The sequence below is a fragment of the Amycolatopsis sp. WAC 04182 genome (genome assembly GCF_003947465.1).
In the GTDB taxonomy this organism is placed as follows: Bacteria; Actinomycetota; Actinomycetes; order Mycobacteriales; family Pseudonocardiaceae; genus Amycolatopsis.
Window position 1 is genome coordinate 620,068 of record NZ_QHJJ01000005.1, and the last position, 57,006, is coordinate 677,073.

Sequence of the window (57,006 nt, forward strand, 5' to 3'; positions counted from 1 at the left end):
CCGGACGTCGAGAAGGCACGCTTCGGCGGTCCGCTCAAGGACTGCGGCCCGACCATGCACCCGGGCCAGACCGTCTACCTGCCGTAGAACCCCCTGCGTTTAGTCCTCTGAATGCGGTAGTTGCCCCGCGCAACGACCGCATCCAGAGGACTAAACGCGTTCCAGGGCCGCCTCCTTCTCCCGGATCACCGGAAGCACGTGCTTTCCGAAGTACTCGACGTCCTCCAGGTAGTGCAGGAAACCGAGCAGCAGCAGGCTCGCCCCGCGCTTCTTGTACTCGATGGCCCGGTCCGCGATCTGCTCCGGCGTGCCGATCAGCCCGGTGCGGAAGCCGTCGTTGTACTGCACCAGATCCTTGAACTCCGAGTCGGCCCACATCCCCTTCTTGTCCGAAGTGGAGCTTCCCGCCTGCTTGACGGCGTTGCGGAAGCCCTCGACGGCCTCGGTGTTCGCCTTCTCGACGATCTCGCGCAGCACGGCCTTCGCCTCGCTCTCGGTCTCCCGCGCGATCACGAAACCGTTGAGCCCGAAGCGGACGGCGTGGTCGTTCTCGGCCGCGTAGCCGCAGACCTCCGCGACCTGCTCGCTGAACCCGTCGAAGTCCTTGCCGTTGCTGAAGTACCAATCGGAGACCCGGCCGGCGAGCTTCCGCGCCGCGGTGGAGTTGCCGCCCTGGAAGATCTCCGGATGCGGCCGTCCGACCGGTTTGGGTTTGATGTCGAAATCGTGGATCCGGTAGAAATCGCCGGCGAATTCGGCGTGGTCGCTCGTCCAGAGCTCCTTCAGTACTCGAATGAACTCTTCCGATCGACGGTATCGTTCGTCGTGTTCCAGCCACGGTTCACCGAGGTTCGTGAATTCGTCCTTGAACCAGCCGCTGACCACGTTGACCGCCGCGCGGCCACCGGAGATCACGTCCGCGCTGGCGATGAACTTCGCGAGCACCCCGGGATGCCACAGTCCGGGATGGATCGCCGCGATCACCTTCAGCCGCTGGGTCGCGAGCAGCAGCGCGAGGCTGAACCCGGTCGATTCGTGCTGGTAGGCGGCGCCGTAGCTGGCCGTGTAGCGGACCTGGCTCAGCGCGTACTCGAACCCGCTGTTCTCCGCGAGGACGGCGAGATCCCGGTTGTACTCGTATCCCCAGTCGGTGCGCTGCTCGATGTCGCTGGTGACCAGACCGCCGCTCACATTGGGGACCCAATAGGCGAATTTGAGTGGTTCGGATTCGATTCCCGGCATGCCGCGGAGTGAACCCGCCGCCCCCGGAAACCGTCAATCGGCGTCCACGCGCTGGGACCGGCCGAGCGCGGAACTCAATTCGGTGCGGCCGGCGATCCCCAGTTTCCGGTAGGCCCCGGACAAATGGAGTTCGACGGTGCGGCGCGTCAGGTGCAGCGCTTCGGCGATCTCCCGGTTGGTGAGACCTTGTGACGCCATCAGCGCGACACGGTATTCCTGTTTGGTGAGGCCGTGTTCGTTGTCCTTCGCCGTCGTGAGGCTCGTGCGCGCGTCCCGCAGCGCCTCGGCGGCCCGTCTCGCGAGCGGCCGCGCCCCGCAGTGCTTGCTCGACTGCGTGGCCATCCGCAGTGTGCCGATCGCCTTCTCTGCCTGCCCGTGCCGGGCCTGGAACACGCCGAGTTCGGTCAGCGCCTCGGCCAGCGCCAGTTTCGCGGTCGATCCGCCGAGGACGTCGACGGCCTTGGTGAGCAGGCGTTCGGCCTCCTCGCCGAGGCCGTCGTCGCGGACGAGACCGGCCGTGGTCAGCGCGCTGCCCAGGATCCTCGGCGCTCCCCAGCGTCCGGCGGCGTCGAGATCCTCCTCGGCGAGCCGGGCCGCCGCGTCGGTGCGCCCGAGCGCCAGCGCGGTGCGGGCGGCGTGCGCGCGCCAGGGGGCGAAGCCGGGGAAGCGCATGCCGTGATGTTCGAGACGGCGGCCGCAGCCGCGCAGGTCTTCGTAGCCGAGCTCGGGTTCCCCGGTGGCCGCACGGAGCCTGCCACGGGCGTAGAGCAGGTAATTGTGCGTGAAAAGTGCTTGTGTGGCCGCGAAATCGATTTTGCCCAGCAGCGCGGTCGCGAGGTCGTGGCGGCCGAGGTCGACCGAGACCTCGATCAGCCTCGCCGCGCACAGCACCGCGATCGGGCACCGGCTGGTGGCGCCCCGTTCGTCGAACTGCCGCACCAGCGATTCGTAGTGGACGCTCGCCCGCACCAGATCGCCGCCCGCCTGCAGGGCGATCCCGCGGGCGAGGGTGGCCAGAGCGCCCTTCGGTACATGGAAGTCCCAAGGCAGGCGTTTCGTGTCGAGTACCTGGCAGAGCTTGTCGGTGAGCGCGGGCTCGTCGGCGAGCGCGGCCGTCGCGAGCGTGAAGAAATAGGGCTGTTCGAACAGTTCGGGCTGCTCGCCGGACAACGCCTCTCCGAAATGCCGGACGGCGTTCGCCGAGGACTTCCCGCTTCGCACCGTGTCGAGCGCCAGCAACCCCGACCGGCTCTGCTGCGCGGCGGGATCGTTCAGCGGCGCCCACTGCCGTTCGAAGTCGCGGAAGTCCGGCGGCGGCCCGAGTCTGCTGCCCGCCTCGGCGAGATAGGTCATGCACAGCAGCGGCCAGACGGCGTCGGGCCCGCCCGCGTCGAGCCGCGCGGCGAACTGGCCGGCGGAGTTGATCGCCAGCCGCGCGTCCGGGCCGCAGCACAGTGAAAGGATCATGGCCGTCGCGACGAAGGCCGCGGTTTCGCGGTCGTCGATGTGGTCGACGGCCTCGCGCACCCTGGCCGGTGCCGAATCCGGGTCGCAGTGGAATTCCGCGTGCGCGAGCTGCAGCAGGATCGCCATCCGCTTGCGTTCGCTGAGCCGTTCTTCCAGCGCCCGAGACAGGAACCGGACGGAGAGCTCCGGGTCGCCCTCGACCACGGAATGCCGCGCGGCCAGCCGCAGGACGTCGACCGCCCAAGGGATCCTGATCGCGGTCGCCTCCAGGAGATGCGCGCCGACCCGCTCCGGCGCGGCGCCCGCGTCGTGCAGGAGCCGTGCCGCCCTGGCCTGGGTGACCGCCCTGGTGGTGAGCGGCATGTCGGCGAGCACCGAGTTGCGGACGAACCGGTAGGTCAGCGCCGGCCGATGGCTGTTGGTCAGCAGATGCACGCGCACCATCGTGTCGATGGCTTCCAGCGCGGTGCTCTCGTCGACCCCGGCGAGCTGGGCCAGCAGGTCGAAGCTCGCGTCCTCGCCGAGGATCGCGACGGCTTCGAGCATCTTCGGCGCGGCGGTGTACTCGTGCATGCGGACCCGCAGCACCTCGCCGATCATCGCCGACCCCGCGGTGTCCAGGTCCATCCCCGGGACCAGCCGGCGTGCCAGCGCGCCGAGCAGGAACGGGTTGCCGCCGGTGACCTCGCGGCATTCCTCGGCGAACCGCCCGGGAGGGACACGAAGGAATTCGGCGACGTGCCGGGTGCCGAGCCCGCGCAACAGGATCGTCGCCGGAGTGCAGCCGGACATCTCCAGCAGCGCGACCTCGCCGGTCTGCAAATGGCCGACCAGCGAGGTCAGCACGACCATCACCGGCAGCTGCTCGACACGATGGCGGATGTAGGCGAGGCAGCGCATCGACCACGGGTCCGCGAGGTGGATGTTGTCGATGCCGAGGAAGACCGGCCCCTGTTCGGCGGCGTGCCGGACGGCGTGGAAGAAGGCGTCGAGCGCCTCGGTCTGTTGGTGTTCGGTCCGGGGACGGCGGTCCGGCAGGGATTCTGTGGCGTGCGGGGCCCGTGGCCGCGGCGAGCCGGGGACGGCGTGCGCGTGGGTGAGCCCCTCGATCAGCTGGCGGCCGACACTGCCGCTCAGATGCGTTTCCAGCCGGGACGCGGTGGCGATCGCGACGGTGAACCCGGCCGCTTCCGCGAGCTCTCCGGCCGCGGTGAGCACCGCCGACTTGCCCATGCCGAACTCTCCGACCACCACCGCGCTGGCGGCCCGGCCGGCCAGGGCGGCCCGGAACAGCCCGGTGACCGTGTCGAGTTCGCTGTCGCGGCCCAGCAGCACGGTGGCGAGGCGCTTCGGTACCGAAGGCCCGCCGAAGGGGCTCTCGGGATTTACTTCGGTATGCACCGTAGAGACCTTCGTGTCGGGTTGCGGCAGACTACTCGAACGTGAGCGGTATCGGGAGTAATCGCTGGTCATCGAGGGGAGCAGAGGTCGAGATGCCCGCATCCGACGAGATCCGCCGAAGCCGGCGGGACGACCGTTGTGACGACATCAGGGCCGCGACGACGCACGCCAGGAAGACCACCACGAGGTTGGCCGCGACCAGCGACAGCCGCCCGCACCGCGGTGAAGCGACGGGGGACAGGTAGCGCAGATCGGCCTTCGCCAGCGCGTCTTCCACCGAAGCGAATTCCGCGACCTGCCGGCCGCAGCGCACGCAGCCCTTCAAATGTGTTTCGAAGGCGTGAGCCTCGGCCTGGTCGAGCACACCGAGTACGTACGCCGCCACATCGGTGTGTTTCACCTTTCGCTTCCTCATGGCGAACCCAGTTCTCCTAACGACCGTCGCAATGTCCTCATAGCCGCGTACAGCCGTGATTTGACCGTTCCCTCCGGGATTCCCAATATCACCGCCGCCTCCCGGACCGTATGCCCGGTCAGATACGTCTCGTAGATGACGGCCTGATATTTGCTGTCCAGATAGCGTAGCGCTTCGGAAATGACGAGTGCGGACAGTGACTGCTCGGTCCGGTCCGCTATTTCGGCGTTTTCGGAACTGTCCAGCTCCACCTCCTGCGGGCGTGCGCGCCGGTTTCGCCAGCCGTCGATCACGATCCGCTTGGCGACCGTGAGCAGCCAGCCGCGCAGCATTCCCGGCTCCCGGTTCAACGTGTCGGAATGCTGCCAGGCGCGAATCAGTGTTTCCTGGACGACGTCCTCCGTCCATTGTTGATCATGGCCGGTCAGGTACATCACCTGACCGAACAGGGTTTCCCGGAAATCCTTGTACAGCACCGAAATCAGCTCGTCGGAAAGCTCGCTCGACCGAGGGTCGCCGCCGAGCCCGCATTCTCTGCCCACTGCTTCCATGAAGTTCGCAACCTCCCCAGCGGTGGAGGATTTCTCGGGTTGGTACACCGTAGCGCAGACGATCGCCGTGGGCCATGTGCAGTAGTGCTCTATTTACCATTAGTCATCCGGTACGTATGCCGATGGAAAACGGTTCTAAATGTGGCGTGTGATGCACATCACACTGGACGCAATGGTAGAGATCGAACCGGCCGCTCCGGTTCGCCGTACTCCCAGTGAGGCACTTCGAGGACGGGGACGGGTGAAATGATCTATCGGCTTCTTGGAGTGGTGATCGGCTGCATGGTGATATGGGTGGGAACGCCGGCCGACGCCTTCGCGGAAATCGACTCCCATGATCGGGATCTCCTCGTGCGAGTACGCCAAGCCGGTTTGTGGGAAGGCCCGGTGAGCCGTCAGGCCGAACACCGCGGGAGTGCGCGGCGGGTCCGCGAGGTCGGCCGCGAACTCGCCGACGACCACGACCGCCTCGACGCGCAGACGCGCGCACTCGCTTCCAAGGTCCGTGTCGAACTGCCCGGCGAACCCACCGAAGAACAGCGCTCCTGGGCCGACGAGATCACCGGCGCCACCGGTGCCGACTTCGACCGGCTCTACGTCAATCGCGCCCGCGCCGCCCACGGGAGCATCTTCGGTCTCGCCTCCCACGTCCGGGCCGCCACCCGCGACGACGCGATGCGCTCGTTCGCCCAGGCCGCCGTCGACACCGTCATGCGGCATATGACCCTGCTCGAAAGCACCGGTATCGCCGAGACCACGTCACTGATGGTTCCGGTGGGCGGCGGCGAACTCGACGGCGGCGACCTCGCGCTCGGCATGCTCATGATGGGGATCGCCGGTGGAGCGACCTTCGGTCTCGTCCGGGTCCTCGGCGCGCCGGGCAGGCGAGCATGACGGCGTCACTCCTGGCGGTGATCCCGGCCCCGTCGCCGCATGACAGCGGGGTGCGGGACATCGCCGCGCTTTCCGCCCGGTTCGCCTACGTGACGATGTGCCTGACGCTGGTGTGGGGCGTGCTGAGCGCCACCGGCTGGATCAGGCGCGCCACCGGTCACGACGCGTTGCGCGGGGGTCACGTCGTGTTCGCGACGTTCAGCCTCGCCACCGGCGCCGTCCACGGACTGTCCTATCTGTTCCTCGACGACGGCTCGTTCGGCGTGCTCGCGCTGCTGATCCCGTTCGCGGGCGGCGGGTTCGCCCGGCACGCGGCGGGTGTCGTCGGGCTGGAACTGTTCCTCGCCGTCTCGGTCACCGCGGCGGTGCGCCGTGGCGTGACCGATCGCCGCGGGCAGCGGTTCCATCAGGCCGGCTACTTCGCGGTCGGCCTTCTGTCGATCCACTCCTGGCTGGGCGCGGCCGCGAACGGGAACCTCGCGACGGTCTGGCTCGGCGGGATCACCGTGCTCACCCCCGCCGTCGTGCTCACCGTGCTCCGGGTGCTCCCGCCGGGGGCGCTGGTCCGGCTGGGGCTGCTCGAAGGCGGAGCCGGCCGGGCCGAACCGGTCCGGATCTCCGTCGACGACAAGAAATGCCACCGCTACGCCATCTGCCAGGCCGAAGCGCCGCAGGTCTTCCAGCTGCAGGGAGACGGCCAGCTGCGCTACCTCCGGAAACCCGGCGCCAAACAGGTGCCGCTGGCCCAGGCCGCGGCCAGAGCCTGTCCGATGCGCGCGATCCACTTACAGGGGGCTGGACGATGAGCGAACGGATCGTCGTGGTCGGCGGCGGGCTGGCCGGGCTGCGGTGCGCGGAACGGTTGCGGGAACTGCGGTTCGACGGCGAACTGGTGATCGTCGGCAACGAGCCGGAGCTGCCGTACCACCGGCCCGCGCTGTCCAAGCAACTGCTGACCGGCGGCACCTACCCGGCGGAAATGCTGCTCGCCCGGCCGGACGAGATCGACGCCGAATGGCGGTTCAACACCCCGGCGACCTATCTCCAGCCGGGTCGCCAGGTCGTCCATCTGCCCGGGGCGGAGGAACTGCCCTACGACGGGCTCGTGATCGCCAGCGGCGTCGAACCGCGGCGCCTTTCCGGTGTGCCGCACGGACATCCGCGGGTGGTCGTCGTCAGGACACTGGCCGACGCCGCGGAACTGCGCGACAACCTCGCCGCCGACAACGGGCCCGTCGCGGTGCTGGGCAGCGGGTTCATCGGCTGCGAGGTCGCCGCGAGCCTGCGCGAGATCGGCCGGGAGGTCACCATCATCGGCCGGTCGGCGCATCTGCTCGGCGAGGTCGTCGGCAAGCACATCGGGCAGAAGCTGTCGGCGCTGCACCGGTCTCGGGGCGTGCGGCTGGCGCTGGGCGCGTCCATCGACAGCTGGCAGACCACGGCGAACGGCCTGCGGCTGCGCTCGTCCGACGGCTGGATCCTGGACGTCTCGTGTGTCGTCGTGGCCGTCGGGACCGTGCCGTCGATCTCGTGGCTGCGCGGGGCGAAGCTGCCGCTCGACGACGGTGTCGTCTGCTCGCCGACCTGCCACGTGCTGGGAATGAACAACATCGTCGCCGCCGGTGACGTCGCGCAGTGGCCGAACCTGCGTTTCGACGAGACGCCGCGACGGGTCGAGCACTGGCTCAACGCCGTCGAAATGGGCCGGGCGGCCGCGGAGAACCTGCTCGCCGGCCCGCAGGCCGCGCGCCCGTTCGCGCCGGTGCCGCGCTTCTGGTCCGAACAGCACGGCATGCGGATCCAGGCGGGCGGCATCCCGAAGCTCGGCACCGACACCGTCGCGCTCGCTTCACCCGTCGGTGGCGAACGGCCCGTCACCGGTTTCGTCCGCAAGGGGCGGCTCGTCGGTGTCGTCGGCTTCGACAGCCCGTCCGCCGTCCTCCACTGGACCAACGAGATCGCGGAGCAGAACCCCGTCAGCCACCCGGGAGAAACGGAGACGCCCGATGCGCCGATCGCGGTTGACCATGCTCGTCGTCATCGCGGCTCTCGTCGTGGGCGCCGCGATGTGGTGGCAGGCGGCTGAACCCGCGTCGCAAACGGCTCGGGCTCCGGTCACCGAAGCGCTCCCCGGCCCGCCGTCGCCCGGCACCCCGGCGGGCGTGCCACCCGGCACGCGGCTCACCGCCGTCTACCTGACCCGGATGGGGCAGGCCGTCCTCGACGAGACCGGCGCCGTCCTCTTCCGCTACGAACGCGACGACCCGCACAAGGCCCGCTCGGCGTGCCTCGGGGACTGCGCCGTCGTGTGGACGCCCGTCACGACCAGCGGCACGCCGTCGGTGACCGGCATCGACCCGGCTCTCGTCGACACCATCAAGCGTCCCGAAGGCGCCGAACAGGTGACCTTGGCGGGCCGGCCGCTGTACAAATTCGCCAACGCGCGGCCCGGCGAATGGACCGGACAGGGCACCGGGCACGTGTGGTTCGTCGTCCAGCCCGACGGGCGGCGCAACCTGAACTGCCTGCCCGGACCCGTGCAGTAGGATTCCCCGACGGACGAGTCGGCGGGGCGGCCGCGAGCCGGGAAACCGGTTCGAGGAAAGTCCGGACTCCACAGGGCAGGGTGGTTGTTAACGGCAACCCGGGGCGACCCGCGGGACAGTGCCACAGAAAACAGACCGCCTCCGCTCGCTTCGCGGGCGGAGGTAAGGGTGAAACGGTGGTGTAAGAGACCACCAGCGTCCTGGGTGACCAGGACGGCTAGGTAAACCCCACCCGGAGCAAGGTCAAGAGGGAGCCGCGAGGCTCCTGCGCAGGCGATCGAGGGCTGCCCGCCCGAGCCTGCGGGTAGGCCGCTCGAGCCCGTCGGCGACGGCGGGCCTAGATGGATGGCCGCCACTCGCCCGGCCGCAAGGCGGGGCGAGGACAGGATCCGGCTTACACGCCGGCTCGTCCGTACTACTTCTTTAGGGCGCGACGCTGGATCTCGGTGTTCCCAATGTCGCATTAGGGACGCTCAGCGTCTCAGATGCGACATTGGGGGCACTCGGCGAGAGCTCCGGTGTTCGGACGAGGGGCGTGGGTGTGTCCTGAGGGGTCTCTCGTGGAAAGCGCCCTTCAGCCCCCAAAAACCGGAGCGAGCTACTTCGACCCGTCGCCGTCTGGCCGTCCGGTCCAGTGGATGGTGTCCGGGAACTCGAAACGGTCGCGCAGATGCCGCTCCTCGGTGCGGCCGTGCAGGGTGAACGCGAAACTCGACCCGTCCGGCCAGGTGATGACGCGTTTGCGGAAGTCGATCGCGGGCGCCTGCGGTTTCCGGGCCTGCCAGAGGATCTCCGGCGGTGGCGCGTCGGCCGGGTCCCGGTAGGTCGAACCGGTGTCCACCACCGCGATCGCCGACGGCGAGCACGCCAGCCAGGGCCCGCTCGCCTTGCGAAGCCGGTCGGTCAGGTCGAGCGCCAGCGCGTTCGCCGGGCCCTTCACGCGGATCTCCCGCTGGAACGGGTGGCCCCCCTTGCCGCCGCCGCTGCCCGCCCCGTTCAGCAGCGCGAAGACGTAGACCACCGCGCCGCCGATGCCACGGAACACGTTCCAGAAGAAGCGCCGGACGAGCCGCTTTCCCTTGACCGTGCCGTCCAGGCGCCTGCCGGGCACGTCGAATCCCAGATCGGTGTCGCCCAGCCGCAGCACGAGGACCGGCTCGCGCCACTGGCCTGCCATCAGTTCCTCGACCCGTTCACGGTAGCCGGGACGGACCTGGGCCTTCTCCGCCTTGTCCTCCATACGCTCCTGGTGCGCGAAGATCTTCTGTGCCGCCCCTTGCCGGGACTCGCTCAGATGTCGAGGTTCCCCCTGGTCTCCTCCGGACTCTTGTCCCCGCCGATCTCGCTCTTGTTGAACCACGGCTCGTTCTCCCCCTCCGGCGTGACGGCTTCCTTGCCCTCGGTGTACGCGCCCTTCGCGGCTCCGATGCCGCCCTTGACGGCCGCGCCGGAGACCAGCGGGCGCGCGCCGACCGCGGTGCCGAACATCGTGGTGAGCGCCCGGTTGCTCGGGGTCAGCGCGACCCCGGCGGTGTTCTCCAGGACGTTCAGCGAGAACTTCGATTCACCGGCGAAGGTCCCGATCCGGAACTTCCTCGTCGCTTCCACGACCTTGGTCGAGTATTTCGCGAGGTACTCGATGAAGGTGTCGAGCAGCTTGCCGAACTTGCCGAGATACTTGGTCACCTTCTGCAGCACGCTGGCGGCCTTGGCGATGGACGCGGTCATCGCGGCGGCGACGGAACTGCCGAAGCTGATCACCGACGCGGCCAGCGCGGGCAGCCAGATGGTGATCAGCCAGGAGATCAGCTCGGTGATGATGCCCTTGATCAGCTCCTCGATGACCACCATGACCATCGACCACATCTGCAGCACTTCGGCCACCGATCCGGCGGCCGAGCCGATGCCGCGGATACCGGAGGAGAAGTCGCCCAGCGCTTCCTTCGCCGCCTTGCCCGCGTCGTCCACCCACTCGGCGAGCGCCGCGTCGCCGGTCTTCTCGAAGTCCTCGGCGAGGGCGACGAAGCCGTTCGCGAGGGTCACGAAGTTCTCCGACGCGTGCCCGATCGCCGGGCCGTCGCCGGTGACCTGGTGCAACGCGTCCTGCAGCGGCTGGACCAGCTCGAGCAGCATGTTCAGCCCGTGGCTGACCAGCCAGCCGATCGGGTCCATCGCGAAGGTGACCATGTCGGTCGCGGCGGCACCGACGAACGCCGCCCCGTCTCCGACCAGCGCGGCACCCGCGGACGCCAGTTCGGCCGGGTTGTCCGCCTGGGCGGCCTGCTGGGCGTGCGAGGCGATCGACTTGCCCGACTTGTAGATCGTGCCGGCCACCGGCACGTGTCCCATCGCGCGATCGAGGTTCGCGCTCATGCTCTCGTCGTACGCCTGGACGTTGAGCCCGTCGGCGATGCTCGACTTCTCCTCGGTCATGACCCCTACTTTCCGAGCGTCTGGTCGATGGTCGCCTCGTGCTTGCCGAACTCGACCTTTCCGGCTTCCTCGATGCCCCGGTACATCTCGGAGGCCTTGTTCAGCTTGGAGATGAACCCGTCGACGCCGTCCTTCATGTCGTTCATCAGCGAGCGGAGTTCGCCGAGGCGGTCGGTGTAGCCCTGTTTGGCCCAGATCCCGACGACTCCCCACGCCTCGTCGGTCACGTCGGCGGCGTCGATCTTGGCGCCGAACTTCTCCGCTTCCTGCTCGTAATAGGGGAGCTGCTGGGCGTACGCGGCGATCGCCGCGATGTTCGTCTCGATTCCCTTTGACATCGTGGGAGTCCCTCGGTCGGTTCGGTCAGCTGCGGCGGAGGAAGGAGCCGTCGTCGAAGTAGTCGTCGTCGTCCCGCGGGGCGGGGCGGCGCGCCGGCCGGGATGGCTGCTGCGGTTGCTGCTGCTGCTGTGACGCCGGTTCTTCCTCGACGGTTCCGAACGCCTCGGCCTGTGCCTCGCGGACCTGTTCCGACGTCTTGAGGCCGAACGCCTCGCCGAACGTGTCGTCCACGATCCCGGCCTGCTGCTGGGCGGCGCCGGCGACGGCCTTCTGCAGGGTGCTCATGATCACCGAGGACAGGTGGCCCGCTTCGAGGCGCATGGCGCCCGCGCTGAGCCGGAGATCGGTGACGGTTCCGCCCGCCCCGGCGACCACGGTGACCTCGCCGGACGGGGAGGTCACGGAGGTCTCGACCCGCGCGATGCGCTCCTGCATGTCGCCGACCTCGGCGAAGCGCGCCTCGGCCTGGCGCACCTTGGCCTGGAAATTCTCGAACTGGGCGATCAGTTGTTCCATCTGGGCGGACATCGTCGCTCCCCGTACGCTGTGGTGATCCGTCTTCAGGAGTATGACGTAGCCGAGCGGGTTCGGTTCCGCCTCGCCTCCGGGCGGTAGCAAAGGTCCCTTGCTCCATTCGGCGGCGTGACCTGCACCCGGTACCTACCTGTCGGTAGGGTGCCCTCATGGGTGAAGCGAGTCGGGTCACGGGACGGTTCCGCGGAACGTTCGATGTACTGCATTCCCTTACCTACTTCGCCCCCGAGACGGAAGCCGCGCTCACCGGCGTGGGTCTCCGGCCGGGGCGCATGACGTACTTCGCGGGCCGCGCGGCGCCGATGGGCGCGGTGGGGCCCGGCGTGGTCGCGGCGACGTTCTACAACTTCAATCCCGAACTCGTCGCCCGCCACATCCCGCGCGCGTGGACGCTGGCCTCGCCCGAAAAGATCATCGAGGCCCGTTTCGAAGCCGTCGACGCGACGCTGACCCGGCTGCTCGGCAAGCAGACGCTCGGTTCCGAAGAGGTCGCCGAAGCGGCGGAGCTCGCCCGCGAGGCGACCGGCGGCTGCCAGGTCGACGGCCGTCCCCTGTACGCCGGGCACGCGGGTCTCGACTGGCCGAGCGAGCCGCATCTCGTCCTCTGGCACGCCATCACCCTCCTGCGCGAGCATCGCGGCGACGGCCACATCGCCGCGCTCGTCGCCAACGGGCTCGACGGGCTCGCCGCTCTCGTCACGCACACCGCCACCGGCAAGGGGTTCCTGCCCGACGCGGCCAAGGCGTCCCGCGGCTGGAGCGACGAGCAGTGGGACGACGCGGCGGCCAAGCTTCGCGAGCAGGGCATCCTCGACGGCGAGGGTGGTCTGACCGAGGCCGGGAACGATCTTCGCGAACGGCTCGAAGTCGCCACGAACGCGGCGTCGACAGGACCGTGGGAGCACCTCGGCGAGGAAAAGACGAAACGGCTTCACGATCTGTGCGGGCCTTTGAGCCGCCAGGCCGTCGAAGCGGGCGCTTTTCCCGCGAATGTGTTCTCCACGGGCCGATAATCACGCTATGTAGCGAAAATGCCCGCTCGGTTTTCGCTTTGGGTAACGGAAGCGTGACTTTCGCTTGATCGGCACTCATGATTTTTGTCGAATGCGTGTTCACCCAGCGGACTCGGGAGAAGCCACCGAACGAGTCATGTCACACTGGTCGAGGCCGAAATCTCCGCGGCCGACCCGTACTCACAGTGAGCATGATGCCCGGCAAGCGAGTGAGGCCGCCAGCACACTGCGAAATACGGGTGGCCGGGGTTAATCCTGACGACCCTTGCAACGATGATGGAGACCGAGGATGGTCGTGGTGCTGTGCCTCGCTCTGTGAACTGTAGACAAAACGACATCTACAGAGCGCGCTTTGACCACTACGCCTCGTGACGCCATGATGTTCGAAGCACCACCGAGCCAGAACCGCGCGAACCCCCTCTCCGCGCACCGGGAGTAATGCGATGATGACCATGACCACCCTCGACACGCTGGCCGCCGGCGAGCTCGGCACCGGCAACGTCCGCACCTGGCTGATCGACAACATCATCCCCCTGGTGCTGCTGGCCGTCGCGCTCCTCCTGCTGTGGCTGGGCGGTGGCAAAGGGGACAACGCCGGTGTCATGCGCCGGCTCGCCGGTGTCGTGATCGCGCTGGCGATCATCGGCCTCGCGGTGAGCGGCGCCGGAGTCAACGTGGGCCAGTGGATCGCCGGCCTCTTCACAGGCTGAGGGCTCGCGTTGCGTATCCGGACCGATGACGAGGTTTACCGGGTCGATGCCGTATGGCTCGGCCCGCCGAAAGCGACTTTTCCCTGGAGAGCCCGCTACGTCGCGTGGCTCGTCGGTATCCCGGTCTTCCTGCTGGTGCTCACCGTCGAACGGTGGGCAGGCTGGAGCTTCGGGTTCTTCTCGACCGCCTGGGCCTTCGTCGCCACAATTGTGATCACCAGATTGATCACGGCCAAGATCAGCCACGAGCGTCCGCTGGGCGCCGTGGCCGCGATGGCGGCGAAAGAGCTCAACACACCCAGAGAACGGACCACGGGCACCGGGGGCGCGGCCAGCGCCTCCCGCGTCCGGGTACGGGCGAACCGCCCGCTACCGAAGCACCGCAGGAGACGGCAGTACCAGCACCACGGCTACGGCGGCGGCGCCGGAGCTCAGGGAACACCACGAGCGCGTCGGAGCCGCCCCGCGGCTCAGGCCGGGAGGTAGTCGTTGTTCGGTCGCGGCGGAAGCCGAGGAAAACGTGATCGAGATCTGCAGCAAGGGGCCTGGCACCCGCCCCAGCAGGTCCGCTCCGCGCAGCCCAAGAAGGCCGGCAAGGGGAGGCGGCTGCCCGGCGAGGCGGCCATACCCTCGTATACCCCGTCGATCGCGGCGCGAAGCATCGACGGGCACCTGTTACGCACCGGTTATGAGGTGTACGCCTGGTACCGGCTCGCGCCACAGCGCTGGTCGTTCCGGTCGGACTCGCAGCGCCGCGACCTGATCGCGGCCATCGCCGGGCAGTACGCGGAGCTCCAGGGCCGCTGGCTGCACCTGCGCGTGACCAACCGGCCGTACCCGATCCGCATGTGGGCCGAGGCCCACGTGCACAACGCCGTCGGCCGTCCCCAGGACGTCCAGGGCGCGCTGTCCTTCGACGACTATCTCATCGGCGAGCAGCAGCAGCTGATGGGCCGTTCGATGGCCGAAAAAGAGGTCTACCTCGGTGTCCAGGTGCAGACCAGGCGGATGATCGACCGCGCGGTCGAAAGTGCCGCCCCGGTGCTGCGGAAGATCCTGCCCGAGGCTGTCGACGCCGAGCTGGCCGCGCTCGACTCAGAGGTCGAGCACCTCGACCAGGTGATCGGCTCGGCCGGGCTCGAAGGCCGTCCGGTGCACGCCGAGGAGATGTCCTGGCTGATGCACCGCTCGTGCTCGCTGGGCCTGCCCGCGCCGCGCAACATGCCCGCGGTTCCCGGCGCGGCCTGGGAGCCCGAGGATCTCGCCAGCTTCACCGACGCGGCGGATTTCCATGCCGAGCCGTACGCGCCGACGGTGACCGTCCGCGGCCGCACGGGGTCGAACGCCGGGGTCTCGCGGCATCTCGCCGTCCTCACCGTCGGCCAGATGCACGGCCTCCAGATCCCCGAGGTCGACGACCCGTGGATCCAGCACGCGGACCGGCTGCCCGCCGCGGTCGAGGTGTCCGCGCGGATCTACGTCCGGCGTCCTGAAGAGGTCGCCGGTGAGCTGCAACGCCAGATGAACAAGGTGCGTTCGCAGGTCAAGCACTACACCGACGAGCACGAGCTGGAGCCGCCGCAGTCGCTGGCGCGCCAGGCGGGCCGCGTGCTGGAGATCGACGACGAGATGACGTCGGGCTTCACCGCGCTGGCCACTCGTGTGCGGTCCTGGTGGCGGCTCGCGGTGTCCGGTCCGACGGAGCGGGACGCGCTGCGCCTGGCGCAGCAGCTTCTCGACCTCTACAAGCCGAAGATCGCCGTCGAGCATCCCGAGGCCCAGTACGCGCTGGCCCGGGAGTTCATCCCCGGCGAGCCGCTGGCTTCGGCGGCGTACATGCGCCGCGGTTCGGTCGTGTGGGCGGCCTCGTCCGTGCCGACGGCGACGGCCGAGGTGGGCGACCGCCGCGGCATCCTGCTCGGCGAGACCGTGACCGCGACCCGGCGCCCGGTGGCGTGGGATCCGTGGATGGCGCAGGAGATCCGCGACGGTTCCGGCCTGACGGCGATGGTCGCGGGCCTCGGTGGCGGTAAGTCGTTCCTCGGCGGCGGCATCGTTTACAAGACGCTCCGCGCGGGCGCGCACTGGACGATCCTCGACCCCTCGGGCCCGCTGTCGCGCCTGTGCGACCTGCCCGAACTGCGTCCGTACGCCCGGCCGATCAACCTGCTCAACGCTCAGCCCGGCATCCTCAACCCGTACCGCGTGGTCGCCGAGCCGCAGCTCGAGCACTTCATGGACGAGGACGATCCCGAGCGGTCGTGGCGGCGGGAGAAGGCCCTCGCGGGCGCGACGCGCCGCCGTCTCGTGCTCGACGTCCTCACCGGCGTCCTGCCGTACGAGGTCTCGCGGATGGCGCAGACCCGGATCGTGCTGCTGCGTGCCGTCCGCGCGGTCGGCGGCCGGTTCGACGCCGACCCCGGCCAGGTCATCGACGCGCTGCGGCGGGACTCCAGCGAGCACCACGAGCACGCCGTCGTCGTCGCGGACTTCCTCGACGAGATGCGCGAGCGGATGGCGCTGCTCATCCCGGAGAGCGACGCGGACCCGTACGCCGAGACCCGCGACGACCGGATGACCGTGCTGACCATGGCGGGGCTGACCCTGCCCAAGGACGGCGTCCCGCGCGAGTACTGGACGGACGCGGAATCCCTCGGCGTCGAGATGCTGAACCTCGCCGCGTGGCTGACGCAGCGGTCGGTGTACGAGAAGCCGAAGGAACTGCGCAAGGGCGTCTGGATCGACGAGGCCTTCTTCCTCTCCGAGGTCCCGACCGGCCGCGTGCTGATGAACCGCTTCGCACGTGACTCGCGGAAGTGGAACGTCCGGGTGCTGCTGTCCTCGCAGATCCCCGCGGACTTCCTGAAGATCCAGGGTTTCGTGGCGCTGCTGGACTCGGTGTTCGTCGGCAGGCTCGACGACGACGACGCCCAGGCCGACGCGCTGCGCCTGCTGAAGGTCCCGGTCGGCGTCGGCTACGAACAGGTCGTCGCGGCGCTGGGCCGCCGCCCCGGTTCGTCCCGCGATCTCCAGCGCGACGTCGAGCCGCGGCAGTTCATCTTCGGTGACGGCGCCGGCGGCGTGGAGCGGATCCGCGTCGACTTCTCCGGTCCGCACCTGGAGCACCTGCGCCGGGTCATGGACACCACGCCGGGTTCGCCCGACGCCAAACCGTCCAGGCCGGGCAACGAACTCGCGGTCCCGGCGGAGAAGCAGTTCGTGGCTTCGCCGCCGGAAGAAGACGACTTCGAGCTCGAAGAGGATCTCGAACTCGCGGCTGAACTGGAGGTCGGTCTCACCGACGAACAGATGCTCGGCGCCCCGGACCCGTTGGCGGCCGAAACCGGAGAAGTACAAGGCGCTGTCCAAAACGGACATAACGGGAACGGGAGCCAAGGCGAGCAGCACGCGCGCGCCGGCAAGGGTGGCACCGGCAGGGACGCCGCATGAACACGGTGATCACACTGGCGTTCGTGCTCGCGTTCGCCGCCGGCTGGCACGCGCTGCGCCGCCGTCTCAAAGAGGGGCCGCGGCCGGGCAAGACCAGACCCAGCCGCCGCGCGACGATGTTCGTCGTCATGGTGATCCTGGGCCTGCAGGCCGTGGCGACCGCTCCGGCGGCGTCGGCGGCGGCCTGTGGTGAGGCGCCGAACCCCGAACGGCCCGGCGCGGGCATGGTCGGCGCGCTCGACCCGCCCGCCACCGCTCGCGGTGAAGGCGGCAGCCCGTACAACGTCTACGGGTACGCCGGACACGTCTGGGACACCTTCGAAACCGACTGCGGCCCGCTCGCGGGCATCACCTCGCCCAACTCGACCATCGACACCTGGGCGGGCAACCAGCTGTTCAACATCGGCAAGAACATCGTCGGTGCCACGAACTCGCTGCACTACACCGTGTTGCAGGGCAGCCTGCTCAGCCCGCTGTACAACGCCGTCAAGGCCGGGGCCGAGAAGGTCTACAACAACATCTACGCGCAGTTGTTCGGCCTCGCCGCGCTGATCATGTCGATCATGTTGTTCCGCAACATCTGGCGCGGCGATCTCGCGGCGGTCAGCAAACGGGCGCTGTACGGGCTCGCCGCGGTCTGGCTGGCCGCGTCCTCCTTGGCGTTGCTGAGATTCCTCGATCCGATCGACAACGCGATCGTGCAGACCACGACCAACATCCAGGCCGGGTTCATCGACGAGGCCAAGACCCCGCCGCCGTCCCAGCCGCAGCCGCCCGCGGCACAGCCGTGTCAGGCGACGCCGGAGGCCGTGGCCGCGCGCCAGCCGTGGGACCGGGTCCCGACCGAACTGCATTGCCGGGTCGTCTACGACAACTGGCTCCGCGGTGAATTCGGCAGCCCGGACTCGCCGCAGGCGATCCAATACGGCCCCGCGCTCCTGGACGCGCGCGCGTTCACCTGGGGTCAGATCCAGCAGGGCGGGGACGCCGACGCCGCGCTGGTCGACTCCAAGAAGGCGGCGTTCAAGGACATCTCCACCAAGCTCGGCCCGGCGACCGGGTACTTCACGGGCGAGGACGGCAGCCGCGTCGGCGCCGGTTTCCTTTCGCTGGGCCAGGGAATCTTCTACTCGCTGTTCCAGCTGCTGGCCAAGGCCACGGTGCTGCTCGCGCAGGTGCTGATCAGGATCTTCGTCCTGACGGCTCCGTTGATCGGCCTGATCGCGCTGCTCCAGCCCCAGATCATGCAGCGCATCCTGAAGGTGGTCGGCGCGGTCGCCTTCAACCTCATGGTGCTCTCGGTGCTGGCCGGTGTGCACACCCTCCTGCTGGAGGCCATCTTCACCGCGGGGAACTCGCTGTCCCTGCTGACGAAGATGGTGCTGGCCGCCATCATCACCGTGCTGCTGTTCATGATCGGCCGTCCCGTGCGGCGGCTGTGGCAGATGGTCGAGATGTCCGTCGGCATGGTCGGCGGCGCGATGCCTTCACCGCGCGGCGGGCTCTTCTCCCGCTTCCGCAAGAAGAACAACGAGCAGACCCCGCAGGACGCCTTCTGGCAGAACGTCCGCGACACCGACGACGTCGTCGACGGCGACCTCCGCGGTCCCGTGGGCGCGACGGTCGGCGGCGGGCGGTTCCGGCCCGAGGCGACGATCTTCGCCAGCTCCCAGCGGCTCGACAACGGTTCCGGCGCGATCCGCCCCGCGGCGGCCTGGTCGGGAGCGCCGTGGCCGGGTGCCGTCGGCGGTGGTGGCGGCATGCCCGCCCTGCCCGCCGGTGGCGGCGGAGGCGTTCCCGTGTTCGGCCAGTACAACCCGTCCGCGGGCAATCCCGGCGATTCGATGTTCACCTCCGGCGGGCGGAGCCCGATCCAGGTACCGAGCCGCCGGGTCGACACCTCGCCGGTCGCCGACCGGCGCTGGAGCGACGAACCCGAACCGGTCGTGGTGCCGTCGCGGATGAACTCCGCGGGCGGTGGTTACGCCGTCCCCGACCAGTCGGGTGCCGTGCCGGTGCAACCGGGACCGTCGACACCGCGTCCGCGCCGCGTCGACCCCGAAGTCGTCGCGGGGAAGCCGGTCTTCGTGCTGTACCGGCCGTCGCGCGGGCTCGAGGTCCGCGAGGAAGTCCGCGACACAGACCACGCAGTGGGCCGGTGACCCATGCCGATCCGGACCAACCGCGGGCGCACCGCGGTCTACCGCAGACTGTGGGGCTGGCCGTTGCGCTCGCCCCGCCACCTCGTCGGCACGCTGGTGATCCTCGCGGTCGTGCTCACCGCCTTGGGCATCCTGCTGCCCAAGGCCATCGGAAAACCGGGACCGACGGCCGGCGGGCCGGGTTCCTCGGCGACAGCCACCTCACGCCCCGGCGTCGCGGCGCCGGTGACCGTGACGTCGACGTTGCCGCCGAGGCTCACCACTCAGCCGCCGCCGTCTTCCGCGCCACCTGACCAGGACGGTATCCGGGTCGCCAAGAATTGGGTGACGGCATGGGCGAACCATCCCGACGGGACGACGACCGAGCAGTGGCTGAACGGGTTGCGGCCGTACACCACCGACGAGTACCTCGCCGGGGAACTCACGACGGTGGACCCCGCGAACATCAAGGCGACCAGGGTGACCGGGGAGCCGCAGGTCGTCTCCTCGCTCGCCGGGTCGATGGAAGTCGACGTCCCCACGGACGGGCCCAAGGTCCGGGTCACCGTCGTCAAGACGAACCCGGGATGGCGGGTCACCAAGTTCACCCAAGCGGGCTGACCCGATGAAGATCGGGCTCATCGTCGGCGTGCTGATCGCCGCGGTCTTCGCCGCGGTGGTCACCACGAGCACGGTCACCAAGGTGGTGACCGACCATGTGGAGGCGCAATCGGGCGGGGTCGTCAAGACCTCCTGCGACGCGTCGATCGGGCCGACCCTGCCGGGACAGACCGATCGCGGTTCTTCGGACATCAACAAGCTGGATGAGGAACAGAAGGGGATCGTCGCGCTGATCATCTCGATCGGCAAGCAGCGGACGCTGTCCCCGCGCGCGTGGCAGGTGGCGATCCAGGCCGGGATGACCGAGTCCAAGCTGCGGAACCTGACCTACGGCGACCGCGACTCGCTCGGCATCTTCCAGATGCGGCCGTCGATGGGCTGGGGCACCGTCGCCCAGGTCACCGACCCGCCGTACCAGGTCAACAAGTTCTACGACGTCCTCCTCGCGGTGCCGGACTGGGAGAACATGCGGCCAGGCGACGCCGCGCAGCGCGTCGAGCGTTCCGGCTTCCCCGACCGGTACCACAACTGGGAGCCGATGGCCGCGCTCCTCGTGCAGAACGAGGGCCAGATCGTCGACGTCGTCGGGTGCGGCACGAGCGTCGGCAGCGTGGTGCCGCCGAGCCAGGCGGCCGCGCAGGCCATCAAGTTCGCCCTCGCCGAGCAGGGGAAGCCGTACGTCTGGGGCGCCACGGGGCCGAACAGCTACGACTGTTCCGGGCTGATGCTGCGGGCCTACGAGTCGGCCGGGATCATCCTGCCGCGCGTTTCCCGCGACCAGTACAAGGCGGGCGCGATGCTGCCGGTGCGGCAGGCGCAGCCGGGTGACCTGCTGTTCCTCGCCACCGTGCCGTCGAACCCGGCGACCATCCACCACGTGATGATGTACCTGGGCGACGGCAAGATCGTCGAAGCGCAGCAGACCGGGGTGCCGGTGCACATCCGCGACTTCTCCTTCGACGAGGCCGAAGTGGTCGCGCAGGCGGTCCGTCCTGGCGTTTAGCATGGTGAGAGCGTGGTATCGCGATCGCGGGACCATCGGATTCACCCGAAGTGGCGGCCTGTCCACCGGCACGCGGCCGCACACTGACAGAGGATGAAGAACGTGGCACGGAAATTCGGAAGGCGAGGCAAGCCCGCGGCGGGAGGCGGCCCGGAGGTCGATCCCCGCGATCTCTTCGGTACCGCCCAGCCCGCGCGGCAGGCGGCGCGGCCGGCGTCGAGCACCCCGCTCGCCGACCAGCTGAACCAGGGCTGGCCGGGCGTCGATCCCGGTTACGTCGTGTTGCCGCGTTCGCTGGCCGAGGGGATGTCGCTGCCCTGGCAGCAGCAGATGGCCGCCCTGCTCGCCCAGTTCCACCAGGAGAACGCCCGGCTCGCCTGGCCGATCTACCGGGTCGTCCCGTCGCGCTACGAAAAGCTCGTCGATCTCGACGAGGAGCAGCTGGCGGAGGCCGGCTACCTGGTCGAGATGGACACCGAAGGCGAGATGATCTACCGCGAGCGCAGCGGCCGGAAGATCGAAGACCCGGCGAACACCACGGTGCTCGTCTCGTGCCTCGACCCGATCCCGAAGCCGGCGCAGCGTCCGGCGCCTCCGGCGCCTTCACAGGCCGCGCCGCCCGCGACCGGGCAGCCGCCGCGCGCCCCGGCGCCGATGAACATCGGGCCCGCGCCAGTGTGGCGTACGGTCACGCCGCCTCCGGGGCCGCCCGCGCCGCCGTTGCCGGGCAACCAGGGCGCTCCTGCTCCTCATGCGCCTGCCCCGCAGCCGCCCGTGTCTCAAGCGCCGCCTCCGCTGCCTCAGCCCACCCGGACGCAGCCGCCGCCGGTGAGCGCCCCTCCGGCCACTCCGGAGGTTCAGCCCGCGGCGCCGACCCAGGCCGAGCCCGAGCCGCCCGTGAGCCCGCCGGTCACGGCTCCGCCGTCGTCCGCGATGCCTCCGGCCGCTCCTCCCATGCCGCAGCCGGGGCCGCCCGTTTCGCCGCCGCGAGGTGGCCCGGTCGCGCCGGAACCCGCGACCCCGCCGCGCGGAGTCCCGATGCACCGCGGCTGGTTCGACGAACTCGGCGAGAACGTGCCGGAAAGCTCGAAGGTGGACCAGCCCGAGGGCGGCGAGTTCGGTCCGACCGGCGATCCCACGGAGATCCCCTACCGCTATCGCAAGTGATGACAGGACGTCCGGGTGATGTCAGGCTTGTCGTATGTCGAGCGACCCGAACCCGGATCAGGGCTGGTACTTCAACACCAAGACGAACCAGGTCGAGCACCTGGAACGAGGCCGGAGCATCGACCTCCTCGGCCCGTATCCGGACGAGGCGACGGCCAGGCGCGCCCTGGAGATCGCCAAGGAACGCACTAAACAGGCCGACGCCGAAGACGCCAAATGGAGCGGCGACTGAGCGCGCTAGCCGGTCCGCGAAGGTGACTTCGGTACCTACGCGATTTCCAGCCCCGGTCCGTGAAGGGGACTTTCGTCGCTTCAAATGCGGGGAAAGTCCCCTTCGCCCCAGGCTGGTCGGCCCATCTCGCGGCCACCAAGGTTGCGAAAGCCACTTTCGCAACCTTCAACGTTGCGAAAGTGGCTTTCGCAACGCGCCGCCTCGCTACTCCGCGGATAACCGTGCAGCCGTCAGGCGTCCTGAGCGGCCAACGCCGGACCCAGCACGAACTCCGGGTCCACCTGCGCCGTGAGGTCTTCCCCGGCGCGGCCGCTGCCCCACGCCCGCGCGTTGCGGAGATGGAACTCGACGCCTTGCCGCTGGTAGCGCGCCCAGTCCCGCTGTTCGCCGTCGACGGTCGCGAGCATCGAGTCCAGCGTCGCGAGGTTGTGCGGCTCGAGTTCGCCGATCGGGCGCGCGCGGCCGCGTTCGGCGGCGCGGACGTGCCGCGAGTTCTCCATCCAGCCCAGCAGGGCGTCGCCGACCTCTTCGCGCAGGAACTCGATGTCCTCGTCTTCGGTGACCTTGTTGCCCACGACGACCAGCCGCACCCCGAAGTCCCGCGCGTAGTCGGCGTACTGCCGGTACACGCCGACGCTGCGCACGGTCGGTTCGCACACCAGGAACGTCACGTCGAACCGGGTGAACAGGCCGGACGCGAACGCGTCGGCGCCGGCGGTCATGTCCATGACCACGTATTCGCCCGCGTCGTCGATCATGTGGTTCAGCAGCAGCTCCGCCGCGCCGACCTTCGAGTGGTAGCACGCGACGCCGAGGTCGTCCTCGTCGAACTGTCCGGTGACGCCGAGCCGCACCCCGCCGAACTCGCGGAAGCACGCCTGGAAGATCGGGTTGTCCTCGAACGGCCGGACCAGCCGTGACCCGCGCCCCGGCGGGGTCGTCTTGATCATCGAGGCCGCGTCCGCGATCCGCGGGTTGTCGCCGCGCAGATACTCCTTGATCAGGCCCATGTTGTCGCCCAGCGTCGGCCACGCGATGGCCTCTTCCTCGCTCGCGCCGAGCGCGACGGCGAGGTGCTGGTTGATGTCCGCGTCGATCGCCAGTACCGGTTTCCCGCCGCCGGCCAGGTACGCGGTGAACAGCGACGCCAGCGTGGTCTTCCCGCTGCCGCCCTTCCCGACGAACGCGATCTTCACGCCACGGCCCTTCCTGTCGTTTTGAAAAGGGTATCGGTTTTCATTTCGGTCCGTAACGTACACCCGACCGGCCCGCACCCGAACGGGCGATCAACGGCGCCGGATCGGGATAGGGTTGGGTGGTGCCTCCACTCGTGATCAGGACACACGCGGCAGGAGGGGACTTCGGTCACCTTCGAGCCGAGTTCTCGCTGCCGGAGTCGTTCGGGCCCGACGTGCTCGCCGAGGCGGAGGCGGCGGTCGTCGACCCGCTCGAATCGGCGGGGGAACGCGAGGACGCCACCGGTCTGCCCTTCGTCACCATCGACCCGCCCGGTTCCAAGGACCTCGACCAGGCGGTGCTGATCGAGCGCGCCGAGGGCGGCGGGTTCCGCGTCCACTACGCGATCGCCGACCTGGCCGCGTTCATCCCACCGGGTGGCGCGCTCGACAAGGAGGCGCGCCGTCGCGGGCAGACGCTCTACCTGCCCGACGGGAACGTCCCGCTCCATCCGCCGGTGTTGTCCGAGGGCGCGGCGAGCCTGCTGCCGGGGGAGACCCGGCCCGCGGTGCTGTGGACCATCGACGTCGACGCGAGCGGTGAGCCGACGGCGACCAACGTCCGCCGGGCGCTGGTCCGCTCCACCGAACAGTTCGACTACGAGACGGTCCAGGCCTCGATCGACGCGGGCGACCCGCATCCCTCGGTCGCCGCCCTGCCGGAACTGGGCCGTCTGCGCCGCGAGCTCGCGATCCGGCGCGGCGCGGTCGAACTGCAGTTGCCGGAGCAGGAGATCAGCGGCGATCCCGACGGCGGCTGGGCGCTGATCCAGCGGCCGCGCAACGACGTCGACGCGTGGAACGCCGAGATCTCGCTGCTGACCGGCATGGCCGCGGCCAAGATCATGATCGGCGCCGGGATCGGAGTCTTGCGCACGCTGCCCCAGCCCGACGCCGAAGCGATCGAATGGCTGCGCCGGTCCGCGCAGGCGCTGAACATCGACTGGCCCGAAGGCAAGAGCGTGTCGGAGTTCCTGGCCGCGCTCGACCCCGGCCAGCCCGCGTCCATGGCGCTTTTCGCCGACACCACCAGGCTTCTGCGCGGCGCCGGGTACACCGCGTTCGACGGCGAACTGCCCGCCTTGACCACGCACGCCGGGATCGGCGGCGCGTACGCCCACGTCACCGCGCCGATCCGGCGGCTGGTCGACCGGTTCGCCACCGAGATCTGTCTCGCCGTGAGCGCCGGCCGCGAAGTACCCGCGTGGGTCCGCGCGGCGCTTTCGGAGGTGCCGGAGCAGATGACCGCGTCCGACACGCTGGCGGCGAAGGTCGAACGTGCCTGCATCGACCAGGTCGAGGCCTGGGTCATGGTCGAGCACATCGGCGAGGAGTTCGACGCGATAGTGCTGCGGGCCGACGAGACCAAGTCGGAGATCCTGATCGAGAATCCGCCGGTGATGGGCAAGTGCGCGGGCGCGAAGCCGCCGGAAGGCGAGCGGATCCGGGTCCGGCTCACGGCGGTGGACGTCGACAAGCGGAAACTGTCCTTCGAGCGCGCATGATCGACGATCTCGGCGAAGTGGTCCCGCTGCGCGAACCGGCGTCGCGGGTGGTGTCGCTCGTGCCGTCGCTGACCGAGGCCGTCGAGGTGAGCGCGCCGGGAAGGCTCGCGGGCGTCACGGACTACTGCACCCATCCGGTCGATCTGGACGTCCCGAGGGTGGGCGGCTCGAAGTACCCGAACGTGGACAAGGTGCTCGAACTCGAGCCGGATCTGGTGCTGGCCAACTCCGAGGAGAACCGGCCGGAAGACGTGGAACGCTTACGTGCCAACGGGATTCCGGTCTGGGTGATGGAGGCGTCGGCGACCGTTCCCGGTGCGCTCGCCTCGATCCGGCGGATCCTGACGCAGGCCTACGACCTCGCCGAGCCGGAGTGGCTGGTCGAGGCCGAAGAGATCTGGCGGGAGACGCTGCCGGAGCGGTTCCGGGCGGTCGTGCCGGTCTGGCGGAAGCCGTGGATCGTGCTCGGCAGGGATACCTTCGGCGGCGACGTCCTGCATCGCGTCGGGATCGGCAACGTCTACGCGGAGGACGAAGAGCGCTACCCGCGTCCGAAGCTCGACGAGCTCCAAGCGCGCTTCGCGGACGGAGACGCGAACCTGCTTGTACTGCCCGACGAGCCCTACGAGTTCACCGCGGACGACGGCCCCGAAGCGTTCCCCGGCGCGAAGCACGTCCTGGTCTCCGGGCGCTACCTGACCTGGTACGGCCCTTCGCTCGTCGAAGCGCACTCCGCGCTGCTTCGCACCCTCGGCTGAAGCAAGGGACCTTTGCTCTCACTTCTCTCAATGTCGAGATAAGCGAGAGCAAAGGTCCCTTGCTCTCTCGCAGGGGGGTTTCAGCTGGTCAGAGGGTCAGGCCGGTGAGGACGGTGACGCGTTCTTCGGTGAAGTCCGCCATCGCCGACGCGGGGCCCTCGCGGCCGACGCCGGAGTCCTTCACGCCGCCGTAGGGCATCTGGTCGGCGCGGAAGCTCGGTACGTCGCCGACGAGCACACCGCCGACACGCAGCTTCGCGGACACGTCGAACGCCGTCGGCAGGTCGCGCGTGAACACGCCCGCCTGTAGGCCGAAGCGCGAGTCGTTGATCCGGCGCACCCCGTCCTCCACAGAGTCCACGCGCGTGATCGACACGACCGGCCCGAAGACCTCGTCGGCCATCACCGACGCGTCCTCCGGCACGTTCGCGAGCACCGTCGGCTCGACGGTCGCGCCGTCGCGCTTCCCGCCGGTCAGCAGTTCGCCACCGGCGTCGACGGCCGCGGCGATCCACGACTCCACCCGGGAAGCGGCGTCGGTGTTGATCAGCGGCCCGACGTCCACGCCGTCCGTCCGCGGGTTGCCGGTCCCGAGCGCGCGCACCTGCTCCAGCACCTTCGCCCGGAGCTCGTCGTAGACGTCGGCGTGCGCGTACACGCGCTGCACCGAGATGCACGACTGGCCGGCCTGGTACATGGCGAACGTCGCGATCCGCTGCGCCGCGAAGTCCAGATCCGTCCAATCAGGACAGACGAGCACCGCCGCGTTGCCGCCGAGTTCGAGCGCGACGTGCTTGCGCGGCACGCTGTCCCGGATACCCCAGCCCACCGGCACGGAACCGGTGAACGACACGACCGGCAGCCGCAGGTCCGAAACCAGCTTGGCCGATTCCTCGTTGCTGACAGGGAGAATCGACCAGCTTCCGGCGGGCAGGTCGGTCTCGGCGAGGATCTCGCCGAGCAGCAGCGCGGTGAGCGGTGTCGCGGGCGCGGGCTTGAGCACGATCGGCGCGCCGACCGCGATCGCCGGCGCGACCTTGTGCGCCACCAGGTTCAGCGGGAAGTTGAACGGCGTGATGCCCAGCACCGGCCCCTTGGGCACGCGGCGGACCAGCGCGAGCCGTCCGGTGCCGCCCGGGTCGGTGTCAAGGCGCTGCAGATCGCCGGAGAACCGGCGGGCCTCCTCGGCGGCCCAGCGGAACGTCGACGCCGCGCGCCCGACTTCGCCGCGCGCCCACTTCAGCGGCTTGCCCGACTCGGCGGTGATCAGCTGCGCCAGCTCTTCGGACCGCTCACCCAAAACTCGGGACACGTGGTCCAACGCGCCCGCCCGGACATGCGCGGGCAGCGTCGCGAACTCGTCGGAGACGCCGTGCGCCGCCTGTACGGCGGTCTCGATGTCCGAAGTGGACGGAACGTGGTGCGAGCCCGCCTCGCTTCCGTCGAAGGAGTGACGGACGACGACGGTCTCGCCGCTGGTGACCGGCTTTCCGGCTACCCAGAAAGGAAAGGTGCTCACTTGGAGGCCTCCGTGCGGACAGCCTGCTCGAGGACGGTCAAGCCCTCGTCGAGCAGTTCGGTGGACAGGGACAGCGGCGGCAGCAGGCGGACGACGTTGCCGTAGGTGCCGCAGGTGAGGACGACGACGCCTGCCTGGTGGCACGCCTGCGCGATCCGCTTGGTCAGGTCGGCGTCCGGTTCGGTGGTGCCCGGCTTCACGAACTCGGCGGCCAGCATCGCGCCGCGGCCGCGGACGTCGCCGATCACGCCGGTCTCCTCGGCCAGCGCCCGCAGCCGCGGCAGCACCGTGTTCTCGATGCGCTTCGCCGACGCCGCGAGGTTCTCCTGGCGCATGACCTCGATCGACCCGAGCGCCGCGGCGCACGCGATCGGGTTGCCGCCGTAGGTTCCGCCGAGCCCACCCGGCGGGACGGCGTCGAGCAGTTCCGCGCGGCCGCTGACGGCGGCGAGCGGCAGCCCGCCCGCGATGCCCTTGGCGGTGGCGATCAGGTCGGGGACCACGTCTTCGTGCGTGGACGCGAACCACTCGCCGGTGCGGCAGAAGCCGGTCTGCACCTCGTCTGCGACGAACACGACGCCGTTTTCGGTGCACCAGCGGGAAAGCGCGGGCAGGAAACCGGGAGCGGGCTCGATGAAGCCGCCTTCACCCTGCACCGGCTCCAGGACGACGGCCGCGACCTGGTCTCCGCCGATCTGCTTCTCGATACGGTCGATGGCGATCCGCGCCGCTTCGGGGCCGGACAGCCCGTCGCGGTACGGGTACGAGCCGGGAACGCGGTAGACCTCGGGTGCGAACGGGCCGAAACCGTGCTTGTAGGGGATGGACTTCGCGGTCAGCGCCATCGTCAGATTGGTGCGGCCGTGGTAGGCGTGGTCGAAGACGACGACGGCCTGACGTCCGGTCGCGGCGCGGGCGATCTTCACCGCGTTCTCGACGGCTTCGGCGCCGGAGTTGAACAACACCGAACGCTTCTCGTGGGTACCCGGCGTCAGCTTGTCGAGTGCCTCGCACACCTCGACGTATCCCTCGTACGGCGTGACCATGAAACACGTGTGCGTGAACCGGCCCACCTGCTCGCGGACGCGGTCCACGACGGCGGGGGCGGCGTGGCCGACGTTGGTCACCGCGATACCGGAACCGAAGTCGATCAGGACGTTGCCGTCGGCGTCGGTGAGCAGGCCGCCTTCGGCCGAGGTGACGTAGACGGGCAGCACCGAACTCACCCCGGCGGCGACGACGGCGGCGCGTCGTTCCTGCAGGGCGCGCGAGGCGGGGCCGGGGATCTCGGTGCGCAGCCTGCGCTGGGTTTCGGTGGTGACGGTCACGGCCAGACTCCTGCGGACGCGAGGGACGGGGTCGCCCTCCAGAATGGGAGCCCGCCCGGGCCGCGTCAGCTCGACATCTTGTCGATGTCGAGGCGTAGAGTTGGACAACATGGCACTGACCCTCGCCGCACTGGTGGCCGAACGCCCGCTCGGCCTGCGGGTGCGTGCGGCCGAGGCGGGGCTCGACCGGGCGATCGGCTGGGTCCACCCCACCGAACTGACCGATCCGCAGGCCTTCCTCGAAGGCGGCGAACTGCTCCTGACCACCGGCCTCACCCTGGATGAGACCACGTCCCCCGGGTACATCCGGCGGCTCGTCGACGTCGGCGTGGCGGGGCTCGGCTTCGGAGTCGGCCTCAGTCACGAGAGCATTCCGCGGTCGCTTGTGGACACCGCGGAAGAGGTCGGGCTGCCGGTGCTCGAAGTGCCGAGGAAGACGCCGTTCATCGCGATCACGCGGGCGGTCTCCCGCGCGGTCGCCGCCGACGAGTACGCCTCGCTCGTACGCACCGGCAAGGGGCAGCAGGAACTGACCAGGACGGCCGTCGGCAAGGGCGGGCCCGGTGGCGTGGTGCGCAAACTGGCGAAACTGGTCGACGGCTGGGTGCTCCTGCTCGACTCTTCGGGCGCGGTCATTGAAGCTTCGCCTTCCGCGCGACCTTTCGCTGACGAACTCCAGGACGACTTCGCGCGGCTGCGCGCGGGCACGCTGGTGACGGTGGCGGGGGAGTACGAAGTCGTCCTGCAGACGCTCGACACCCGAGCTCGGGGCGTGCTCGCCGTCGGCACCCGTGAGCCGCTGGATGCCGCGGGACAGCACATCGTCAACACCGCGGTGTCCTTGCTTTCCCTTGCGCTGGAACAGAATCGTGAGAACGTAGGCGCCTTGCGGCGACTGAGATCAGGGCTGTGCGACCTGCTCGCCGCGGGACAAACCGAACTCGCCACGCGGACGATGAAGTCACTCTGGGGCGGTGTCCCGGAAGCGCCGTGGTCCGTGCTGGCCGTCGCCGGCCCCGCGAGTGCGCGCCGCTCGCTCGCCGACGCGCTCGACGCAGAAGTGGCCGGAGACAAGGTGTTCTTCGGCGAGTCGGGGGCGTTCGTGGTCGCGCTCGGCGACGTGGAGACCGTCGCCCGGCAGGCTTCCCGGATCGGCGGGCTGCACGCCGGGCTGTCCGATCCGGTGTCCACAGTGGATTTCCCGGCCGGGCTCCGGCAGGCGAAACAGGCGGCGGAAGCGGCGAAGGCCGAACGCTCGCCGTTGGTCCGGTTCGCCGAACATGCCGGGCGCGGCTTCCTGGAGTTGGTCGATTCCCAAGCGGCGCAAGCGTTTTCGGACAGTCTGCTGGCGCCGCTGCGGCACCATGACGAAACCGGCCGGGGTGAGCTCGTCGCGTCGCTGACCTGCTGGCTCGAACACCACGGTCACTGGGATCTGGCGTCCGCGCGGCTCGGCGTCCACCGGCACACCTTGCGCAACCGCATGCGCAAGGTCGCCGAACTGACCGGCCGTGACCTCGATTCCCCTGGGGTGCGCGCCGAATTCTGGCTCGCGTTGCAGGTCAGCGGGGGCTGAAGGACGCTTTCCCCGCATGCGACGCGGTGAAGGGCGCTTTCCTCACATCTGATGCGGGTATGGCGTCCTTCAGCGCTCGGACCTGACCAGGGCGATCGGCGAATCTCCGCAGCGTCGCAGGTGCGTGCCGGTCTCCGTCGTGACCGGCTCCGCGCCGGCGGACCACCACGCCGGGACGTCGACCTCGCGGACCAGCGAACCGGTCGCCTGGCGCGCGTTGTTCGACACGATCACCCGGCCCTGGGCGTTGACCAGCGCCGCGCGGCCGCCGAGCGCGCGCAGTTTCAGCTGCAGCAGGCGCTCGACCTCGCGCACGTAGATGTCCGCGCCGACGACCCCCGCGAACTCTCCGTCGCGCTGGACGGGAACCGTGAAGGTCAGCGTGTACTCGTCGGTGCAGAGGTAGTCGACGTACGGGCCGTTGATGTGGCGGCGGCCGGTGTCACGCGGGACGGTGAACCACGATTGCCTGGTGTAGTCCAGGAAGTTGTCGCTGTCCGGATCGAGGCTGATGACCAGTTGCGCGGGCTCGGCGTCACCGGTCTCGGTCCACCATTCGAAGGCGAATTCCTGATCGGCCAGCGCGTTCGGCGCGCTGATGAACCCGGCGCCGACGACCAGGCCGCCGAGGACGTCGAAGACCTGCGGCCGGAGGCGGGTCAGGTCTTCGGCGGTGGCATCGGTGGAGGCTGCCAAGAGCCCCTCGGCGCCGGCCAGTAGCGGCTTCAGTCGGCCGAAGACGTCCTCGACCAGGGTGGATACCTGTTCGACGACCTCGGAACCGGCGGACGGTGTGTCGTTCACGATGCTCACCTCGGATGCGCGGATGCCGCAGCTTAAGGGGCCAGAAGGTCTAAATGCACGTCCGCCAGCCGGTCTATCGCTTCGAGGATGTGCTCCTCGGTGAGCTTTCTGGCCAGCTCGCCGTCTCCCTGCGCGATGGCGGCGGCGATCGCGCGGTGTTCGGCGTAGGCGTTCTCGCGGGTGCCGTGCGGCTCGAGCGGCAGCCACAGCAATCCGCCTCGCTCGCTCTGCAACTGCACTTCTTCCCTGGTCAGCCGCGGCGATTGGGCGGCCGCGGCGACTTCGAGATGGAACTGGCGCTCGGCGCGTGACGCCTCCGCGCCGGTGGCCGTGCGGATGTCCTCGGTCGCCAGTTCGAGCCGCTCGATGTCCTCGGGCGAACTCCGCTCGGCGGCGAGTTTGGCCGCGGCGCCCGCGATGGCGAGGTAGTGATCGCCGACGTCGCGAAGCTCCGACAGCGAAACCGTGCGAAGGCGCTCTCGCCACGAAGCGGCCGAAGGGTTGGCAGGCGTCTTCACGAAGCTTCCGCCGCCTCGGCCGCGTCGCGTCTCGACAAGGCCCTGCTGTCGCAAGGCCACGAGCGCTTCGCGAACCGTCACGGTGGAGACGCCGAACTGGGCGGCCAGCTCGGCTTCGCTCGGCAGTTGCTCCGAGTCGGCCAGCAGCCCGAGCGTGATGGCGTCGACCAGCCGCGCGGTGACCGCTTCCGCCCGGCCGATCTGGTCGAGCGGCGCGAACATCGCTGATCGCGCGCTGTGCGACATCCCCTTACGCATGGTGGCCCTTCACCCGTACCGCTACCCGATGGAAGCAATCTTGCCTCATCGTCTTGTCATTTAACATCTGGACTTATATGTTTTAGCTCCCTCGCCGCCCCACAAGGGAGCAAGGGACCTTTGCTATCGCCTCACGCCCCCAGGCCCAGTAGCCAGGAGCTCTCGTGCAGCAGTTGAAGCACTTCATCGGCGGTGAGTACACCGGATCCGCGTCGGGCCAGGTCGCCGACGTCGTCGATCCCGTCACCGGCCGCCCGTATCGCACCGCAGCCGTCGCCGGCCCCGAAGACGTCGATCGCGCGCTCAAGGTCGCGGCCGCCGCCTTCGAAACCTGGCGCGAGACCACGCCCGCGCAGCGCCAGCTCGCGCTGCTGAAGATCGCCGACGCCGTCGAAGCGCGCGCGGAAGAGATCGTGCTCGTCGAATCGGCTAACACCGGCAAGCCGATCGCGCTCACCGCGGCCGAAGAACTGCCGATGATCGTCGACCAGTTGCGGTTCTTCGCGGGGGCCGCGCGTGTCCTCGAAGGACGGTCGGCGGGCGAATACATGGAAGGGCATACCTCTTTCGTCCGCCGAGAGCCGATCGGCGTGTGCGCGCAGGTTACGCCGTGGAACTATCCGCTCCTCATGGCGGTCTGGAAGATCGCCCCGGCGCTCGCCGCCGGGAACACCGTGGTGCTCAAACCGGCCGACACGACGCCCGCGTCGACCCTGCTCTTCGCCGAGATCTGCGCCGAATTCCTGCCGCCCGGCGTCCTCAACGTGATCTGCGGCGACCGCGACACCGGACGGGCGCTCGTCGAGCACGAGATTCCCGCGATGGTGTCCATCACCGGCTCCGTCCGCGCCGGGATCGAGGTCGCCGCTTCGGCCGCGAAGGACGTGAAGCGCGTACACCTGGAGCTGGGCGGTAAAGCGCCCGTAGTGGTCTTCGCCGACGCGGACCTCGAAGCGGCCGCCGAAGGCATCGCCGCCGCCGGGTACTTCAATGCGGGCCAGGACTGTACGGCGGCGACGCGCGTCCTGGTCGCCGATGAGGTCCACGACACCTTCGTCGCCGCCCTCACCCGGCAGGCGCGGGCGACCACCACCGGCAAACCCGACGACACGTCGGTCAGCTACGGACCGCTCAACAACGCCGCGCAGCTCGACCGGGTCGCCGGATTCGTCGAGCGCCTGCCCGGCCACGCGGTAGTCCACTGTGGAGGTAAGCGGCATGGGGACGAGGGTTACTTCTACGAACCGACGGTGATCTCCGGCGTCCGGCAGGACGACGAGATCAGCCAGACGGAGATCTTCGGGCCGATCATCACCGTCCAGCGCTTCGAGACCGAAGCCGAAGCGCTCGCCGCGGCCAACGGCGTCGAGTACGCGCTCGCGTCTTCGGTGTGGACCACCGACCACCAGCGGGCGATGCGGCTGGCCGCGAAGCTCGACTTCGGCTGCGTGTGGATCAACACGCATATCCCGCTGGTCGCCGAAATGCCGCACGGCGGCTTCAAGAAGTCCGGCTACGGCAAGGACCTCTCGCTCTACGGCCTCGAGGACTACACCCGCGTCAAGCACGTGATGAGCGCGCTGTGACGACCACCGAAAGGCACGCCATGCCTCATCAAGCGCCCACCGCCGCCGCGGGGGAGCAAGGGACCTTTGCTCTCACTTCCGCAGGTGGAGGCGACATTCCGGCCATCCGCCTGCGTGGGTTGCGCAAGGAGTTCGGCCAGGTCCACGCGGTCGACGGCGTCGACCTCGACATCCCGCCCGGCGAGTTCTTCTCGATGCTCGGCCCGTCCGGCTCCGGCAAGACGACGGTCCTCCGCATGATCGCCGGCTTCGAGCTCCCGACGGCGGGCACGATCGAACTGCACGGCCGCGACGTCAGCCGTCTCGCGCCCTTCGACCGCGACGTCAACACCGTCTTCCAGGACTACGCGCTCTTCCCGCACATGACCGTGCAGCAGAACGTCGAGTACGGCCTCCGGGTGAAGCGCGTCCCCCGCGCGGAGCGACGTCAGCGCGCGAAGGAAGCCCTCGACACCGTGCGGCTCGGAGAGTTCGGCGAGCGCAAACCCGACCAGCTCTCCGGTGGCCAGCGTCAGCGCGTCGCGCTCGCCAGGGCACTGGTCAACCGGCCGAAGGTGCTCCTGCTCGACGAACCGCTTGGCGCGCTAGACCTGAAACTGCGCCACACCATGCAGACCGAGCTGAAACAGATCCAGCGCGACGTCGGCATCACCTTCATCTTCGTCACCCACGACCAGGACGAGGCGTTGACGATGAGCGACCGCATCGCGGTGTTCAACGCCGGCCGCATCGAACAGGTCGGCTCACCGGTCGAGGTCTACGAGCGGCCCGCGTCGGCGTTCGTCGCCGGCTTCGTCGGCACCTCGAACCTGCTCAGCGGCGGCGGCGCCGAGAACATCATCGGCAAACCCGGTGTGTTCAGCATCCGCCCCGAAAAGATCCGCATCGACGCCGATCTCTCGAAATCCGCGGAGGTCGGCGAGACCAGCGCCACCGGCACCGTCACCAACACCGTCTACGCCGGCGCGACCGTGCGCTACGAGGTCACCCTCGACGCCGGCGGCCAGCTCTCCGTGGTCCGGCAGAACACCGCCGAACCCGCGGACTTCGAGGGCGGCCGCGTCCGCCTGAGCTGGCGGCACGAACACAGCTTCCGCGTCCCCGAAGCCGGTTAGTTCTCCCCAGCACCGAAAGGTTTGTTCAATGAAGAACAGGAAACTCGCGCTCGCCGGCCTGCTCGGCGCCGGCCTGCTCGTGGCCGCCTGCGGAACCTCCGGATCCAGTTCGACCGCGGCCGCGCCCGGCGGGCAGGGCTTCACCCCGCCGAAGCTCGACGCGCTCGCGCAGCTCGGCCAGCCGGAAGGCCAGGTCAACGTGCTGGCCTGGCCCGGCTACGCGGAGAACGGCTCCAACGACCCGGCCGTCGACTGGGTCACCGGTTTCGAGAAGGAGACCGGCTGCAAGGTCAACGTCAAGGCGTTCGGCACCTCGGACGAGGCCGTGAGCCTGATGAAGACCGGACAGTACGACGTCATCTCCGCGTCCGGTGACGCTTCGCTGCGGCTCATCGCGTCCGGAGACGTCGAACCGGTGAACACCGCGCTCGTGCCGAACTACGCCGACGTCTTCGACTTCCTCAAGAACCGTCCGTGGAACAGCGTGAACAACGTGTCCTACGGCGTGCCGCACGGCTGGGGCGCGAACCTGCTCACCTGGCGCACCGACAAGGTGACCCCGGCGCCGACGTCGTGGTCGGTCATGTTCGACGCGAACAGCCCGTACAAGGGCAAGATCACCGCCTACGACTCGCCGATCTACATCGCCGACGCCGCGCTGTACCTGCAGACGCACAAACCCGAACTCGGCATCAAGAACCCGTACGCCTTGGACGACAAGCAGTTCCAGGCCGCCGTCGACCTGCTCAAGCAGCAGCGCCCGATGGTCGCGGAGTACTGGTCGGACTACCTGAAGGAGAGTCAGGCGCTCAAGAGCGGCGACGCTGTCGTCGGCACCGCCTGGCAGGTCACGGTGAACCTGACCAAGAGCGAAGGCGCGCCGGTCGAGTCCGTGCTCCCGTCCGAAGGCGCGACCGGCTGGTCGGACACCTGGATGGTGTCGGCGAAGTCGCCGCACAAGACGTGCTCCTACAAGTGGCTGAACCACATCGTCAGCCCGAAGGCCAACGCGCAGGTGGCCGAGTACTTCGGCGAATCGCCCTCGAACCCCAAGGCGTGCGCCGAAACCAAGAACAAGGCGCACTGCGAGACCTTCCACGCCGGTGACGCCGCGTACGCCTCGAAGATCCAGTACTGGACGACGCCGATCGCGCAGTGCCTCGACGGCCGCACCGACGTCAAGTGCAAGGACTACGGCGAGTGGACCCGCGCCTGGACCGAGATCAAGGGCTGACCTCCCGAACTCCGGGAGCGGACGGTGGTGCCCCCCCCAACGCCGTCCGCTCCCGGTCCCATCCCTGGTGGAGACGATGACGACCACACTCGATTCACCGAGGCGGAAAACCTCCGCCTTCCTGTACCGCAAACCCAGGCTGCGACTGGGAATCCTGCTCTCCGCGCCGATGCTCTGGCTCGGCCTCGCCTACCTCGGCGCGCTCGCCGCGTTGTTCGTGACCGCGTTCTGGAGCACCGACGTCTTCACCGGCCAGGTCGTGACCGAGTGGTCGCTGAACAACTTCGTCACCCTCTTCAGTGACGCGGTGTACCGCACGATCACCCTCCGGACGGTCGGGATCGCCGCACTCGTCACGGTGGTCACCGCGATCATCGCCTTCCCGATGGCTTTCTACATGGCCAAATTCGCCTCGCCGAGGGCGCGGCGCCTCCTGGTCATCGCCGTCATGACCCCGCTGTGGGCGAGCTACCTGGTGAAGGCCTATGCGTGGCGGACCATGTTGTCCGGCAACGGGGTCCTGCACTGGCTGCTGAACCCGTTCGGCCTCGACACCCCCGGCTACGGCGTGCTCGCGACCGTGATCACCCTGTCGTATCTCTGGCTGCCGTACATGATCCTGCCGATCTACGCGGGCTTGGAGCGCCTGCCGAACTCGCTGGTGGACGCCTCGGGCGACCTCGGCGCCCGGCCATTCCGGACGTTCCGCTCGGTGGTGCTGCCGGTGACGTTCCCGGCGGTCGTCGCCGGCTCGATCTTCACGTTCTCGTTGTCGCTGGGCGACTACATCGCGGTGAAGATCGTCGGCGGCACGTCGCAGATGCTCGGCAACGTCGTCTACGACAACATCGGCGCGGCCAACAACCTGCCGTTCGCGGCGACCGTCGCGACCGTACCCGTGGTGATCATGCTCGCCTACCTCGCCGCCGTGCGCCGCACGGGCGCGCTGGACAACCTGTAGGAGCGCGCGATGCGGCTTTCCCGGACGACCAAATACCTTCTGCTCGCGGCGCTGGTGCTCGGCCTCGCGGTGATCTACTTCCCACTGCTGGTGGTGCTGCTCAATTCCGTCAACGCCGACACCACCTTCGGCTGGCCGCCGTCCAGCTTCACCCTCGAATGGTGGGGCCGGGCCGCGGACAACGAAGGCGCGCTGAACGCACTGTGGACGAGTGTCCAAGCAGGACTCGCCGCGACCGCGATCGCCCTGGTACTCGGCACGATGGCGGCCTTCGCGCTGCAGAAGTACCGCTTCTTCGGCCGCAACCAGGTGTCGCTGCTGATCATCCTGCCGATCGCGCTGCCCGGTATCGTCACCGGTATCGCGCTGAACAACGCCTTCCGCACGATCCTCGGCATCCACCTCGGCCTGTTCACCGCGATCGTCGCGCACGCGACGTTCTGCATCGTGGTGGTGTTCAACAACGTCGTCGCGCGCCTGCGGCGGATGGGCGGCAACCTCGAAGAGGCGTCGATGGACCTCGGCGCCGACGGTCTCACGACGTTCCGGCTGGTGACGTTCCCGATGCTGCGTTCGGCGCTGCTGGCGGGCGGCCTGCTGGCGTTCGCCCTGTCGTTCGACGAAATCATCGTCACGACGTTCACCCTCGGGACCGGGCTGGAGACCCTGCCGATCTGGATCCTGAACAACCTGTTCCGGCCGAACCAGGCCCCGATCGTCAACGTCGTGGCGGCGGTGCTGATCCTGGCTTCGACCGTGCCGGTGTATCTGGCGCAACGGCTTTCCGGCGACACGACCTCCGGCGGGCGGCTGTAGCCGTTCCTATCGAAAGGAATCCGTCGCCTCCCGGAGCGCGGCCAGCATCCCCGGATCCGTCACCGCGTGCCCGGCCGCCTCCACCAGCTCCAGTTTCGAATCCGGCCAAGCCCGGTGCAGCTCGTAAGCCGTCGTCGGCGGGCACACCGCGTCGTACCGGCCCTGCACGATCACGCCGGGAATCCCGGCGAGCTTCCCGGCTTCCCGGATCAACTGTCCTTCTTCAAGCCACGCCCCATGGCAGAAGTAGTGCAGCGCCAGCCGGGCGAAGGTGACCGCGAACTCCGGCGACGCGTACTGGTTGCGGAAGGCCGGGTCCGGGCGCAGGCAGACGATCGCGCCTTCCCAGGCGCTCCACGCGATGGCGGCACGCTCCCGGATCGCCTGATTGGGGTGATAGACGAGCTCGCGGTAAGCCGACAGAGGGTCGTCGCGACGGTCCTCGGGGATCGGGGCGAGGAAGGCTTCCCACTCACGGGGGAAGAGGTTCGCGGCGCCGCCGTTGTAGATCCAGTCGAGTTCGCTGCGGCGGACGGTGAACACGCCTCGCAGGATGGTCTCGCTGACGCGGCTCGGGTGGGTTTCGGCGTAGGCGAGGGCGAGGGTGACGCCCCAGGAGCCGCCGAACAGCTGCCATTGGTCGAGATTCAGCCCTTCGCGCAGCTTTTCCATGTCCGAGACGAGGTGCCAGAGAGTGTTGACCGACAGGTCGACGTCCGGCGCGCCGATGTGCGGTGTGCTGCGGCCGGCGCCGCGCTGGTCGAACAGGATGATCCGGTAGGCCTCCGGGTCGAAATGCCGCCTGGCCATCGAGGAGATGCCGCTACCAGGGCCTCCGTGCAGGACGACCACGGGTTTGCCGTCCGGGTTCCCGGCTTCCTGGCAGTAGATCCGGTGCCCGTCGCCGACGTCGAGCATGCCCTCGGCGCGCACATGGATCGGCGGGTACAGGTCATCCATAAGGACACTCTGCCTGAATCGGCGAGGGTCCGAAGGGTGGGGGCCCGCCCCCGCCGCCGGGCTGAGCGGGCCCCCGGTCTTCGGTCGCGTCAGCAGCCCGCCGTGGCGGCCACGTTCGCGAATCCCTTCCCGGCGCCGGTCACCTTGTTGCTCGCGCAGACCTTGTTGCCGGTCGCGGCCTTCACGAGGTAGAAGCCGTAGGCATAGCTGGACTGCACGTCCGCGGTGTTGCCGGAGAAGGTGTTGCCGCGGCCCCAGCCGTCGAGCTGGACATGGACCTCGAAGCCGCCGTAGGTCGCGTCGTGCACGAAGACCTTGCTGCCCCGGTTGTCCGCGACCACGTAGTTGTTGCCCTTCAGATCCACCCAGCTGTCGGCGAAGTGCTCGCCGCTCTGCCCGGTCCCGTCGAAGACGTTGCCGCGCAGTTCGCCGCCGGTGGTGCCTTCCTTGATGTCGATCGACTCGGCCCGCACGTTCGGGCCGATCTTGTTGTTCAGCGCCTTGTTGCGGTCGCTCCGGTCCGGCGTGCCGCCGGGCCAGTTGCCCTTCGCGGAACCGAAGTAGATGCCTTCGCCGTAGCCCGCGTACTCGCGGCCGGTGTCGGTCACCTCGGAGTTCTTCACGACGTTGTCGGTGCTCGTGTACTGGAAATGGATGCCCTCGTGGCCGACGCCGGCGACCTTGATGCCGTCGACGACGGTGTTCTTGACGCCCGTCGCCATCAGGCCCTTCTGGCCACCGGTGAGGGTGAATCCGGTCAGGTTCCAATAGCTGCCGGTCAGTTCCAGCGTGCGCCCGGCCGAGGCCTTGATGACCGCGCTTCGCGGACCCTTCAGGGTGATACGGCTGCTGGACGTGCCGCTCTTCGCCGCCTTGAAGTTGCCCGTGAAGGTCGTGTCGGCCGCCAGTTCGATGACGGTGCCCGGAGTGACCGAAGCGAGCGCCGCCGTTAGCTGCTCCGAAGTCCCTACGCGGACCGTCGCGGCTTCAGCTGGGTACGCCGCCAACGTGGACAGCAGGGCAGCACCGGTCGTAAGGGCCAGAACCCGCTCACGAACACGCATCCGTGGTCCTCCTCGTCGAGGGATCGAAGCTCGGTCGTGGCGGCGACGGGCTAGACGTTAAGCCTCTTTACGAACGTGCGTCAAGGACATGATTCAAGTTCATGTACGTGAACGACTAAAGAAGGGTCGCTCTGCAGGGCCCACCCGAAAAGAGAGCAAGGGACCTTTGCTATCGCGCTCCTCGACGGGAGCGGTAGCAAAGGTCCCTTGCTCTCTTTCTGCAGGTCAGAGGCGGGTCAGTCGTGGAACGAGTGCTCCGGAGCCGGGAACTCGCCTCGCCGGACGTCCTCCGCGAACGCCGTCGCGGCCCCCGCCAGCACGCCCGCGAGGTCGGCGTACTTCTTCACGAAGCGAGGAGTCTTGCCGCGTCGAAGTCCGGCCATGTCCTGCCAGACGAGCACCTGCGCGTCGCAGTCCGGTCCGGCGCCGATGCCGACGGTCGGGATCTTCAGTTCGTGCGTGATCCGCTTCGCGGCTTCGGCGGGCACCATCTCCATGACGACCGCGAAGGCGCCGGCTTCCTCCAGAGCGAGCGCGTCGGCGAGTAGCGCTTCGGCCGCTTCGCCGCGCCCCTGGACTCGATAGCCACCCAGATTGTGTTCACTCTGCGGGGTGAATCCGATATGTCCCATCACCGGGACACCGGCCGACGTCAGTGCCTCGACATGCGGAGCGAATTTCCGTCCGCCCTCGAGTTTCACCGCGTGTGCGCGGCCTTCCTTCATGAACCGCACCGAGGTTTCCAGTGCCTGCTGCGGTGAGAGCTGATACGAGCCGAACGGCAGATCGGCCACGACCAGCGCCCGCTTCACCGAACGGGTGACCGCCCGGACCAGCGGAAGCAGTTCCTCCACGGTCACCGGAAGCGAAGTGTCGTAACCGAAGACGTTGTTCGACGCGGAATCCCCGACGAGCAGCACGGGAATGCCCACTTCGTCGAACAGCGCGGCGGTGTACATGTCGTAGGCGGTGAGCATCGGCCAGGTTTCGCCGCGCTCTTTCATGTCACGAAGGTGATGTACGCGGACTTTCTTCCCAGATGTGGCCTGGGGCGCCGCGCCGGTCCCGTACGGAGCCGCGAGCTCGCCGGAATCCTTTTCGGTGGCAGACATCCTTGTCGACCGTCCTTCCCTCGAGGCCTCGAAGAGGTCCCCGGGTCGTGGAGCTGAACAGGCCAAGCGTGACATGCCGATATGGCCGTCCCAAGACCCTGCGACCAGCTTCACACAGCACCGTCACGCCTGCGGATGAGGAAATTCAGACCAGAGGATGATGATCGTTGACAACCACACGGGGTTGTGTGACGTCAAGTAAGTGCAGCTGTCGATCACCTGTGTGTACCGCGAAGGGCCAGAATGGGAAACCCAGTGAGCCGAGTCTCGCCGTGGAAGGCGAGGGCCGGCGGAATCGTCGCCACCCTCGTGCAGCTCGCGGCCGTGTTCTCGGTGATCCTCCTCCTCGCCGGCGGCGTGAAGGGGCCGGTGCTCAGGACGGGTGACATCGCCTTCTCGGCACTGAGCATCCCGACCAACGCGAGCCTCGTGATCGTTCTGCTGCTCGTCGTCCTCGGCGCCGCGCTCCGCCGCCGCAAACGCGCCGCCCTCTACACCCTGCTGTTGTTCCAGGTCGGCGGGCTGGCGGTGACGCTGGCCTTCCAGGCCGCGCTGCTGTGGTGGCCGGAGCTGCTGAAACTCGGCCCGTGGCAGGTCCGGCACATTCCGCACCAGGTATGGGTGCTGGCCATCGCCGACCTGATCTCCCTCGGCATGATCGCGTTCCTGTGGATTCTGCGGCCGGCGTTCCCCGCTCGGCTCGCGCCCGGCGCGTGGCGCGACGGACTCACCGTCCTGTTCGGCGGTCTGGCCGCGGTCATTCTCGTCGGCTGGGGTTTGAGTGAAGCCTTTCCCGGTCGTCTCGCCGACACCTGGGCGCGTTTCGCCTGGGTCGTGAACCACACGACGGGTGAGAACATCCAGCTTCGGCGGGTCGGCATCGGTGAAGGGCCTGCCTGGCTCGACCTCGTGCTCGACCTCAGCGCGACAGCCGTCGCGACGGCGGCGTTGTACACACTCTTCCGAGGGGTGCGTAGCCGTCGCTTGAGGACGGACGAGGAAGAACTGCGCGTACGTCGCCTTCTTGCCGAACACGGCGAAGACGACTCTCTGGGTTACTTCGCCACCAGGCGCGAGAAGAGCGTCGTCTTCTCACCCAACGGCCGCGCCGCCGTGGCCTACCGCGTGCTCGCGGGCACCAGCGTCGCGAGCGCGGACCCCATCGGCGATCCCGACGCCTGGCCCGACGCCGTCCGTGCCTGGCTGAACGAAGCGCGCACCTACGGCTGGACGCCCGGCGTGCTCGGCGCGAGCGAACATGGCGCGAAGGTCTACGCCGACGCGGGCCTGCGCGCGCTGGAAATAGGTGACGAAGCCGTCCTCGACGTCCGTGACTTCAGCCTCGCCGGACCGGAACGCCGCTCGGTCCGCCAAGCGGTCAAACGGATCGAACGGGCCGGATACACCACGAAAGTCCGTCGGCACAGCGAAATCCCGGCCGGGGAAATGGCCAAGCTCCTGCTGCACGCGCAGCAGTGGCGCGGAGCGGAAACCGAGCGTGGGTTCTCGATGGCGCTCGGCAGGCTCGGTGATCCGAGTGACGGTCGCAGCGTGATGGTGGAGGCGTACGACGCGAAGGGCGAGCTTCGCGGCATGCTGTCGTTCGTGCCGTGGGGCCGTCGCGGCCTGTCCCTCGACCTGATGCGGCGCGACCGCGACGCCGAAAACGGGCTCAACGAATACATGGTCGCGGAGGTCGTCGCGGCGAGCTCACGCCTTGGCGCACAAAGGATTTCACTGAACTTCGCGATGTTCCGCGCGGTCTTCTCCGAGGGGGAGCGGATCGGCGCGGGCCCGGTGCTGCGCGCCTGGCGCGGCGTCCTCAGCATGGCGTCGCGCTTCTTCCAGCTGGAATCGCTCTACCGGTCCAACGCCAAGTACGGCCCCGACTGGGAACCGCGTTTCCTGTGCTATTCCTCGGCTCGACGGCTGCCGCGGGTCGGCATCGTCGCCGGCGCGCTCGAAGGATTCGTCCCGACAGGACGGTCGGGACGGGCACTGAAACTGGAGACCGTCACCGACGAATTCGTCGCCGAGGTCCGCCGCATCGAAGCGAACGCCGCCACTCCCGCGCCGAAACAGGTGCGGCGCCCCGACCAGGTCCGGGTGCGGATGGCGAAGCTGGATCGCTTGCGGGAAGCCGGGATCGACCCCTATCCGGTCGGTTTCGCCCGGGAGGACCTGCTCGGCGACGTCGTCTCGAAGTTCGGTGACCTGAGCCCGGACACCCATACCGGTCATCGGGTCCGGCTCGCGGGCCGGGTGCTCGCGATGCGTAATCTCGGCGGGTTGTGTTTCGCCAGGGTCAAGGACTTCAGCGGTGAGATCCAGCTGATGCTCGATGCTTCCGTGCTCGATCCCGGGGGCTGGCGGCGAGGTGTCGACCTCGGCGACCACGTCGGCGTGAGCGGGCAGGTCGTGACGTCGCGGCGCGGTGAGCTTTCCGTGCTCGTCGACGAATGGACCGTTACGGCGAAGAGCCTGCATCCGTTGCCGGACAAGCGAAAGGGCCTCACCGATCCCGAGACGCGGGTGCGGCAACGCTATCTGGACCTCGCGGTGAACCCGGATTCGACGGCGATGCTGCGGATGCGCTCGACCGTGGTGCGCGCCGTGCGGGAACGGCTGCACCAGGGCGATTACCTCGAAGTCGAGACGCCGATGCTGCAGACCGTGCACGGCGGCGCCAACGCCCGCCCGTTCATCACGCACATCAATGCCTACGACATGCGGATGTACCTGCGGATCGCCCCCGAGCTGTACCTGAAGCGGCTGTGCGTGGCCGGCGTCGAGCGCGTTTTCGAGCTGAACCGGAACTTCCGCAACGAAGGCGTCGACGCGACGCACAACCCCGAATTCACCATGCTGGAGGCGTACCAGGCGTACGCCGACTACAACACCATGCGGACGCTGACGCGGGAACTCGTGCAGTGTGCCGCGGAGGCCGCGTACGGCGCGCAGGTCGTTCGCCGTCCGGGGCCGGACGGGCAGGTCGTCGAGTACGACATCTCCGGCGATTGGCCGGTGATCCCGGTGCACGAAGCCGTCTCGGCGGCGCTCGGGGAGAAGGTCGACGCGAGTACCTCGGTCGCCGAACTCCAGCGGTTCTGCCGCGCGGCGGGAGTGCCGGTGAACGAGGAGGCCGGGCATGGCGATCTCGTGCTGAAGGCGCATGAGCACCTGGTCGAGGGCGCGACCGTGCTGCCGACGTTCTACACCGACTACCCGACCGACGTCTCGCCACTGACCCGGCAACATCGCGTGGACCCGCGGCTGGCCGAGCGCTGGGACCTGATCGCCTTCGGCTCCGAGGTCGGCACGGCCTACACGGAGCTGACCGACCCGCTCGAACAGCGGCGGCGGCTGGAGGCCCAGTCGCTGCGCGCGGCGAGCGGCGACGTCGAGGCGATGGAACTGGACGAGGACTTCCTGCTCGCGCTCGAACACGGCATGCCGCCGACCGGCGGGCTCGGTATCGGCGTCGACCGGCTGCTGATGATGCTGACCGGGGCGTCGATCCGGCAGACGGTGCTGTTCCCGTTCGTCCGCCCGCAGGGCTAGCGGGGGAGCAAGGGACCTTTGCTATCACTTCTCTCAACGTCGAGAGAAGTGATAGCAAAGGTCCCTTGCTCTCTTCCGGGCCGAATCGCCGCAAAAAGCCGCTGCCGGATGCCATGATCCCCTTCCCAACGGAAGGAGCCACCATGGCTGGAAACGTTCCCCCGGTCGCCGACGAGCGCGAAGGTCTCCTCGCCTACCTTGAGCAGCAGCGCCACGTCCTGCGGATCGCGGCGCACGGCCTCACCGAAGAACAGGCCAGAGCCGTCCCGACCAGAAGCTCACTGAGCGTCGGCGGCCTGATCAAGCACACCGCGAGCACGGAAGACGGCTGGATCGACATCCTTCTCCAGAAGCCCTCGAAGCCGATGGACGAAGCGATGAAGGAGTACGAAGCCGGGTACGTGATGACGCCGGAAGAGACGGTCGAAAGCGTCCTCGCGCGCTACGACGAGGTCGCTCGCCGCACTTCGGACGTCATCGCCGGCATCGCCGACCTCGGCCAGCCGGTCCCGGTGCCGAAGGGCGTGCCCTGGTATCCGCAGGACGTCGACGCCTGGTCTGTCCGCTGGGTGCTGCTCCACCTCATCGAGGAGACCGCGCGCCACGCCGGGCACGCCGACATCATCCGCGAGCACATCGACGGCGCGACGGCGATCCCGCTGATGGCCGCCGCGGAAGGCTGGCCGGAGACGCCGTGGCTCAAGCCCTGGTCACCGGCCCAAAGCGGCTAGAACCCCAAAGCGGCTAGAACAACGTCGGTTCGTCCGCCAAAGCGCCTTCGATGACCAGCATCCGGCGCTTGGTGGCGACCCCTCCGCGTGCGGAGAAGCCGCCGTCCTTGCCGCCCGCGGCGAGGACGCGGTGGCACGGCACGATGATCGGGAACGGGTTCCGGCCCATCGCCTGCCCCACGGCCTGCGCGCCGCCGGGCATGCCGAGGATGTTCGCGATGTCGCCGTAGGTCAGCGTCTTGCCCGCCGGGATGGTGCGTATGAACTCGTAGACCCGGTGGTGGAAGTCCGGTACTCCTTGGTAGTCGAGGCCGACGCCGGTGAGATCCGTGCGCTTGCCGTTCATCAACGAGACGATCCCGTCGATCGCGCGCTGGATCTCGCCGGGCGGCGTGGATTCGGTCGCTTCGGGAAGGCGCGCGGTCAGTCGCGTCCTCGTCTTCTCTTCACTGCCCTCGGGGAGCTGGACCGCGACGACCCCGCGTTCGCTCCACGCGATGCCGCAGTCGCCGATCGCGGTGCCGAACACGGAGTAGCCCGGTGCCGTCATGTGCCCAGGGTACGAGAGCGGTCCGACAGTTTCGGGTTCACAACCATGCTGCGGTGCCGCCGGAGCCGTGGCTGCGGTAGGAGTATGGGCATGAACGACCTCGTGCTTGATCACCTCGTGTACGCCGGGCCGGACCTCGAAGAGGCCGTCGCGCGCGTCGCCGAGCTGACCGGCGTCACGCCGGTACGCGGCGGAAGGCATGTCGGGTTCGGTACGGCCAATTACCTGGCCGATCTGGGCGCCGGTGCCTATCTCGAGGTGGTCGGCCCCGACCCGGACCAACCCGAGCACATCGGGCCGCGCCCGTTCGGGATCGACGAGCTGACCGCGCCCGCCCTGGTCACCTGGGCCGCACGGGTGGAAGGCATCGACGAGGCGATCGCGGGCGCGCGGGAACGGGGTTACGACCCGGGCGAAGCGTCCGAGATGTCGCGGACCACCGACGACGGCGAACTGCTGACCTGGCGTCTCACCGGCGCCGGCGGTCTCGGCGGGCTCGCGCCCTTCCTGATCGACTGGGGGAGCACCCCGCATCCGACGACGCGGGAGCTCCCGTCGATCCCGCTGCTGATGGTCACCGGCGTCCACCCCGAGCCCGCCGCGGTCGAATCCGCGGTCCGCGCGCTCGGGATGGACATGCTCGTCCGGCGCGACACGAAGCCCGGCCTGGTGGCCGTGCTGACGAACTCAGCGGGGAAGCAGGTCGCGCTGAGCTGAGCGGGTCACGACCGTGCCCTCTCGCCAGCCGTTGGTCATCGGCAGCCGCCGGTCCCGCCCGAACGCCTTGAACGTGATCTTGGTGCCCGGCGGGTACTGGCGGCGCTTGTATTCGGCCTTGTCCACCATCCGCACCACGCGGTCGATGGTCTCAGGTTCGAAGCCCGCGTCGACCAGGTCGACGTATCCGCGGTCGCCTTCGATGTAGTCGTCGAGGATGTCGTCGAGCATCAGGTAGTCGGGCAGCGAGTCGCTGTCCAGCTGACCCGGCCGCAGCTCGGCCGACGGCGGTTTGGTGATCGAGTTCTCCGGGATCGGCGGGGTTTCGCCGTTCTTCTCGGCTTCCGCGTTGCGCCACTTGGCCAGGTGCCAGACGTGCGTCTTGAACAGGTCCTTGATCGGTGCGAAGGCTCCGACGGCGTCGCCGTAGATCGTCGAGTAGCCGACGGCGAGTTCGGTCTTGTTGCCGGTGGCGAGCACGAGGTGACCGTCCTGGTTGGACAGCGCCATCAGCAGCATGCCCCGGACCCGGGCCTGGATGTTCTCCTCGGCGAGGCCGGTCAGCTGAAGCTGTTCCACGTAGACCTTGACCATGTCCGCGATCGGCTCGACGCGATAGTGCGCGCCGATCCGGCGGGCGAGGTCTTCGGCGTCGCCCTTCGAGTGCTCCGAGGAGTACTCCGAAGGCATCGAAACGCCGTAGACGTTGTCGCCGCCCAGGGCGTCGGCGGCCAGCGCCGCCACGACCGCGGAGTCGATGCCGCCCGAGAAGCCGAACGTCACCGACGAGAAGCCGTTCTTGTGCACGTAGTCGCGCAGGCCGACGACCAGCGCGTGCCACACCTCGGCTTCGTCCGACAGCGGCTCGCTGATCGCGGACTCGGTGCGCGGGGTGTACGCCGGAACCGGTTCCTCGCTGAGCACGCGGCGCTTCACCCGCAGGCCCTCGAACTCGCCTTCGGCGGTGTGCCCGCCCGACTCGAGGTCCGTGTCGACGACAAGCAGGTGCTCGACGAACTGCGGCGCGCGTGCCAGCAGCCGTCCGTCCGCGCCGACCACGATCGAGTCGCCGTCGAAGACGAGGTCGTCCTGGCCGCCGACCTGGTTCGTGTACACCAGCGGCGCCCCGGCCTCGGCCGCGCGGCGCGCGATCAGCGGCAGGCGGATGTCGTCCTTCGCGCGCTCGTACGGTGAAGCGTTGGGCGCGACCACCAGGTCCACCCCTGCCTTGCCCAGCGCGGAGATCGGGCCGCCGTCCTGCCAGACGTCCTCGCAGATCACCATGCCGACGTCGACACCGTGGAAGCGGACGACCTCGAGGTCGTGGCCCGGCTTGAACCAGCGGTGCTCGTCGAAGACGCCGTAGTTGGGCAGGTGGTGCTTGAACTGACGGGCGACCACTTCGCCGCGGTAGAGCGCGGCCGCCGCGTCGCGCGGGCCGGTCTCGTCCAGATCGAGGTACCCGATGTAGGTGAGGACCTCGCCGCATCCGGCGTCTTCGAGCCGCTTGGCGAGCGCTTCGACCATCTGCTTCGAGGCGGACGCGAAGGTCGGACGGAGGGAGAGGTCCTCGACGGGGTAGCCGGTGAGGGACATCTCCGGGAAGACGACGACGTGGGCGCCTGCTTCGGCGGCTTTGCGAGTCCACTCGACGGTGAGCTCGGCGTTGCCTTCGAGGTCCCCGACGGTGGTGTTGACCTGGGCCAGTGCGATGCGCAGTTGCGGCATGCCGACATTCTCACCCACCGGCGTCCGCAGGGACGACCGGATGTGCCGAATCGCCCACCTGGGTCCGTCCGAGGCGAAAAGAGAGCGGGGGACCTTTGCTGTCGCTCTCCAAAAGAGAGTGACAGCAAAGGTCCCCCGCTCCCCGCGCGCTACTTGCGCTTGATCATGCTCCGCACCTTCTTGATGGTCTGCTCGAAGTCGGAGTCGAACGGGTTGTCGTGCACCAGGTAAGTCCACGTCGTGTTCGCCCGCCGCACGCCCGCGTCACCGAGGTCGATCCCGTTCTCGGTGATCTCGGCTTCCTCGAGCGTCTTCGCCGCCCGCTCGGCCGCCTCCGGGATGATCTTGTGGAACTCGGGGATCGCCGCGCGGTGGAACTCGTCGATCGGCGTCTCCCGCGCCAGCGCCCGCAGGTGGATGCTCTCCCGCACGTCGGTCAGGAACGCCAGGTGGTCGGACCATAGCTGGTCGATGTGGAACAGCAGCACCTCCCGGCACAACTGCTCGACGCGGGCCTCGTCGTCGACGGCTTCCGAAAGCTCCTTGAACTTCTCCGGGTGCGCCTTCTCCAGCACCTCCGCCGCGTGCTTCGTCCGCAGCACCTTGTCCCGGTGCTCCAGCAGCTCGCCGCGCTGCCGCTCGATCAGCCGCGTGTAGCGCCACGTGTTCCGGTGGATCTCCAGGTCGACGCCCTCGGCGACGCGCTGCGCGTGGTTGATCTGCCGCAGCGCCGCCGGGTCGACGATCTCGCCGCTGCCCACGTCCGAGCTGATGCCCTCGGGGATGTCCGGCGCGTTCGACAGCACGAGCTCGTCGTTCAAGCTGGCGAAGAACACCGCACTGCCCGGGTCGCCCTGGCGTCCGGACCGGCCGCGCAGCTGGCCGTCCAGCCTGCTCGACGGGTAGCGGGCGGTGCCGATCACGTGCAGGCCGCCCAGCTCGACGACCTCTTCGCGGCCCTCGCCGTCCTTGCCGCCCAGCCGGATGTCGGTACCCCGGCCCGCCATCTGGGTCGAGACGGTGACCGCGCCCTTCTTGCCGGCGTCGGCGATGATCGCGGCTTCCTCGGCGTCGTTACGCGCATTGAGCACGACGCATTCGAGGTCGACCTTCGCCAGCTTCTCGGCCAGCTCTTCGGATTCGGCGACGTCCTGGGTGCCGACGAGGATCGGCCGCCCGGTCTCGTGCACTCGCCGGATCTCCTCCTCGATCGCGCGCAGCTTCTGCGACGGCGATCCGAAGATCCGGTCCTCCTGGTCCTCACGGATGTTCGGCGTGTTCGGCGGGATGACCGCGACCTCGAGCTTGTAGAACTCACGCAGCTGCTCGGCGACCGCGACCGCGGTACCGGTCATTCCCGCGACCTCCGGGTACCGCGCGAGCAGCGCCTGCACGGTGATCGAGTCGAGGATTTCGCCGCGGTCGGTCGCCTTGACCTGTTCTTTCGCTTCGACGGCGGCCTGGAGGCCGTCCGGCCAGCGCTGCAGTTCGGCGACGCGGCCACGCGCGGCGTTGATGAGCTGCACCTTCCCGTCGCGCACGAGGTAGTCGACGTCGCGGGTGAGCAGCGCGTGCGCGTGCAGCGCCACGTTCACCGCGGGCAGCCGGTCCGAACCCGTCTCGTCGTAGAGGTTGATGTCGTCGCCGAGCGCCTTCTCGACCACCGAAGCGCCCGCCTTGGTCAGCCAGGCGTTGCGGCCGTCGGCGTCGGTCTCGTAGTGCAGCCCGAGCCGCAGCCGACGGACGATGTTCGCGACCTCTTCGTCGGCGTCGGTGTGGTCGATCGACCCCGCCATCACCAGCGGCACGCGGGCCTCGTCGACCAGCACGGAGTCCGCCTCGTCGACGATCGCGACCTCGGGCTCGCGCTGGACCAGGTCCTCCTCGCGGGTCACCAGCCGGTCGCGCAGCACGTCGAAGCCGATCTCGCTGACGGCGCCGTACGTGACCTCCTTCGCGTACGCCTCGCGGCGCTCCTCGCGGGAGTGCGCGGGCTCGACCCAGCCGACGGAGACGCCGAGCAGGTCGTAGATCGGGCCCATCCACTCCGCGTCGCGGCGGGCGAGGTAGTCGTTCACCGTGACGACGTGGACGTGCTTCCCGCGCAGGGCGTACCCGGCGCCGGCCAGCGCACCCGCCAGCGTCTTGCCCTCACCGGTCTCCATCTGCACGATATGCCCGCTGAGCAGGCCCATCGTGCCCAGCAGCTGGACGTCGAAGGCACGCTCGCCGAGCGCTCGCCGCGCGGCCTCGCGACCGAGCGCGCATACCTCGATCAGCTGGTCGTTGCCGAAGGAAGCCGCGTCCCGAAGCTTGCCGGCCCGCTCTGTCAGCTCCTCGTCGGAAAGCTTTTCCAACTCGGGCTCGAGCTTCTCGATGGCCGGCAGCAGCGCTTCGTAGCGGGTCAGCTCGACGCTGCCCGGCCGCTGGATGATCCGGCGCAGCTTCTTGCCCACCCGGCTGATCAGTGCTGCCACCCCTGTGCTCCCGTCTGTTCTTTCTGCCGTCCGCACCCGTACCACCAACGCAGTGGTGGTGCGGCCGAGTTCCACGGCCGATGGCACGATCCAACCGTGTCCACTCATGTCAGCGCCAGGTCCCGTGCCCGTCGATTCGCCGCGATCACGCTGTCCGGCCTGCTCGCGGTCACCGTCGCCGCGTGCTCGTCGGGAGAGGGTAGAACCCAGCCGCCGCCTCCGGCCACCGAATCGCACGCTCCGACCGGACCAGTGCCCGCCGGACTCGATAAGTTCTACGGACAGAGCCTGACCTGGGCCGACTGTGCACCCTACGCGACATCCGATGACGCGAAAGCGGCGTTTCGGGTGAAGGACGCACAGTGTGCCCGGCTGACCGTCCCGCTCGATTACGCGAAACCCGAAGGCGACTCGATCACGCTCGGCCTGCTGCGCCGGAAGGCGCTGGAAACCGACGAAAGGATTGGCGCGCTCGTGGTCAATCCCGGCGGTCCCGGCGCCTCGGGGATGCAGGCCGCGGCCGGTCTCGCCTCCCGGACGGCGACGAACGAGCTGGGAAAACGCTTCGACATGGTCGGTTTCGACCCGCGCGGGATCGGCGCGAGCCAGCCGCAGGTCCGCTGCCTGACCGACGCCGAACGCGACGCGGACCGCGCGGACGACAGCGAGACCGACGGCTCACCCGAGGGAGTGAAAAAGCAGGAGACCGAGTCCCAGGATTTCGCCGCGAAATGCGCCGAGCGGACCGAACACGGCGCCGCGATGCTCGCGAACCTGGGCACGCGTGACGTCGTCAAGGACATGGACATCCTGCGCTCGGTCCTCGGCGAGCCGAAGCTGAGCTACCTCGGTTACTCCTACGGGACGCGGATCGGCTCCGCCTACGCCGAGGCGTTCCCGGCGAACGTCCGCGCCTTGGTGCTCGACGGGGCCGTCGACCCGGAGCAGGACGCGGTGGAGTCGCTGGTCGGGCAGGGACAGGGCTTCGGCAAGGCGTTCGGGGAGTTCTCGAACTGGTGCGCCGCGCGTGAGGACTGCGCCCTCGGGCGTGACGCCGCCGGCGTGACGAAGGCCTTCCAGGATCTGGTGCGCCCGCTGATCGACTTCCCGGTGCCGGTCAGCGACGGCCGGAAACTGTCGTACGAGGACGCGACGACTGGCGTGATACAGGCCCTCTACCAGGAAGATCTCTGGGAACCGCTGAACACCGCGCTCAACGACCTGAAGCGCCAGCGCGGCGACGGCCTGGAGAAACTGGCCGATCTGTACAACGAACGCGGCGCCGACGGCCGTTACGGGACAACGCAGGACGCGTTCGTCGCGATCCGCTGCGTCGACGACCCGCGGGTCACCGATCAGGCGAAGATCCTCGACGCGCAGAAGCGGTACGCGGAGGCGGCGCCGTTCCTCGACGACGGGAGGCCGGACGGTTCCGCGCGTGACGCCTGCGCCTTCTGGCCGGTGCCGAACACGTCCGAGCCGCACCAGCCGAACGTCGAAGGACTGCCGAAGACGCTGGTCATCTCGACGACGAACGACCCGGCGACCCCCTACCAGGCGGGCGTCAACCTCGCGAAAGCGATCAAGGGAGCTTTGCTCACGTTCGAGGGCAACCAGCACACCGTGTTCCTCCAGGGCGTGTCGTGCGTCGACCAGATCGGCATCGATTACCTGGTGAACGGCACCCTGCCGGACGAGGGCACGCGCTGCGCCGCCAAGTAACGAGTTCGGCGCGAAGGGCCATGAGCGGCCGGGACGCTGCGAAGATCGCGAGATGAGCCTTCGCCGCGTCCCGGCCGTGCTCGTCGTCGCCGTGCTGGTCGCCTCGTGCACGACGCAGCAGCCACAGCCCGCGCCGACGGCGTCTCCGACGACCACCGCTTCACCGACGCCGGACCCGAAGGCGCTCGAGAAGTTCACTCAGCAAGAGCTGGCGTGGGGCGCATGTGAGTCCTCCGCGGACAAGGCGTTCGACTGCGCGAAGCTCACCGTGCCGCTCGACTACCTGAAGCCGGACGGCGAGACGATCTCGATCGGCGTCCTCCGGCACAAGACGAAGAACACCGGCAGGCGGATCGGTTCCCTCGTGCTCAATCCGGGCGGCCCCGGTGGCTCGGGCGTCTCGGCCGCGGCGCGGATCGCGAAGTCCCGGCCCGCGGCGGCGCTGGCCGAACGCTTCGACATCGTCGGCTTCGATCCGCGCGGGGTGGGGACCAGCGAACCGAAACTCGTCTGCCTCACCGACGCCGAACGCGACGCGGACCGCGCGGAGGATTCGGAAAGCGACTCGACACCCGGCGGGATCGCGAAGCAACTCACCGACGCCAGGGCGTACGCCGCGAAGTGCGCCGAGCGCACGAAGCACGGCAAAGAGCTACTCGCCAACATCGGCACCAGGGACGTCGTCCGCGATCTCGACGTCCTGCGCTCGGCCCTCGGCGACGAGAAGCTCACCTACCTGGGCTTTTCCTACGGCACGCAGATCGGGACCGCTTACGCCGAGGCCTATCCGGACAAGGTGCGCGCGTCGCTCCTCGACGGCGCGGTCGACCCCGAACTCGACACCGCCGAGTCGCTGGTCACGCAGATGGCCGGCTTCCAGAACACGTTCGCCGAATTCGGCAAGTGGTGCGCCGCGCGCGAAGACTGCGCGCTGGGCCGTGACGCGAGCGCGGTGACGAAGGCATTCCAGGATCTGGTCCGGCCGCTGATCACCGAACCGGTGCCCGCGGGGGCCCGCAAGCTCTCGTTCGAGGACGCCATCACCGGGACCAGCGCCGCGCTGTACTCGCAGGACGCGTGGAAGTTCCTCAACGAAGGGCTCGCCGAGCTGAAACGGGGAAGCGGCAAAACCCTGGTCGCGCTCGCGGACAACTACTACGGCCGCGAGACGGACGGCCGGTACACCGGCATCCTCGACGTGTATTTCGCGGTCCGCTGCGTCGACAGCACTCGGATCGCCGACAGGCGGGTCATCGAAGGCGCCCACCAGCGGATGCTCCAGGGCGCGCCGTTCCTCGCCGGTGGCACCCCGGACATGAGCGAGCTCGACATCTGTTCGGTGTGGCCCGTGCCCGCCACCTCGGAGGTGCACAAGCCGGACATCGACGGCCTGCCGAAGCCCCTGGTCATCTCGACCACCGACGATCCTGCGACCCCGTACGCGTCCGGCGTGAACCTCGCGGAGGACCTCAAGGGAGCTTTGCTCACGTTCGAGGGAGCGCAGCACACGGTCTTCCTCGAGGGGAACGAGTGCGTCGACAAAGCCGGCATCGCCTACCTGACCGACGGCGAATTACCCGCCCCCGACACCCGCTGCTCCTAGCGGGGGAGCAAGGGACCTTTGCTACCGCCCTGCGCCGACGACCACCGCGTTATGCCTGGTCAACGCCAGTTCCAGCATCACCGCGAAATCCTCTGGACTCGACGGCGGCACCTGCAGCCACACCCGCACCAGCCGCCGCGGCTCGTCCTTCGAAATCCACAGCTTCACGACGACGTCCGACTTGATCTCCGGCACGATCCCGCCGATCACCGCGGCCGGCACCTTCGCGGCGATCCGGAACGACTCGGTGTCCTGCACCCGCTCCCACCGCTCGCCCTTCAGCTCGGTCGCCCCGGTCAGCAGTCGCCGAAGCCCGCCTTCAGGCCCGAGCATCGCTTCGGGCGTGTACGACGCCGAAGCCGGAATCACGCGCTCCCCGTGAGGCCCGCTGAGCGTGATCTCCGATCCGGACAGCCGGTACTTGACCTTCATCCGTTCGAAGTCGTCCTGCAGGTCGGCATTACCGGCCGCGCCACCCTCCAGACTGACTTCGCCGTCGAGCCCACGCACGGGCAGGCCGGTGACGACGCCGTTCACCCCGAGCGTGAACCGCACGCTGCGCAACGAGACGAGGGAGTCGGCCGCCGCGCTCACGTAATCCTGGGCAGGCGGCAGCGGGGGAGACCCCGCGCAGCCGCCGATGAGCCCGATCGTGAGCAGCAGCGCCGGCACGAGGTGACGGCAGCGCATGACCGAAGCCTATGGCTTGGCCCGAATCTTTCGCACAGTGTCCTTCCGGCCGCTTTCGCCGAGCGCCGCCGCCCGTGACGCTGTACCCGTGCAATCCGAGACCCGGCTCCACCGCGCGTGGTTCGTCGCCGCTGCCGCATTCATCGCCCTGCTCGCCGCCGCCGGTTTCCGCGCGGCTCCCGGCGTGCTCATCGACCCGCTTCACAACGAGTTCGGCTGGTCGCGCGCGACGATCGCGTCGGCAGTCTCCGTGAACCTCGTCCTCTACGGTCTCTTCTCGCCCTTCGCCGCGGCTCTCATGGAGCGCTTCGGCATGCGGCGCGTCGCCTCGACGGCGTTGTTCGTCGTCGCGATCGGCGCGGGCGGCACGGTGTTCATGGACGCGAGCTGGCAGCTCATCCTCTGCTGGGGCGTCCTGGTCGGCGTCGGCACCGGCTCGATGGCGATGAGTTTCGCCGCGACGGTCGCCGCCCGCTGGTTCGTCCGCAGCCGCGGCGTCGTCACCGGGGTCCTCACCGCGGCGGGCGCCACCGGCCAGCTGATCTTCCTGCCGATCGTGGCGAACCTCGCCGTCGACGAAGGCTGGCGGACGGCGTCGCTCGTCATCGCCATCGCCGCACTGGCCGTCGTGCCCGTCGTCCTCCTGGTGGTTCGCGATCACCCGTCCGACGTCGGAATGACCGCTTACGGCGCGAAGCCCGGCGAAGACGCCCCTGTCGCCCGCACGGGTGGTTCCGTCCGCCGCGCGCTCTCGGTGCTCGGCTCGGCGGCACGCACGAGGACGTTCTGGCTGCTCGCCGTCGGCTTCGCGATCTGCGGCGCCACGACGAACGGCCTGGTCAGCACCCACTTCGTGCCCGCGGCGCACGACCACGGCATGCCGCAGACGACCGCCGCCGGGCTGCTCGCCCTCGTCGGGATCTTCGACGTCGTCGGCACGATCGCCTCCGGCTGGCTCACCGACCGCGTCGATCCGCGGATCCTCCTCGGCGTCTATTACGCCCTTCGCGGCGTTTCGCTCGCTCTGCTCCCGCAACTGCTGAGCGGAACGGTGGAACCGAGTATGTGGGCGTTCATCATCTTCTACGGGCTCGACTGGGTGGCGACGGTTCCGCCCACGGTCGCGCTCTGTGTCCGGCAATACGGCGCCGCCGGGCCGATCGTCTTCGGCTGGGTCTTCGCGAGTCACCAGCTCGGGGCCGGTCTCGCGGCCTTCGGCGCCGGCGCGATCCGCGATTCATCGGGCAGCTACGCGCTCGCTTGGTACATCGCGGCGAGCCTCGCTGTGATCGCTTCGGTCGCTTCGCTGGCGATCACCAAGGCGGCCAAACCCGAACCGGTCCTCGTCGGATGATCCACCACTTCCGGTCGATCGGCGCGTCGCGAAACATGTCGTTAACACGTTCTCGTTAGGGTGCGGCCATGGATCGCCAGCAGGAGTTCGTGCTCCGTACCTTGGAAGAGCGCGACATCCGTTTCGTCAGGCTCTGGTTCACGGATGTGCTGGGGTTCCTCAAGTCCGTCGCGGTGGCGCCCGCCGAACTCGAGGGCGCCTTCAGCGAGGGGATCGGCTTCGACGGATCGGCCATCGAAGGATTCGCCCGGGTCTACGAGTCCGACATGGTCGCGAAGCCCGACCCGGCCACGTTCCAGGTGCTGCCGTGGGAGACCCCGGACGGCGGCCCGTACTCGGCGCGCATGTTCTGCGACATCGCGATGCCGGACGGCTCCCCGTCCTGGGCGGACCCCCGGCACGTCCTGCGCAGGCAGCTCTCGAAGGCGGGCGAAGCGGGTTTCACCTGCTACGTCCACCCCGAAATCGAGTTCTTCCTGCTCGCCAGCCTGCCGGACGACGGCAGCGAGCCCGAGCCCGCGGACAACGGCGGCTACTTCGACCAGGCCAGCCACGCCACGGCGACCCACTTCCGCCGCCACGCCATCGAGACGCTCGAGGCGATGGGGATCTCGGTCGAGTTCAGCCACCACGAGGGCGCGCCCGGTCAGCAGGAGATCGACCTCCGGTACGCCGACGCGCTGACCATGGCCGACAACGTGATGACCTTCCGCTACGTCGTCAAGGAGGTCGCGCTCACGCAGGGCGTCCGCGCGACGTTCATGCCGAAGCCGTTCACCAACCAGCCGGGCTCCGGGATGCACACCCACGTGAGCCTGTTCGAGGGTGATCGCAACGCCTTCTACGACGCGGAAGACCCGTACGAGTTGTCGGCGACGGGTAAAGCTTTCGTGGCGGGGCTGCTGCACCACGCGAAGGAGATCTCGGCGGTCACCAACCAATGGGTGAACTCCTACAAACGCCTGATCAGCGGCAGCGAGGCCCCGACGACCGTTTCGTGGGGCCGCGCCAACCGCTCCGCGCTGGTCAGGGTGCCGATGTACTCGCCGGGCAAGGCGTCGTCACGCCGCGTGGAGATCCGCACACTCGACTCCGCGTGCAACCCCTATCTGGCGTACTCGGTGATCCTGGCCGCCGGGCTCAAGGGCATCGAGAAGGGCTACGAGCTCCCGCCTCCCGCCGAGGACAACATCTGGCAGCTCTCGGACGCCGAGCGCCGCGCCGCCGGATATGCCCAGCTCCCGCAGAACCTGGGGGAGGCGCTGGCGGAGATGGAGAAATCGGAACTTCTGCCCGAAGCGCTCGGAGAGCACGTTTACGACTTCTTCCTGCGTAACAAACGTGTTGAATGGGATAACTACCGCA

General features: G+C 68.8%; 49 protein-coding genes and 1 other RNA gene (2 of these 50 cut by a window edge). 30 read left to right on the forward strand and 20 right to left on the reverse strand.

Going from position 1 to position 57,006, the window contains the following annotated elements; translation table 11 throughout:
* Positions 1-87, forward strand: partial view of a hypothetical protein gene (locus DMH01_RS29020; protein ID WP_125680339.1) — the 3' end only. Its footprint begins 1,650 nt before the window's first position; only the last 87 of its 1,737 coding nucleotides appear in the window; its start codon lies beyond the left edge, outside the window; its stop codon occupies positions 85-87.
* Between the two features lie 63 nt (positions 88-150).
* On the opposite strand, the gene sfnG is transcribed toward DMH01_RS29020, so the two are convergent.
* The 4 genes from sfnG to DMH01_RS29040 are packed head-to-tail and all read right to left on the reverse strand — an operon-like array spanning position 151 to position 5,076.
* Entirely contained in the window at positions 151-1,242 is a 1,092-nt protein-coding gene (gene sfnG, locus DMH01_RS29025; RefSeq protein ID WP_125680340.1) for a dimethylsulfone monooxygenase SfnG, read from the reverse strand.
* A gap of 33 nt (positions 1,243-1,275) precedes the next feature.
* Positions 1,276-4,110: a BREX system ATP-binding domain-containing protein gene (locus tag DMH01_RS29030; RefSeq protein ID WP_125680341.1), complete on the reverse strand. Its 2,835-nt coding sequence runs from the start codon at positions 4,108-4,110 to the stop codon at positions 1,276-1,278.
* A gap of 31 nt (positions 4,111-4,141) precedes the next feature.
* On the reverse strand, positions 4,142-4,510 hold the full coding sequence (locus DMH01_RS29035) for a zf-HC2 domain-containing protein (protein WP_233621699.1): 369 nt from the start codon (positions 4,508-4,510) through the stop codon (positions 4,142-4,144).
* Between the two features lie 11 nt (positions 4,511-4,521).
* Positions 4,522-5,076, reverse strand: a complete 555-nt coding sequence (locus tag DMH01_RS29040; protein ID WP_125680343.1) for a sigma-70 family RNA polymerase sigma factor — start codon at positions 5,074-5,076, stop codon at positions 4,522-4,524.
* A 246-nt stretch (positions 5,077-5,322) separates the two neighbouring features.
* Between DMH01_RS29040 and DMH01_RS29045 the strand changes: the two genes are divergently transcribed.
* The 5 genes from DMH01_RS29045 (at position 5,323) to rnpB (ending at position 8,929) form a co-directional block, all read left to right on the forward strand.
* Positions 5,323-5,970, forward strand: a complete 648-nt coding sequence (locus tag DMH01_RS29045) for a DUF4142 domain-containing protein (protein ID WP_125680344.1) — start codon at positions 5,323-5,325, stop codon at positions 5,968-5,970.
* Positions 5,967-6,776 (forward strand): ferredoxin, encoded by an 810-nt coding sequence (locus DMH01_RS29050; RefSeq protein WP_125680345.1) that lies wholly within the window; start codon positions 5,967-5,969, stop codon positions 6,774-6,776. The genes DMH01_RS29045 and DMH01_RS29050 overlap by 4 nt, the downstream gene beginning before the upstream one ends.
* On the forward strand, positions 6,773-8,056 hold the full coding sequence (locus DMH01_RS29055; protein WP_125680346.1) for an NAD(P)/FAD-dependent oxidoreductase: 1,284 nt from the start codon (positions 6,773-6,775) through the stop codon (positions 8,054-8,056). Before DMH01_RS29050 ends, DMH01_RS29055 begins: the two co-directional genes overlap by 4 nt.
* Positions 7,977-8,516: a hypothetical protein gene (locus DMH01_RS29060; protein WP_233621701.1), complete on the forward strand. Its 540-nt coding sequence runs from the start codon at positions 7,977-7,979 to the stop codon at positions 8,514-8,516. Before DMH01_RS29055 ends, DMH01_RS29060 begins: the two co-directional genes overlap by 80 nt.
* Before the next feature lie 14 nt (positions 8,517-8,530).
* Positions 8,531-8,929, forward strand: an RNA gene (rnpB, locus tag DMH01_RS29065) — RNase P RNA component class A.
* A gap of 185 nt (positions 8,930-9,114) precedes the next feature.
* Here rnpB and DMH01_RS29070 read toward each other — a convergent pair.
* From DMH01_RS29070 to DMH01_RS29085, 4 genes are read right to left on the reverse strand one after another with little or no spacing between them, the layout of a single operon-like run.
* Positions 9,115-9,756: a hypothetical protein gene (locus DMH01_RS29070; protein ID WP_125680347.1), complete on the reverse strand. Its 642-nt coding sequence runs from the start codon at positions 9,754-9,756 to the stop codon at positions 9,115-9,117.
* 50 nt (positions 9,757-9,806) lie between these two features.
* A complete protein-coding gene (locus DMH01_RS29075; protein WP_125680348.1) occupies positions 9,807-10,949 on the reverse strand; it encodes a hypothetical protein in 1,143 nt (380 codons plus the stop codon).
* A 5-nt stretch (positions 10,950-10,954) separates the two neighbouring features.
* On the reverse strand, positions 10,955-11,287 hold the full coding sequence (locus DMH01_RS29080) for a hypothetical protein (protein ID WP_125680349.1): 333 nt from the start codon (positions 11,285-11,287) through the stop codon (positions 10,955-10,957).
* Between the two features lie 25 nt (positions 11,288-11,312).
* Positions 11,313-11,816: a YbaB/EbfC family nucleoid-associated protein gene (locus tag DMH01_RS29085; RefSeq protein WP_125680350.1), complete on the reverse strand. Its 504-nt coding sequence runs from the start codon at positions 11,814-11,816 to the stop codon at positions 11,313-11,315.
* Between the two features lie 155 nt (positions 11,817-11,971).
* Between DMH01_RS29085 and DMH01_RS29090 the strand changes: the two genes are divergently transcribed.
* The 9 genes from DMH01_RS29090 (at position 11,972) to DMH01_RS29130 (ending at position 22,159) form a co-directional block, all read left to right on the forward strand.
* Positions 11,972-12,835 carry a hypothetical protein gene (locus DMH01_RS29090; RefSeq protein ID WP_125680351.1) on the forward strand — a complete coding sequence of 288 codons (864 nt, stop codon included), beginning with the start codon at positions 11,972-11,974 and terminating at the stop codon, positions 12,833-12,835.
* Positions 12,836-13,278: 443 nt separating this feature from the next.
* Positions 13,279-13,545 carry a hypothetical protein gene (locus tag DMH01_RS29095; protein ID WP_007035338.1) on the forward strand — a complete coding sequence of 89 codons (267 nt, stop codon included), beginning with the start codon at positions 13,279-13,281 and terminating at the stop codon, positions 13,543-13,545.
* Positions 13,546-13,554: 9 nt separating this feature from the next.
* Complete coding sequence (locus DMH01_RS29100) at positions 13,555-14,031, forward strand: hypothetical protein (protein ID WP_125680352.1); 477 nt, start codon at positions 13,555-13,557, stop codon at positions 14,029-14,031.
* 3 nt (positions 14,032-14,034) lie between these two features.
* Positions 14,035-16,995 (forward strand): ATP-binding protein, encoded by a 2,961-nt coding sequence (locus tag DMH01_RS29105; RefSeq protein ID WP_125680353.1) that lies wholly within the window; start codon positions 14,035-14,037, stop codon positions 16,993-16,995.
* Positions 16,992-19,157, forward strand: a complete 2,166-nt coding sequence (locus DMH01_RS29110) for a magnesium transporter (RefSeq protein ID WP_125680354.1) — start codon at positions 16,992-16,994, stop codon at positions 19,155-19,157. The genes DMH01_RS29105 and DMH01_RS29110 overlap by 4 nt, the downstream gene beginning before the upstream one ends.
* A 3-nt stretch (positions 19,158-19,160) precedes the next feature.
* Positions 19,161-19,757 (forward strand): hypothetical protein, encoded by a 597-nt coding sequence (locus DMH01_RS29115; RefSeq protein ID WP_125680355.1) that lies wholly within the window; start codon positions 19,161-19,163, stop codon positions 19,755-19,757.
* A 4-nt stretch (positions 19,758-19,761) separates the two neighbouring features.
* Complete coding sequence (locus DMH01_RS29120) at positions 19,762-20,760, forward strand: C40 family peptidase (protein WP_125680356.1); 999 nt, start codon at positions 19,762-19,764, stop codon at positions 20,758-20,760.
* 102 nt (positions 20,761-20,862) lie between these two features.
* A complete protein-coding gene (locus DMH01_RS29125) occupies positions 20,863-21,927 on the forward strand; it encodes a hypothetical protein (RefSeq protein WP_125680357.1) in 1,065 nt (354 codons plus the stop codon).
* A gap of 34 nt (positions 21,928-21,961) precedes the next feature.
* A complete protein-coding gene (locus DMH01_RS29130) occupies positions 21,962-22,159 on the forward strand; it encodes a hypothetical protein (protein WP_125680358.1) in 198 nt (65 codons plus the stop codon).
* Positions 22,160-22,389: 230 nt separating this feature from the next.
* Here DMH01_RS29130 and DMH01_RS29135 read toward each other — a convergent pair whose 3' ends face one another.
* Positions 22,390-23,355: an AAA family ATPase gene (locus DMH01_RS29135; protein ID WP_125680359.1), complete on the reverse strand. Its 966-nt coding sequence runs from the start codon at positions 23,353-23,355 to the stop codon at positions 22,390-22,392.
* 134 nt (positions 23,356-23,489) lie between these two features.
* Here DMH01_RS29135 and DMH01_RS29140 point away from each other — a divergent pair, with 134 nt between their 5' ends.
* Positions 23,490-24,899, forward strand: a complete 1,410-nt coding sequence (locus DMH01_RS29140) for an RNB domain-containing ribonuclease (RefSeq protein WP_125680455.1) — start codon at positions 23,490-23,492, stop codon at positions 24,897-24,899.
* The gene (locus DMH01_RS29145; protein ID WP_125680360.1) at positions 24,896-25,657 is read left to right on the forward strand and encodes a helical backbone metal receptor; all 762 of its coding nucleotides are present in this window, start codon (positions 24,896-24,898) and stop codon (positions 25,655-25,657) included. The genes DMH01_RS29140 and DMH01_RS29145 overlap by 4 nt, the downstream gene beginning before the upstream one ends.
* An 88-nt stretch (positions 25,658-25,745) precedes the next feature.
* On the opposite strand, the gene DMH01_RS29150 is transcribed toward DMH01_RS29145, so the two are convergent.
* Positions 25,746-27,176: an aldehyde dehydrogenase family protein gene (locus DMH01_RS29150; protein WP_125680361.1), complete on the reverse strand. Its 1,431-nt coding sequence runs from the start codon at positions 27,174-27,176 to the stop codon at positions 25,746-25,748.
* Entirely contained in the window at positions 27,173-28,504 is a 1,332-nt protein-coding gene (gabT, locus tag DMH01_RS29155) for a 4-aminobutyrate--2-oxoglutarate transaminase (RefSeq protein ID WP_199745668.1), read from the reverse strand. Before gabT ends, DMH01_RS29150 begins: the two co-directional genes overlap by 4 nt.
* 109 nt (positions 28,505-28,613) lie before the next feature.
* Between gabT and DMH01_RS29160 the strand changes: the two genes are divergently transcribed.
* Entirely contained in the window at positions 28,614-30,080 is a 1,467-nt protein-coding gene (locus DMH01_RS29160) for a PucR family transcriptional regulator (protein WP_199745669.1), read from the forward strand.
* Positions 30,081-30,149: 69 nt separating this feature from the next.
* On the opposite strand, the gene DMH01_RS29165 is transcribed toward DMH01_RS29160, so the two are convergent.
* Positions 30,150-30,884, reverse strand: coding sequence for a cache domain-containing protein (locus tag DMH01_RS29165; protein WP_125680363.1), 735 nt, complete (start codon positions 30,882-30,884; stop codon positions 30,150-30,152).
* A 32-nt stretch (positions 30,885-30,916) separates the two neighbouring features.
* Positions 30,917-31,660 carry a FadR/GntR family transcriptional regulator gene (locus DMH01_RS29170; protein ID WP_034313079.1) on the reverse strand — a complete coding sequence of 248 codons (744 nt, stop codon included), beginning with the start codon at positions 31,658-31,660 and terminating at the stop codon, positions 30,917-30,919.
* A 164-nt stretch (positions 31,661-31,824) separates the two neighbouring features.
* Here DMH01_RS29170 and DMH01_RS29175 point away from each other — a divergent pair, with 164 nt between their 5' ends.
* The 5 genes from DMH01_RS29175 (at position 31,825) to DMH01_RS29195 (ending at position 37,372) form a co-directional block, all read left to right on the forward strand.
* Positions 31,825-33,246, forward strand: a complete 1,422-nt coding sequence (locus DMH01_RS29175) for a gamma-aminobutyraldehyde dehydrogenase (RefSeq protein WP_125680364.1) — start codon at positions 31,825-31,827, stop codon at positions 33,244-33,246.
* A gap of 20 nt (positions 33,247-33,266) precedes the next feature.
* Positions 33,267-34,361, forward strand: coding sequence for an ABC transporter ATP-binding protein (locus DMH01_RS29180; protein WP_370323561.1), 1,095 nt, complete (start codon positions 33,267-33,269; stop codon positions 34,359-34,361).
* A gap of 28 nt (positions 34,362-34,389) precedes the next feature.
* Complete coding sequence (locus DMH01_RS29185; RefSeq protein ID WP_034313072.1) at positions 34,390-35,595, forward strand: ABC transporter substrate-binding protein; 1,206 nt, start codon at positions 34,390-34,392, stop codon at positions 35,593-35,595.
* A gap of 76 nt (positions 35,596-35,671) precedes the next feature.
* Complete coding sequence (locus DMH01_RS29190) at positions 35,672-36,556, forward strand: ABC transporter permease (protein ID WP_125680366.1); 885 nt, start codon at positions 35,672-35,674, stop codon at positions 36,554-36,556.
* Positions 36,557-36,565: 9 nt separating this feature from the next.
* Entirely contained in the window at positions 36,566-37,372 is an 807-nt protein-coding gene (locus DMH01_RS29195; RefSeq protein WP_125680367.1) for an ABC transporter permease, read from the forward strand.
* 6 nt (positions 37,373-37,378) lie between these two features.
* On the opposite strand, the gene pip is transcribed toward DMH01_RS29195, so the two are convergent.
* The 3 genes from pip to panB form a co-directional block, all read right to left on the reverse strand.
* The gene (gene pip, locus DMH01_RS29200) at positions 37,379-38,332 is read right to left on the reverse strand and encodes a prolyl aminopeptidase (RefSeq protein ID WP_125680368.1); all 954 of its coding nucleotides are present in this window, start codon (positions 38,330-38,332) and stop codon (positions 37,379-37,381) included.
* Between the two features lie 89 nt (positions 38,333-38,421).
* On the reverse strand, positions 38,422-39,396 hold the full coding sequence (locus DMH01_RS29205; protein ID WP_125680369.1) for a right-handed parallel beta-helix repeat-containing protein: 975 nt from the start codon (positions 39,394-39,396) through the stop codon (positions 38,422-38,424).
* 236 nt (positions 39,397-39,632) lie between these two features.
* On the reverse strand, positions 39,633-40,508 hold the full coding sequence (panB, locus tag DMH01_RS29210; RefSeq protein WP_125680370.1) for a 3-methyl-2-oxobutanoate hydroxymethyltransferase: 876 nt from the start codon (positions 40,506-40,508) through the stop codon (positions 39,633-39,635).
* A 243-nt stretch (positions 40,509-40,751) separates the two neighbouring features.
* On the opposite strand from panB, the gene lysX reads away from it, so the two are divergent.
* Both lysX and DMH01_RS29220 read left to right on the forward strand, forming a co-directional pair.
* Positions 40,752-44,069, forward strand: coding sequence for a bifunctional lysylphosphatidylglycerol synthetase/lysine--tRNA ligase LysX (gene lysX, locus DMH01_RS29215; RefSeq protein ID WP_125680371.1), 3,318 nt, complete (start codon positions 40,752-40,754; stop codon positions 44,067-44,069).
* A 143-nt stretch (positions 44,070-44,212) separates the two neighbouring features.
* The gene (locus DMH01_RS29220) at positions 44,213-44,800 is read left to right on the forward strand and encodes a DinB family protein (RefSeq protein ID WP_125680372.1); all 588 of its coding nucleotides are present in this window, start codon (positions 44,213-44,215) and stop codon (positions 44,798-44,800) included.
* Positions 44,801-44,813: 13 nt separating this feature from the next.
* Here DMH01_RS29220 and DMH01_RS29225 read toward each other — a convergent pair whose 3' ends face one another.
* Positions 44,814-45,350 (reverse strand): methylated-DNA--[protein]-cysteine S-methyltransferase, encoded by a 537-nt coding sequence (locus DMH01_RS29225; RefSeq protein WP_125680373.1) that lies wholly within the window; start codon positions 45,348-45,350, stop codon positions 44,814-44,816.
* Between the two features lie 90 nt (positions 45,351-45,440).
* Between DMH01_RS29225 and DMH01_RS29230 the strand changes: the two genes are divergently transcribed.
* Positions 45,441-46,067, forward strand: a complete 627-nt coding sequence (locus DMH01_RS29230; RefSeq protein WP_125680374.1) for a VOC family protein — start codon at positions 45,441-45,443, stop codon at positions 46,065-46,067.
* On the opposite strand, the gene DMH01_RS29235 is transcribed toward DMH01_RS29230, so the two are convergent.
* The gene (locus DMH01_RS29235; RefSeq protein WP_034313049.1) at positions 46,038-47,795 is read right to left on the reverse strand and encodes an NAD+ synthase; all 1,758 of its coding nucleotides are present in this window, start codon (positions 47,793-47,795) and stop codon (positions 46,038-46,040) included. The genes DMH01_RS29230 and DMH01_RS29235 overlap by 30 nt on opposite strands.
* Before the next feature lie 149 nt (positions 47,796-47,944).
* Positions 47,945-50,272, reverse strand: coding sequence for an accessory Sec system translocase SecA2 (gene secA2, locus DMH01_RS29240; protein ID WP_125680375.1), 2,328 nt, complete (start codon positions 50,270-50,272; stop codon positions 47,945-47,947).
* A gap of 150 nt (positions 50,273-50,422) precedes the next feature.
* On the opposite strand from secA2, the gene DMH01_RS29245 reads away from it, so the two are divergent.
* Positions 50,423-51,994: an alpha/beta hydrolase gene (locus tag DMH01_RS29245; RefSeq protein WP_199745679.1), complete on the forward strand. Its 1,572-nt coding sequence runs from the start codon at positions 50,423-50,425 to the stop codon at positions 51,992-51,994.
* Positions 51,995-52,046: 52 nt separating this feature from the next.
* Positions 52,047-53,597 carry an alpha/beta hydrolase gene (locus tag DMH01_RS29250; protein WP_125680376.1) on the forward strand — a complete coding sequence of 517 codons (1,551 nt, stop codon included), beginning with the start codon at positions 52,047-52,049 and terminating at the stop codon, positions 53,595-53,597.
* Positions 53,598-53,618: 21 nt separating this feature from the next.
* Here DMH01_RS29250 and DMH01_RS29255 read toward each other — a convergent pair whose 3' ends face one another.
* Positions 53,619-54,287, reverse strand: a complete 669-nt coding sequence (locus DMH01_RS29255) for an LppX_LprAFG lipoprotein (protein WP_125680377.1) — start codon at positions 54,285-54,287, stop codon at positions 53,619-53,621.
* Between the two features lie 88 nt (positions 54,288-54,375).
* Between DMH01_RS29255 and DMH01_RS29260 the strand changes: the two genes are divergently transcribed.
* Together DMH01_RS29260 and glnA are read left to right on the forward strand one after the other, a co-directional pair.
* Positions 54,376-55,641, forward strand: coding sequence for an MFS transporter (locus tag DMH01_RS29260; protein ID WP_125680378.1), 1,266 nt, complete (start codon positions 54,376-54,378; stop codon positions 55,639-55,641).
* A gap of 68 nt (positions 55,642-55,709) precedes the next feature.
* A protein-coding gene (gene glnA, locus DMH01_RS29265) for a type I glutamate--ammonia ligase (protein WP_007035311.1) crosses the window boundary here: on the forward strand, positions 55,710-57,006 show its 5' portion. It continues 47 nt past the right edge of the window; the window shows 1,297 of its 1,344 coding nt (coding positions 1-1,297); its start codon is at positions 55,710-55,712; the stop codon falls past the right edge of the window.

What these genes read in the sequence shown, in the direction of transcription:
- sfnG (WP_125680340.1), bottom strand. Translation starts at nt 1,242, where the DNA reads ATGCCGGGAATCGAATCCGAACCACTCAAATTCGCCTATTGGGTCCCC.
- DMH01_RS29040 (WP_125680343.1), bottom strand. Translation starts at nt 5,076, where the DNA reads ATGGAAGCAGTGGGCAGAGAATGCGGGCTCGGCGGCGACCCTCGGTCG.
- DMH01_RS29045 (WP_125680344.1), top strand. Translation starts at nt 5,323, where the DNA reads ATGATCTATCGGCTTCTTGGAGTGGTGATCGGCTGCATGGTGATATGG.
- DMH01_RS29050 (WP_125680345.1), top strand. Translation starts at nt 5,967, where the DNA reads ATGACGGCGTCACTCCTGGCGGTGATCCCGGCCCCGTCGCCGCATGAC.
- DMH01_RS29055 (WP_125680346.1), top strand. Translation starts at nt 6,773, where the DNA reads ATGAGCGAACGGATCGTCGTGGTCGGCGGCGGGCTGGCCGGGCTGCGG.
- DMH01_RS29060 (WP_233621701.1), top strand. Translation starts at nt 7,977, where the DNA reads ATGCGCCGATCGCGGTTGACCATGCTCGTCGTCATCGCGGCTCTCGTC.
- DMH01_RS29070 (WP_125680347.1), bottom strand. Translation starts at nt 9,756, where the DNA reads ATGGAGGACAAGGCGGAGAAGGCCCAGGTCCGTCCCGGCTACCGTGAA.
- DMH01_RS29075 (WP_125680348.1), bottom strand. Translation starts at nt 10,949, where the DNA reads ATGACCGAGGAGAAGTCGAGCATCGCCGACGGGCTCAACGTCCAGGCG.
- DMH01_RS29080 (WP_125680349.1), bottom strand. Translation starts at nt 11,287, where the DNA reads ATGTCAAAGGGAATCGAGACGAACATCGCGGCGATCGCCGCGTACGCC.
- DMH01_RS29085 (WP_125680350.1), bottom strand. Translation starts at nt 11,816, where the DNA reads ATGTCCGCCCAGATGGAACAACTGATCGCCCAGTTCGAGAATTTCCAG.
- DMH01_RS29090 (WP_125680351.1), top strand. Translation starts at nt 11,972, where the DNA reads ATGGGTGAAGCGAGTCGGGTCACGGGACGGTTCCGCGGAACGTTCGAT.
- DMH01_RS29095 (WP_007035338.1), top strand. Translation starts at nt 13,279, where the DNA reads ATGATGACCATGACCACCCTCGACACGCTGGCCGCCGGCGAGCTCGGC.
- DMH01_RS29110 (WP_125680354.1), top strand. Translation starts at nt 16,992, where the DNA reads ATGAACACGGTGATCACACTGGCGTTCGTGCTCGCGTTCGCCGCCGGC.
- DMH01_RS29115 (WP_125680355.1), top strand. Translation starts at nt 19,161, where the DNA reads ATGCCGATCCGGACCAACCGCGGGCGCACCGCGGTCTACCGCAGACTG.
- DMH01_RS29120 (WP_125680356.1), top strand. Translation starts at nt 19,762, where the DNA reads ATGAAGATCGGGCTCATCGTCGGCGTGCTGATCGCCGCGGTCTTCGCC.
- DMH01_RS29130 (WP_125680358.1), top strand. Translation starts at nt 21,962, where the DNA reads ATGTCGAGCGACCCGAACCCGGATCAGGGCTGGTACTTCAACACCAAG.
- DMH01_RS29145 (WP_125680360.1), top strand. Translation starts at nt 24,896, where the DNA reads ATGATCGACGATCTCGGCGAAGTGGTCCCGCTGCGCGAACCGGCGTCG.
- DMH01_RS29160 (WP_199745669.1), top strand. Translation starts at nt 28,614, where the DNA reads ATGGCACTGACCCTCGCCGCACTGGTGGCCGAACGCCCGCTCGGCCTG.
- DMH01_RS29170 (WP_034313079.1), bottom strand. Translation starts at nt 31,660, where the DNA reads ATGCGTAAGGGGATGTCGCACAGCGCGCGATCAGCGATGTTCGCGCCG.
- DMH01_RS29180 (WP_370323561.1), top strand. Translation starts at nt 33,267, where the DNA reads ATGCCTCATCAAGCGCCCACCGCCGCCGCGGGGGAGCAAGGGACCTTT.
- DMH01_RS29185 (WP_034313072.1), top strand. Translation starts at nt 34,390, where the DNA reads ATGAAGAACAGGAAACTCGCGCTCGCCGGCCTGCTCGGCGCCGGCCTG.
- DMH01_RS29190 (WP_125680366.1), top strand. Translation starts at nt 35,672, where the DNA reads ATGACGACCACACTCGATTCACCGAGGCGGAAAACCTCCGCCTTCCTG.
- DMH01_RS29195 (WP_125680367.1), top strand. Translation starts at nt 36,566, where the DNA reads ATGCGGCTTTCCCGGACGACCAAATACCTTCTGCTCGCGGCGCTGGTG.
- pip (WP_125680368.1), bottom strand. Translation starts at nt 38,332, where the DNA reads ATGGATGACCTGTACCCGCCGATCCATGTGCGCGCCGAGGGCATGCTC.
- DMH01_RS29205 (WP_125680369.1), bottom strand. Translation starts at nt 39,396, where the DNA reads ATGCGTGTTCGTGAGCGGGTTCTGGCCCTTACGACCGGTGCTGCCCTG.
- panB (WP_125680370.1), bottom strand. Translation starts at nt 40,508, where the DNA reads ATGTCTGCCACCGAAAAGGATTCCGGCGAGCTCGCGGCTCCGTACGGG.
- lysX (WP_125680371.1), top strand. Translation starts at nt 40,752, where the DNA reads ATGGGAAACCCAGTGAGCCGAGTCTCGCCGTGGAAGGCGAGGGCCGGC.
- DMH01_RS29220 (WP_125680372.1), top strand. Translation starts at nt 44,213, where the DNA reads ATGGCTGGAAACGTTCCCCCGGTCGCCGACGAGCGCGAAGGTCTCCTC.
- DMH01_RS29225 (WP_125680373.1), bottom strand. Translation starts at nt 45,350, where the DNA reads ATGACGGCACCGGGCTACTCCGTGTTCGGCACCGCGATCGGCGACTGC.
- DMH01_RS29230 (WP_125680374.1), top strand. Translation starts at nt 45,441, where the DNA reads ATGAACGACCTCGTGCTTGATCACCTCGTGTACGCCGGGCCGGACCTC.
- DMH01_RS29235 (WP_034313049.1), bottom strand. Translation starts at nt 47,795, where the DNA reads ATGCCGCAACTGCGCATCGCACTGGCCCAGGTCAACACCACCGTCGGG.
- DMH01_RS29250 (WP_125680376.1), top strand. Translation starts at nt 52,047, where the DNA reads ATGAGCCTTCGCCGCGTCCCGGCCGTGCTCGTCGTCGCCGTGCTGGTC.
- DMH01_RS29255 (WP_125680377.1), bottom strand. Translation starts at nt 54,287, where the DNA reads ATGCGCTGCCGTCACCTCGTGCCGGCGCTGCTGCTCACGATCGGGCTC.